This window comes from Sphingobacterium lactis, assembly GCF_051951495.1.
GTDB lineage: Bacteria > Bacteroidota > Bacteroidia > Sphingobacteriales > Sphingobacteriaceae > Sphingobacterium > Sphingobacterium lactis_A.
The window spans coordinates 1-57,671 of the sequence record NZ_JBNHAS010000002.1 but is presented as its reverse complement, the minus strand read 5'-3'; the positions used below and the strand labels follow the sequence as shown (position 1 = coordinate 57,671).

The window sequence follows — 57,671 nt, the reverse complement described above, 5'->3', positions numbered from 1 at the left end:
CTCAAGACCTTTATAGGACATGGTACTAGCAAATGATCCAGTTCCTAAAGGCTGACGAGATCCCATGTATTCCACTAAGCTTCGATCGCGTTCTGAGGATGTAATACCATCCACTAACTCATCACCTTTGTAGAAATAGGGTTGTCCATTATTCCCTAAACCAGCATAACGGAATGCGAACAAGCCTTCTAAAGGATAGCCTTCAAGGGCATAACCTGTTGATCTGGTAATTTGGGTTAATAAAGAAGATTGGAGTTCACCATTTTTCAATGAATTCTTGACATACCCATAGATCAGGTTGGCATCCCAAATGAAATTCTCTTTGTTGAGGATGTTTTTAAAGCCTAAGGTTACATCTACCCCTTCATTTACCATGGATCCGAAATTGATACGTTTAGTGGTAAAACCTTCCTCTTGGGCAATATTCGGTGAAGTAACTAAGTCTTTGTTCTCACGGTAGTAATACTCCGCAGTTAAAGACAGCTTATTGAATAAACCTAGGTCAAAACCAATGTTTGACGTATAATCCTTCTCCCAATTTAAATTGAATAACTCAGGACTTAATACCGATATACCTTTTGCGTTATTCGCTGCATCCAATCTAGTTAAGTTGACGTAGTTGGCATTTAACATAGGTGATGTTTCGAATTGATTTCCGCGTAATGCGTAACTAGCTCTAATTTTCAAGAAATCAATTTTATCTTTTAAACTGGAATTTTGCATAAAATTCTCACGCTCAATATTCCAAGCCACCCCGACAGAATAGTTTGGTAAAAATTTGGAACGAGTCATTCTACCGAAGATATTACTACCATCCACACGACCACTTAATCCAAGGTTGTAGCGATCCTTATAGGTATATTGGGCAAAAGAATAATATCCAATTTTACGTAGGCGTTCAAAGGAAGATATATAGGTCCTATCGTCTAAGTTTACTGCTCTAATCATTGCTAGACGACTCGGAGAAATAATACCACCAGCATAATACAGGTATCCAGTACCTTTTGAATAATCACGGTCAATATAAATGTCCTCCATATCAGCACCTACAGATAGGTCTAGACGGTGATCATTGAACTTATCCGAGAAATTCAATTGGTTTCTCATGTTCCAGTTGTTTAACCAGTTTTCTCTTTTGAAGATAAAACCACCTTCTGGAAGAAAAGTCTCTCTATAACCAAATGCATCATTTGGATCCTGATATAGCAAGCTATTTTGTTGTCTTAGTACATCATTATAATCCACCCGATGTGCATTAGCCACATTGGATCTTTCAGTTACTGTGTGGTTATAGGAGTTATTGGCTTTACGGATAGCAAAAGTACCTTCGTAGGTTAAATTTCTGAACAACTTAATAGTCGGTCTAAGCATACCGCGAATCTCTTGCGCACGGATATCATTGAAATTTTCATTCAACTCTTCAAGGATGTTGAACGGTGCTAAGTTTTCGGTATAATATTTATATGAACCATCCGGATTATAAGGGTACATGGCACGTGAAGTGTTCATGGCATATAAAAATGGATTGATTTCAAATTGTCTATTAATATCCGAATAGGATGTACCAGCATTATAAGTTCCTGGAGTACGTTGATTTCTATGGCTCCAGTTGACATTGACATCCAAATCTATTTTGGAAGTTATTTTTAAGGTAGTTCTTAAATCTGCAGTAAATCGATCTAAACCGAAGCCTATCGCCTGTCCATCATCTTTGGAATAGCTACCTGAAGCATAATAGGTGTTTGTTTCACCACCACCAGAGAAAGAGATACCATGCTCTTGGATTAAGTTATTTCGGAAAAGTACATCAAACCAATCGGTATTGGCTTTTGCAGATTTGTTTAATTCAGCATAAGCCTCATCTAAATTATAGTTACGCAAAGCCAGTTGCTTGTATGTTTCTGTAAAAGCACCGGTTGAAGATGGCCAATTGGCGTTGGACAAATAACCACGGTCATACATTTCCTTATACAACTTCATCTCCTGATTGGAATTCATCAAGTTGAACTGATTTACATTGGGTTTTACACCGATGGAATAAGCAGTTGAGAGGTTAATATTTCTGGAATTATAAGATCCTTTCTTGGTTTTGATAAGGATTACTCCATTAGCTGCTCTGGTACCATAAAGGGCAGTAGCAGAACCATCTTTTAAAATTTGGATATCCTCAATATCTTGGGCATTAAGTCCAGCTATTGCCGAGCTTAAAACAGAAGCAGGGTCACCACTGTAAAGTTGGGAAACAGACACATTGGATGGTGAAGTAATCGGCACACCGTTGATCACATAAAGAGGCTCCTGGTTGGCACTGATAGAGGAGTTACCACGGATACGAATCTTTGGTGTTGAACCAAATGTTCCGGAAGTACTTTGCACACTCACCCCTGCAGCAGCTCCTTGCAACATTCTGGAAACATCAATAGCTCCGGAGCGGTCAATAACTTTTTTATCCACCTGGCTTACTGAACCTACGAATTTACTTTTATCGACGGTTTGGAAACCTGTTACAACCACCTCATCAATTTCCTTGTCTTCTGCAACTAAGGTAACTTTCATGTTTTGAGAGGCTGCCTTAGTTTGGGTTGTATAACCTAAAAAGGAAAATTTTAAGTTTGAATCGCTGGATTTGACATCTAAGGTAAAACTTCCGTCAACATTCGTCTGCGTTGTTCTACCGGATGAAACTTCCGTCACAGACACCCCAGCAATACCCGAACCATCTGCACGATGTACAGATCCACTTATCTTAATTTGCGGAACTTCATCAATGGAATTAGGATTGACCGTTATGACATTGTTAGAGATTACATAACCAAATGGTTGGGAATTAAAAATCTCATCCAAAGTTGCTTTAATGGATTTATTTTGAATATTAATGCTTACTGCATTCGCCTTTTTCAAATAGGCTGAATTGATCAGAAAGCTATGTCCAGTTTGTTTCTGGATTTCTTTTAACACAACATCCAACCGTTGGTTTTTCATATTCAAGGAGACACTCTGTCCGAAAATATCAGCAGATGCTTGAAACATAAAAAACAAAATCAGAAATACGGTTAACTTCATAATTAATATCGTACGATATAATGGTGTTAATGTGCGGCCTTGCGGAAATTCGTTCCAATGCAACGCCATCAGGACTTTTTGCCTAATCATAATTGTTCATAAAGCACAAGTATAAGAACCTGAAAATATGGTTGATATCCTTATATTTGTACTGGTTAATAAAATTTAGTAATTAGTTATGCAGATTTTAAAAACCTGTCGCTGGGGATGTTGCAGCATCTCCAGCTTTTTTTATTTTGCAGTATTCTTCTTTACAAACACCCTCCTTTCTTGGATTTCGAATTTATATTTACTGTTCATTTCGAGAATATTCAATAACTCTCTCAATTTAATCTTACGGGATACCTCACCTACCATTTGCACATTCAGATCAAGCTGCTCTTCCATCACAAACTCCACATCATACCAATTTTCTATTTCTTTAAGGATTTCGATGAAGGAACTGTTATGAAATACAAATCTCTTTTCTGACCAAGCGGTCTTTTCGGTGGTATTTACATTTTTAATATTTACCTTATCGGAAACAATGGACTCATCTCCAGGCTTAAGTAAATATTCTTTCTCTGCCACAGTGATCTTGACGCTTCCTTCAATTAAAGTTGTTTTGTCAATTCCATCACGTGTTTGAAGATTGAAGGTTGTACCTAATACTTCCAATTGTTGTTTATTAGATTTCACCTTAAATGGCCAGGATTTATTTGAAGCCACCTTAAATAAGAGTTCGCCCTCCACTGTTACTTCTCGAGCATCTTCAGCAAATTCAATTGGATACTTGATATAGCTATCTGCATTTAATTCGACCACTGTCCCATCAGCTAATTTCACGGTTGTAACACCTGCCTTTGGTGTTTGAACAGTTATATATTGCGGTGTACTTTGCATTTCTTTAGTTGCCCTATAAGATATTTCACCAGATTCAGATTTATACACCTCAATTTGGTCATCCTTATACAGCACCCCTACTTTGGAGGAATCCACTTCAATGGATTTCCCGTTATTCAAATTTATTTGCGCAATATTTTTTGCCGGTAATATGTCTGTTACAGCTATATTTTCCTGTGGCAATTCGGTCTTTTGGTTGAAATAAATAGCAAAACCAATTATCAAAGCGCAGGCAGCTACCAAATATTTAATTATAGGTTTCCACCGATATTTCTGCTCATTTATATTCAAGACAGGCTTTTCTATGAAAGCTTCTTTTTGAATCGTCTGATATATTTCTTGAAGACGGTTATCAATCTCTTCCTCAGACTTGCCTATATCGAAACTTTGTGGAACATCAATTTCATGGAGCATTTTGACCCAAGTATCTTTCGGCTGTGTCAAAAAGAATTGTTCCAATTCTTGGAGTTCAGCCAGAGAAATGTTTCCTTCAAAGTGCTTACGGAGTAAGTCTTTAATATGATTTTGATTCATTAAAATTGGTTATTTCGCCTTTGCGTTTAAAAGTATTACGATTAGAAATGGGAAAGTCACTAATCGGATATTAAATATTTTTTAAAGAGATCATAATAAACAACAAAGTTTTGATTTCATCCTGATGTTTGGACGTAAAATCCTTGATGGATTTCATCGCTAGAGTTAAGTGGTTACTGACGGTTGCGGTGGAAATATTGAGCATTTCACTGACTTCTTGATAACTATAGCCTTCGATTTTACACAGGGTAAATACGCGTTGTCTTTGCGCTGGAAGTTGATTTATGGCTGCTTCAAGAAGAATTCTTCTTTCTTTCTTTAAATAAGAATCTTCGACAGATTCAGTAGAAGGGATAGATTCCGCTTGTTCAATTTCTTCGAGTAGCCTGTTCTTAATATTTCTTCTAATAAAATCAATGGCCGTATTTTGGGTCATCTGCATAACATAGCCAGCAAAATTACGGTCTAAGGAAAACTCATCCCTTTTCATCCATAATTTCACAAAAATCAATTGCAATGCTTCATCAACCTGATCAGCATCCTTCAACATATAAAATAAACGGCGATATAAGGTTTTCCCATATGTCCGATAAATTAATTCGAAAGATTTATGATCACCGGCGATAAATTGCTCAAGACACTTCCTATCAATCTCCTGTAATTCCACTGGTATTGGATTAACTTATTGTTAACTTCGATACGATTTTACAAAAAAAAATGTGAATATCTACAATTAGTTATACATAGTCTGATTTTCTTATTAAAATAATTAAAGCTCCCAGTTAAATCGAACTCACAAGGCATACCGTTTAGAACAAAAGTTTACAAAAGATTTGTAACAACAATCTCGGTTTATTCTTATAGGAATCCTTATTTTTGTAGCATAATTCAAGATTAGAATGACTGTCTCTCTTCCCAAAATATCCATCATCACTATTGTGTACAATAATGTACGCGATATTCGATATACCTTGGAATCTGTTGCCGGTCAGACTTATAAAGACATTGAGTACATCGTTATTGATGGTGCATCTACTGATGGTACTTTAAACGTTCTTCAGGAATACCAATCTAGCATAGATAAATTGGTTTCTGAACCCGATAAAGGAATCTATGATGCCATGAATAAGGGATTGAAACAAGCAACGGGAGATTATGTGCTTTTCCTAAATTCCGGTGATGAATTATACGATTGCACGACCTTAGAACAGATTTTTCAATATGGTGCTGACGCCGATATCTACTATGGTGAGACGAAGTTGGTGAATGAAGAAAGGGAGATCCTTGGTGACCGAAGGCATAAAACCCCAGAGGAATTCACCTGGAAATCTTTCAAATACGGCATGAATGTTTGTCATCAAGCGATCTATGTGAAGCGTTCTATTGCTGAGCCTTATGACCTTCAATATAAACTGAGTTCAGATATAGACTGGGTAATTCGAGCAGCGAAAAAAGCAGAGAAGATAGTCAATGTCAATTGCTATGTAGCGAAATACCTTGTTGGTGGCATGTCCCAACAGCGACATAAACAGAGTTTAAAGGAGCGCTTTGAGATATTCAGAAAATACTATGGTCATCTTCCCAATTTAATTAACCATGGTATAATTGCCCTTCGATTACTAAAACATCGACTATTAAAGGGGAAAACGAGAGATTAATATGATGGATCCAAATATTCTAGTGGAGTTGGCAAATAGTAAAATGCCCTTTGGGAAATACCAAGGATATCTGCTTTGTAGGTTGCCTGAGCCTTATTTAGTATGGTTCAAGAAAAACGGTTTTCCTGCAGGTAGACTCGGTATGCTATTGGAGACACTCTATGAAATCAAACTCAATGGATTGGAGTATTTATTGACTCCATTAATCAAAAAGTGATCCCTATCAATTTTTATTTTTCTGATTTGTTTATCTTTGCATAAAATTAAGAAACATTAAACGCCGTTTGCAGCGGTATCAATGAATATATGGCACAATATCAAACATTGCTGTACTATTGTTACAGCCCTATCGAAAATGCGGAACAATTCGCAGATCAACACTTAGCATTTTGTAAATCATTAGGTCTAGTAGGTCGTATTATCGTAGCTGATGAAGGCTTGAACGGCACTGTATCGGGCACTCCTGATGCTTGTAAAGCCTATATGGAAGCTGTACATGCTGACCCTCGTTTTGCGAAGACAGAATTTAAAATTGATGATGTGGAAGAACCTTCCTTCATCAAAATGCACTGTCGTTACAAAGCGGAGATTGTACATTCAGGACTTCGTGATCCTAAGATTATTAATCCAAATATTGAAACCGGTAAGCATCTAGAACCTCAAGAGTTCATGGAAATGAAAGATCAAGAGGATGTGGTGATTTTAGATGTTCGTTCGAACTATGAGCACAATGTAGGCAAATTCAAAAATGCCATTACATTTGACATTGATAATTTCCGCGAATTTCCAGAGAAAGTAAAAGAGTTGGAACACCTTAAGGGTAAGAAAATCTTGACTTATTGTACTGGAGGTATCAAATGTGAGAAAGCTTCTGCCTTATTATTAAAAGAAGGTTTTGAAGATGTTTATCAGTTACATGGTGGTATTATCAAATACGGGAAAGAAGCTGGTGGTAAGGATTTTGAAGGGGAATGTTATGTATTTGACAACCGAGTTACAGTACCAGTAAACTCTGTCAATCCATCGGTTATCTCTACCTGTAAGAACTGTGGTAAAATCACTTCTAAGATGATTAACTGTGCTAATCCTATCTGTAATGAGCATTTCACGCAATGTGATGAATGTGGCTGGGAAATGGATGGATGTTGTTCAGATGCGTGTAAAACACATCCGAATAAACGCGAATATGACGGTACTGGTTATTATGTAAAAGTACCTCAACCAGTAAACATTGATAAGATATCTAAGCGCAAGCATAAGAAATTAATAAAAAACTAAGTTTTTTAAGAAAAAATTGAAAAAATCCGATTATCTTCATTGAATAATCGGATTTTTTTATTCAATAATAAACCACTAGCAAAATGGAAAGCCAAAAAGTTGACATGTTTTTAATGTCTAATAACAAGTTTTTTGAATCGTATCATTTGATGGAAATCAAAGATTTATTAACGAAAGCTGACGACAGCAAGTTAACGAATGTACAGATACAACAATATAAGGATCCGACCACGGTATTAATCATTTCATTGTTAGCAGGAAGTTTCGGTATTGACCGTTTTATGATAGGTGATACAGGATTGGGTATTGCCAAATTGCTTACCTGTGGTGGATTGGGTATCTGGACCATTATTGATTGGTTTTTAATAATGGGAGCAACAAAAAATAAGAACTTTGAAAAGTTAGTAGTGGCATTAAATTACTAATCATGATAGACAAGAAAAACAAACTATATCGAATAACAGGTATAGTTTGTTTTTTGGGTTTGCTCTGGTTAGGATTGATACACTATTCGGAAGCAGATGCTACGGTCTGTCCGATTAAATTAGCCACTGGTTATCCTTGTCCCTCTTGCGGTTCATCTAGGTCTATCCTAGCCTTTCTAAAGGGGGATTTCAGAGATGCCATCATGATCAATCCTTTAGGAATCGTATCACTCATCATCATAATTTGTATTATCCTATTACTGTTGATTGATATCGTTTTCAAAAAGGATCTTTATTACCGTACTTATAGCTATGTCGAACAGTTTCTCAAGACAAATAAGTTAATTAGTATCCTACTCATTCTTTTAATATTAGCCAATTGGATATGGAACATCAAGAAGGGACTTTAAGCTTTGACCCTGTTAGCATAACAGAAGATGAAAGAGAGTACGCATCAAATAGTTATTTGATGTCACTATTTGCTTTTCTTGCAGGCTTGCCTTTACCTATTTTTAATCTCATTGCGACCATTATATTTTATTTTGGAATGAGAAAATCGACCAAGTTTGTCAAATGGCATTGTACACAAGCCTTAGTATCACAACTATTTATTTTCTTTTTCAATACGGTAGGCTTTTGGTGGACAATTTCTATCATCTTTCAGGCTCGAGAGTTAAATAACTATTATTTTGGGTATATCACGTTGATCTTGATTATCAATATTATTGAAATCATTTCCACGATTTATACCGCTGTAAAAACTAGGGAGGGAAAACATGTGCGCTGGTATTTATTTGGGGATCTAACAGACGAAATTGTAAAGTAATGAGGGTACTAGGCAAATTTATATTGTTATTGGCCGTTTTAGCAGGTCTATACATGGGGTTATCCCAAATTAATTGGATGAAACACTTCCAAGTAGAAAAGAATGAGAATAAACTGGAAAAGAAATTAGGTGATTTGATCATCAACAACATTGAACAGCTTTATGAAGAAGTGGATGAGGACAGCGTCCGATCGATAATTGATTCTTTGGCTCTTCCGATCTTAAAAGATAATTCTATTTCCTCCTCGAATTATAAATTTCACGTCATCAGAGATACGGAAGTGAATGCTTTTGCTTTACCTGATGACCATATCCTCATCACTACGGGTCTAATTCAATTTTTAGATAGTGCTGACTACCTTTCGGCTATTATTGCACATGAGGTAGCTCACTGCGAAAAGAACCATGTCATGAAATCCGTAGTTACTAAATTTGGTTTGGACATATTGTTGTCGGGATCTGGTACTGGTGAAGTAACCAACTTTTTGACTGGACAAGCCTTTTCCAGAAAATTAGAGAAAGAGGCTGATGAGACTGCCGTAAAGTACTTAATGGAAGCTAATATTAACCCTAAAAGCTTAGCCAACGTGATGGAGCTATTTGATATTCATTTCAGTACAGATGCTGATTTGAGTTGGATATCATCGCATCCTGCATCCTTGGAACGTAAGGAATACATCAATAAAAGCATTCAAAGGCTTCATGACGGAACCTCTAAGTATAAGCCTAGTCTTCGTCAAGAAACCTGGACCAAACTCCAGGAACTGGTATCAGCTAATGAAGACTAAACAAGTTTATACAAGGTTGAGGAATTGAGTGTAACTCAATTCCCCCAACGCCATTCACCTGATATCTGTAGTGGCGTTTTTAGGTCTGCTTTTTCCAGGAAATCACGGATTTCCAGATCTGTCAATTTCTTTGCAACAATCTCCGGAGCATTCGCTAGAAAATAGGTATAGGCAGTTCCAACACGAACAGTCTGTACAAGTCCAGCTTTATCCACTAAGCTAAATACATCATTATCGGAGTGGTAATACATCCCTGCATTATTAGGCAATCTGCCTCCCCTAGCAGACCCTGTAGGGATACCTTGCAACATAAAAGGCTGGTGATCACTGTGCAATCCTGCACCCGAGGCATTACTATTTTTAAAGGTCGTGTCAACTAAAGCATAAGATTTACCCCATTCGTTAAGATTATGCATCATGTCATATCGAATGGTCGAAAATCCTGTTGGTGCATTGACCATATCAAAATTGAGCATGTATTTTATCTGATCAATTGTACCATCTTTTTGAGCATTTTCCACATAGGCCTTTGATCCTAATAGACCTTGCTCCTCTCCCATAAACAATACAAAATCAATACTGCGCTTGGTTTTCAGTTTCAACTTCTTAAAAGTTCTTGCCATATCGATTATAGCAAAAGAGCCAATGCCGTTATCAATAGCACCAGTCGCTAAATCCCAACTATCCAAATGTCCTCCAACAACGATCTTCTCATTGGGCAATTCCTTACCCTTTATATGTACGACGATGTTTCTTGAAGTGGTTAATCCAGCCTTATTGCGCATCTGAATCTTTGCATTCGTTGTATTGGTTTTTAAATATTCTTTCCAAGCCATACCATCTTCTAAACCAATACAGATAGCAGGTATATTGATCAATTTCCCAGTAATAGAGGCTGTTCCAGTCAACAGGACATTGTTCTTAACGGTATTGATGAATATAATGCCTTTAGCACCATATTTCTCAGCCAATGCTGTTTTCTCTGAACGGTGAAGATTACGAAGTCCATCCCCTGAATTAGGAAGAATACCTAAATACACCAAGGCAATCTTACCTTTTATTTGATTTCCTGCTTTTTGGTAATCGGTTTCTAGGCCATTTCCCATATCTAGTAAATCAGCAGATAGATCCACCAGAACCGGTGAATGCGCTAATGCGACCGATTTTACTGCTTTATTTTGAATGCTTAAATCAAGAGATTCCCTTGACCAACTGTCCGAAGTAAAAGGTTGATAGGACATATCAAGACCATATGACTTTAATAAATCATAAGCATACTCTTCGGCTTTACGTCCATTTTCAGAGCCTGTCAAGCGATGTCCTAAATTCTCTGTGCTAAATTGAAGTCTATCATAAGCCTGAGAATGGCTATTAACTTCTTTGACGATCTTCTTCAGATCCTTTAATTGGTTTTTCTGTGCTAGTGCTGTTTGGCAGCAAAGCACAAGGCAGATTAGGTAAATTCTTTTCATAATAATTGAAGTTACGAAATCTGCCTAGTATTAAAGCTAAGCTTTGGATATTTTCCACTGCACATAATTGATGTTCTTATCATGTGCAAGGTATTTTTTCTCGTAATACGTTTTTATGGATAAAACTTCATCCACTAAATTAGAGCGATAAAGATCAGTTGTCTCATTAAGTTTTGGAAGATCTTGTAATTCAATTTGCTCAAGGGTATAAGCATAGAAACCATCATTATCGGTTTTCAAATGCATAATACCATCTGGTGCCAGAATATTTCTATAACGCTCTAGGAATACAGGATTTGTTAGGCGTTTCTTCTCCCGACTATCTTGTGGTTGCGGATCAGGAAAGGTAATCCATATTTCACTTACTTCGTTTGCATCAAAATGTTCCAATATGGTTTCAATCTGAATACGCAAGAAGCCTACATTATCAATTCCTTCTTCTAAAGCAGTCTTTGCACCCCTCCAAATACGATTTCCTTTGTAATCAATCCCTATAAAGTTCTTCTCTGGAAACAGCTTGGCTAAATTGACAGTATACTCGCCTTTACCACATGCCAACTCTAAAATTAGTGGTTTATCGTTCTTAAAGAACTCCTTACTCCATTTACCTTTATATTCTTTACCTGCATCCAATTGCACTACATTTCGAAATGTAGCTACTTCTGCAAATTTTCTAAGTTTATCCTTACCCATACCTGAATATTAAGTCGCAAAATTAACCTTATATTTGCAGTAAACAAGACATTTAAGTGGAAAAACAAGCTAAAATTTACGTTGCTGGGCACCGCGGTATGGTTGGTTCAGCCATTCTACGCAAATTGCAGGAATTAGGTTATACGAATTTGATTACCCGTACTTCCAAAGAATTGGACTTGCGTGATCAACAAGCTGTTAAAGCTTTCTTTGAACAGGAAAAACCTGATTATGTCTTTTTAGCAGCTGCTAAGGTTGGTGGAATCATGGCTAACAATACTTATAGGGCAGATTTCATTTATGAAAACTTAGCTATTCAGAACAATGTCATTCACTATGCGCATGAAAGCGATGTCAAAAAACTGATGTTTTTAGGTTCAAGTTGTATTTATCCCAAGATGGCTCCTCAGCCATTAAATGAAGATTCGCTGTTGACAGGACCATTGGAATATACCAATGAGCCTTATGCCATTGCAAAGATTGCGGGTATTAAAATGATCGAATCATATCGTCTTCAATATGGTGATAATTATATATCCGTAATGCCGACAAATCTTTATGGCATTAACGATAATTACCATCCGGAAAATTCACATGTTCTTCCTGCTTTAATTCGTCGATTCCATGAGGCTAAAGTCAATGGGACACCTTCAGTAAGTATTTGGGGTTCAGGGACACCATTGCGTGAGTTTATGTATGCAGATGACTTAGCAGATGCTTGTGTGTTTCTAATGAACAATTATAATGAGGAACAATTCGTAAATATTGGTGTTGGTGAGGATATCTCGATTAAGGATCTGGCTCTGATGATTAAAGAGGTCGTAGGCTATGAAGGTCAGCTGGAATTTGATAGCAGCAAACCAGATGGTACACCTAGAAAACTGATGGATGTAAGTAAATTGAAAAGCTTGGGATGGGAAGCAAAAACCAATTTAAAAGAGGGTATTGCTTTAGCTTATGAAGATTTCAAACAAAAAAACCAAGGAGTTTAAATCCTTGGTTTAGTAGGCTTCGCTATCTTTAGGAATGCCGTATATATTGTCTTGCACCGACTCTTCAGCGGTTATCATTGGCGGATGATGAGGTGGTGCAGGATTAATTACTTCACCAATTACTGGTTCCTGTAATTTTTCCTTCTTCTTTTTCTTCTTTGGTTTGATGATATCGGTTAATTTGCCGATCCATGAGGACACATTATCCTGATTTACATTGCTTGCTGCGGATTCAGATGCCAAAAGCACCAATCCTTTTTTCAGCCAACCAGCATTTTTTAATAGTGTTTTATTGAGCACTAATGGCAGTCCTACTTGTAAAGTTTTAGTTAACCAATCTCCTTTAGTGTTCTTGGATGTTGCTTTACCTATTCCTTGTACTAGACCTTTCAGCATTCCTACACCGGGAACTCGATCTAATAATAAGTTTGCTATACGAGCAGGGGCTTCAACTTTATGTTTAAGCAAGACATACTGATGTTTCAGAAAGCGCTCTTGATCTTTCTTAAGACTTTTCAACCGAGCAATCTCTAGATTTAACTCTGTCATATTCGTCACCTTATTACGTTTATTTTTGCTATCCACAATCATGCTTACAATCCCTCCTGTTTTGATTGGTTCTCTTGCTCTTCTTTAACCGCTTCTCTTATATTTTCTTTTAACTCCTCTTCATCGTTGTCTTCCTCATCCCATTTAGTTAAAATACGTTTGATGGTAAGATCCATAAATTTGGCTTCCAACTTTGGTTCTATAGCACGAATGATAAGCAAGATCACCAAGAATATACCTCCAGTACTAAGGAAACCTAATGAATAACTTCCTAAGAGTTCACCTAAATAAAATCCAAGCGCTAAGGACACAAAGAATACGATCAATAAAGTCAACAAGACCTTACTGGCATCAACGATCAAGGATCCTAGGATCCTGGACATTCTTGATATTCCTTTTAATTTAAGTAATTCAAATTGAGTTTCTAAGTATTCTTTAGACTTCTCAAATGAATCTGAAATTGAAAATTTTTGTTCTTTTTCTTCCATGCATATCCCCTAAAAGGAAATTGCCAAGCCAAAGAAAGTAGCTTGGCAATTTCTAATGTATAAATCTATTCTACTTTGACTTATGCGTGCTCTTCGATTTCCTCATCGATAAAGCCTTCTGCTTTTCCAAGCTTAGATTTCAAAGTAGCAACGATCTTTTCTTTAAAGTCATTCAATTGATCGAACTGCTCTTCTGCGCGCTCTTTGATAGCATCTCCCAAATCAGCTAGTGACTCATTGATTTTCTCTCTAGTCTCGCTTCCTTTTTCTGGTGCGAACAAAATTCCCAATACTGCACCTGCTGCTAAACCAGCTAAAAGGGCTGTTACAATTTTACCGTTATCGTTCATTTTATTTTGCAATTTAATGGTTAAACCAATTCTTTATTTTAGCTATATATTTATAACAAAAAATAGACCGAATCGTTTTAAATAACAAAACTTTATTGTATTTCAATCTGACATTTCTTGTCTATCTCGTTTTTGTTATTGCATAAGTTACTAAAAAAACGCCGCTTAATCAACTTTAAGGCTGTTTAGATCCAGATATGTAGTCTAATAACCATAAATAAATTTTCCCAGTCTGACCTTAAAAACACAGTCTACTGTGGATGCCAATCTTCAAAATCCTTGTTTTTATTTGAGTAGAACCCACATTTTAATCGTATCCCCACCGTGTTAACTTTATGTTATTCTTGATATAGATAATTTTATTTCACAATAAATAAAATTATTTTCGTACATGTTGACAAAAACCTATTGTAGTGCCGTATTTGGCATTGAAGCAAGCAATATCACTGTAGAAGCTAATGTGACAAACGGATTAAAATATTTTATTGTTGGGCTCCCTGACAATGCTGTCAAAGAAAGCTTACAACGAATCGAAAGTGCCATTTTGTCTATCGGTTATCGGATGCCACGACAAAAGATCGTTATTAACCTTGCACCAGCTGATATTCGTAAAGAAGGGTCTTCCTATGACTTAAGTATAGCCATCGGTATATTAGCCTCTTCAGATCAAATTAGAACAAGCAAACTAGCCTCCTACTTAATTCTTGGCGAATTATCACTTGATGGTAAGATATTACCCGTAAAAGGTGTCCTTCCTATTGTTCTCCAAGCAAAAAAAGATGGTTTCAAAGGCATTATATTACCAAAGTTAAATGCGGAAGAAGCGGCTATTGTAGAGGGAATTGATGTCATTGCTGTAAACGACCTTAAACAAACCTGTGAATTTCTTAATGATTTCATCCAAATTAGTCCCAGTTTGGTTGATATCCATGAAATATTCGAACAGCAAGTTAATTCCTATGATCTAGATTTCTCGGACGTGAAGGGGCAGGAAAATATCAAACGTGCATTGGAAATAGCAGCTGCTGGAGGACATAATGTAATTCTCATCGGTCCACCAGGATCAGGAAAAACCATGTTAGCAAAGAGAATCCCGACCATATTGCCCCCATTGACTATAGATGAATCTTTAGAAACAACAAAGATCCATTCTGTATCTGGCCTATTACCAAATTCCAGCTCCTTATTAACCGTAAGGCCTTTCCGGGCACCACATCATACCATTTCGGATGTAGCCTTAGTAGGTGGCGGAGCAAGCCCCCAGCCTGGTGAAATATCATTAGCTCATAATGGTGTCTTGTTTCTTGATGAACTACCTGAATTTAAACGAACTGTTTTGGAAGTAATGCGACAACCTTTAGAGGCTCGCTCCATTACAATCTCCCGAGCTCGCTTCACAGTAGACTACCCAGCCAGTTTTATGCTCATAGCAGCCATGAATCCATGCCCTTGCGGATATTATAACCATCCCAATAGAAACTGCAGCTGCGGCTTTGCAACTGTTCAGAAATACATCAGCAAGATCTCAGGTCCTTTACTTGATCGAATCGATATACACATTGAGGTTACTCCAGTTGAATTCAATGAGCTCAGCACCGTTCGTACTTCAGAAAAGAGTATAGACATAAGGGCGAGGGTAATTCAAGCTAGGCAAATACAGGAAGAGCGCTTTAAGAATCAACCTCTAATACACAGTAATGCACAAATGAAAGTAAAAAATATACGGGATTATTGTGTAATCGATGAAACCGGAAAAGGCTTACTACAACGTGCTATGGAAAAATTGAATTTGTCTGCTAGAGCTTATGACCGCATACTTAAAGTAGCAAGAACCATTGCTGACCTTGATAATTCCATAGAAATTAAAAATGCACATTTAGCCGAAGCTATTCAGTTCCGAAGTTTGGATAGGGAAAGTTGGAGATAAGATAGTAGTTAGTAAATTAAGTAGTTTGAAGATCTACTCTGAAAACTCACTAAAACTGTCCAATAAAGTGGTTTATGATCCCTGGAAACATTAAGATGGTCAAGATTAAACCTGTTAATGCACCGAATAAGTGGGCATCATGGTTGATACCATCATTCGCCCTTTTAGAAGCATAAATACAATAAACCAAATAAAGACCAGCAAATAAATAGGCCGGCATTGGAATAGCGAAGAAAATATAAAGCTTGGTTGTTGGATAGAAAAGAATAAAGCTAAACAATACCGCTGAAATAGCACCTGAAGCCCCTAAGCTATGATAACCATAATCATTCTTGTGTCTAATGATAGTTGGTATATCACTTAGTATTAAACCCACGATGTACAACAAGGCAAACATAAGATGTCCAATCGAACCCATTTCTTGTACAAAGATTCCCTCCAAGGCAAAACCAAAATAATAGAAGGTGATCATATTGAAAAGAAGGTGCATCCAATCCTTATGAATCAAACCGCTCGTAAAGACTAAATAGAATTTACTCTTATCTCTGCTAATGCTATAAGGATGTAACATCAATTTTCCAAACCATTGTGGATTAGAAAAAACGTATATGCTTAATCCTATCGTCAAAGCGAAAATAACACTAGCAACAGGAAAGTTAAATAGATAATGTTGCAACATCTAAAAACGGTCTTCGAGTAAAAATAAATAAAGCTCTTTTGGGCCATGCGCCCCTAACACCAATCTCTTTTCAATATCAGCTGTACGGCTAGGGCCAGTAACAGTCGTGATCATCGACGGAAGATCTTGTTTGTACTTTTCACGGATAATTGCCATTCCATGTTTGATGTCCATAACCAACTGTGAAGCTCTTGCTATCACGATATGTATAGGCGGGTAAACACTCAAACGGCGTCCAGATTCATTCGCATTGCTTAGCATAATGCTACCATTACGGGCAATGAGTGCCTCACAACCGGTAATGCCAGCTTCAGCCTCATCAAAATGTACCTGTGTACTACGATATGGAAATCCGTATTGATCCAATAACTGCTGAACCTCCTTTTCCCAAACATACATTTTGGAAAGGTTCAACTTCTCTACCAGGATAATGAGATTCTCAATGAGGTTGATCTCACCATCACAGTATATAAATTTTCCGGAGACTTGAGTAAACTCCCTAGCAAAGGTCACATCCAATGGCTCCTCTTCATCTTTATATAGCGGAGTTTCCTCAAACATAGGATGAGGGTTCTCACGCTTTTGAAGAAGCGCTTGACGGATTTTCTTTAACATCTTTTCCTTGGCAGTAGTATTCCGGATATTCATGGTTATATATAAACGCAGACAAGGCATGAGCTGCCTTGTCTGCTAATTTATTATTTTTCTTCTGTATTCGTATTGTTATTAACTGTTTGCTCTGTATCGTCCAAATCACCTGTAGGAATAGGCAAATCAGTTTGTGGAACACCACCACCATCTGCACCACCATTTACAAACTCATCGTAAGTAGTTTTGTTGGAGAACGGACGTTTACCAAGAATTTCCTCTAGATCAGCTTGGAATAAGATTTCTTTCTCCAATAACTTCTCAGCAATTTTGATTAATCCGTCTTGCTTTTCTAGCAACAATAATCTCGTACGCTCGTAAACCTCCGAAATCAATGTTCTTACTTCATCATCGATTAATTCAGCCGTCGTATCAGAATATGGTTTCTGGAATTGACTATCTCCAGCACTATCGCGGAAAGATACATTACCAACTTTATGGTTCATACCGTATACCGCAGTCATCGCATAAGCAAGTTTAGTAATTCGCTCCAAGTCATTCTGTGCACCGGTACTGATTCTTCCAAAAGTAATATCTTCAGCTACACGTCCTCCCATCGTCATACACATACTGTCAATCAGTTGTTCGGTCGTATATAGGAACTGCTCTTTTGGCAGGTATTGTGCATATCCTAAAGCGGCAACACCACGAGGAACAATAGATACTTTCACCAATGGATCTGCATGTTCTAGGAACCAACCAGCAATAGCATGTCCTGCTTCGTGATAGGCAACGATTTTCTTTTCCTCAGGAGAGATGATCTTGTTCTTTTTCTCCAAACCACCAATCACACGGTCAATCGCATCTTGGAAGTCTTGCATATCAATTGCACGTTTGTTCTTACGCGCAGCAATCAAAGCCGCCTCATTACATACGTTAGCAATTTCAGCACCAGCAAAACCTGGAGTCTGTGCTGATAATTTCTTAGCGTCTACACCCTCAGCCAATTTCAATGGTTTCAAGTGAACATTGAAAATATGCTCACGACCAATTAAATCTGGCTTATCGATGGAGATTTGTCTATCGAAACGACCTGGTCTCAATAATGCCGAATCCAATACATCCAAACGGTTAGTAGCAGCCAGGATAATAACCCCTAAGTTTGTACCAAAACCGTCCATCTCAACCAATAATTGGTTCAATGTATTCTCACGTTCATCATTTCCTCCCATAATGGAGTTCTTTCCACGAGCTCGACCGATAGCATCAATCTCATCAATAAAGATGATACAAGGTGCTTTCTCTTTTGCTTGTTTAAACAAATCTCTTACACGTGAAGCACCAACCCCAACGAACATCTCCACGAAATCAGAACCTGACAGGGAGAAGAATGGTACTTGAGCTTCACCAGCAACAGCTTTCGCTAATAAGGTCTTACCAGTTCCCGGAGGACCTACTAAAAGGGCTCCTTTCGGTATTTTACCTCCTAAATCAGTATATTTCTTAGGGTTTTTCAAGAAGTCAACAATTTCCATGACCTCTGTCTTCGCCTCTTCCAATCCAGCAACATCGTTGAAGGTGATGTTAATCTGCGATTCTTTATCAAATAATTGTGCTTTAGATTTACCAATGTTAAAGATAGCACCACCGCCACCTCCAGCACCGCCATTCATTCTACGCATCAAGAAAATCCAGATGGCTACAATGATTAACAATGGAAGCATGAACGATAAAAACCAACCGGCATAAGGATTTGAACGGTCTTCGTAAGACACGCCAATCTTAGGCTGGTTAGCCGCTAAACTATCTTGAGATGCTTTCAACTTCTGCTCCAATACTTCTGATGAAGCTTCAGAGAAAACATATTGTGGACCTTGGTTAGAAGATAAATTTAAAGAATTATTGCTTTTTGCAATATCCTTATACTTTTCTTCACCTAGACGATCTTTTTTAATAAATACTTCTACATCCCATAAATCGTTGCTCTTATAGGCAACAAGTTTTTCCACATCTCCAGTAATTAAGGATTTGCTTTCAAACTCTTTATAGGTGATTCTTTTAGGCCCATCAGAACTAAACAAGTACTGAAGACCAAAAAATCCTATAAAAATGGCGATCCAAAGCCATATCATATTGAATTTTGGTGGCATTGGCGTAATTTTCTTACTCGGAACTTTCTTCATTTATTCTCTATACTACGTAATTTTTAAACTAATTATTGGCCCATTAAGCACTCTGATAAGTACTTACGTGCGCATCACCCCAAAGGTCTTCGATTCTATAGTGGGATCTTTTTTCAGATTGGAAAATATGAACGACTACATCTACAAAGTCTAATAAAATCCATTCGCCATTTCCCTGACCTTCTTTATGCCAAGGGTCTTGACCAAATGCTTTGTAAACTTCATCTTCTACACTTTTAGCGATTGCATTGACCTGCACAGCGGAATCAGCATGACAAATTACGAAGTAATCTGACAATGTCGCATTGACCTCTCTCATATCCAACCGCACTATTTCGTTTCCTTTTTTCTCTTGCATCCCTAATATCACAACATCTGCAAGCTTTTCGGATAAGGAACCTTTTTTGTTTCTACTCATTAAGAAATATTATACTTTTGATAAAAATATTTTAAAACCATTATCTTTTGCAAAATAACACATTTTCGGGAGAATCCCCCTCTCAAAACATAATTGTTTTGGATGAAATTGGCTCTACCAATGATTATTTAAAATCTGAACTGTCAAATTTCAAGCCATTTGCAGAATGGACTGCCATAATGGCAAGACACCAAACCGCCGGAAAAGGGCAAAGAGGCAATACTTGGCTTGTTCCCCCTAATAAAAACCTAACGTTTAGCACCTTCGTACTCCCAAAAGAATTACTATTATCGCAGCATTTCTTTTTAAATATTCTAGTGAGTTTAAGTATCTGTGATTGGCTTGAAACCCAAGGACTTCAAGCAGAAATAAAATGGCCAAATGATATATACCTCAACGGAAAAAAGATTTGCGGAATCCTTATCGAAAACACCGCACAAGGAAATAATATTCGTCAATCTATTATAGGAATTGGAATCAATGTAAACCAAGAAGAATTTCCTAAAGAAATCCAACAACGGGCTAGCTCTATTCTTTTAGAAACAGGCAAAACTATCCCAAGTTTAGAAGTAGCATGCGCCCAAATATTAGTACATCTTCAAAAAAGATTCTTCAATTTCTCGGGACAAAAGGATGATCTCGAACGTTTATTAGAGGAATACAATAAGCAATTATATCTGAAGGGGATTCCATCATTTTATTCGTCTGAAAATAAAATTTTTCAGGGAACCATTCAAAAGGTTGATAATGAAGGACAATTATATCTAACAATAAATGAAAAAGAAAAGGTCTTTCAATTTAAAGAGCTGAAATTTCTTTTGCAATAAAATGATTACACGGATAAATTATCGAACATATAATCCTAACTTTGAATTAAACTTTATGAAAACTTTATAGTCAATTAACAAAACGGTTTTTTATGAAAAAAATAAATCTATTAATCGCCTTAGTATTATTCACTGTCACAGGTGCATTTGCTCAGGTATTCAAACCCGTACAGTGGTCAGTAGCTACTAAGAAGGTGAACGCGAAAGAGGCGGTAGTTTTAATCAAAGCTAACGTTGAACAGGGATGGCACATTTACGGTTTAAATGTTCCTTCGGGAGGTCCTATTGCGACTTCATTTACCTTTACGCCAGATAATGGTGCTAAAGTAAGTGGAAAAGTTGCAGCAAAAGAACCTAAATCTAAATACGAGGATGTATTCAAAATGAATGTTCCTTATTACAATGGTGAAGTAATCTTCCAACAAAAGGTAGCATTAGCAAATGGCAAACCTACCAAAGTTAAAGGAGTTGCAACATTTATGGCTTGTGATAAAGAGCGTTGTTTACCACCAGATGAATACGAATTTACTGTAACTATTAAGTAAGATTTTCGTTATATCGCATAGAAAAAGGCAGGGATTCCCTGCCTTTTTCTTAGCTTTGCGCCCATAAACTAACAATTATGTTAAATTTGAAGCATTTTTTTATAGCCACATGTTGGCTTTTTCTTTCATTAACAGCACCTCTAGTAGGTTTTTCACAAGATTCTTTAATTAATGTCGAGGATGTAGAATTTTCTTCTGGTCAGGAAGAATCTGCTGATACTGGCTCTGCACTTATCACAAACTTTGAAGATGTTGAATTCTCTGATGGTCAAGATACTAGTGCTCAAGATACCAGCGCTGCAGTTGCAGCAACTCCAGATGCAAACAAAGATGATAGCAGTGTCTCATTATGGGGAATATTCTTGAAAGGTATTGCAGGTGGATTTATTGCATTCTTAATGCCATGTATCTTCCCGATGGTTCCTCTTACCGTAAGTTTCTTCACGAAAAAATCTGGAAGTACAGCGAAAGCCGTTCAACAAGCATTCTTATACGGCTTGTTTATCATTGTGATCTATGTAGCCTTAGGTATGTTAATCACAATTACGTTTGGAGCAGATGCATTGAATGCCCTCTCAACAAACGGTATATTTAACTTCCTATTTTTCCTACTCCTTGTGGTCTTTGCAGCATCCTTCTTTGGTGCATTCGAAATCACATTACCTAGTTCTTTTGTCAATAAGATTGACGCTAAATCAGACAAAGGTGGATTGATTGGATTATTCTTCATGTCTGCGAGTTTAGCGGTAGTATCTTTCTCTTGTACTGGACCAATCATTGGTACTTTATTAGTAGACGCCGCTACAAAAGGTGACCGCTTAGGCCCTGCTATTGGTATGCTAGGTTTCTCTATGGCACTTGCCATTCCTTTTGTCCTGTTTGCCATGTTCCCTTCTATGTTGAAATCATTACCTAAATCAGGTGGTTGGTTAAACAGTGTGAAAGTGGTATTAGGTTTCTTGGAATTAGCATTAGCTTTAAAATTCCTTTCCAACGTAGATTTAGCTTACAACTGGCAATTCTTAGACCGTGAGGTTTTCTTAGCCCTATGGATCGTTATTTTTGGCTTAATGGGATTATACCTAATTGGCAAGATCAAGTTCTCTCATGACTCCGACTTGAAATTCATGTCTGTGCCGAGAACAATCATCGCCATTATTGTATTCTCATTTGTTGTTTACATGATCCCAGGTATGTGGGGAGCACCGTTGAAATCCATTTCAGCATTCCTTCCTCCTATCGGAACACAAGATTTTGACATCTCATCAGGAACAGGAGCAGTAGCTCATGCTGGTTCAGCAGATGCTGCAAGCAGAAAATACTACCAACACTTCCATGCTCGTGCTACATTGAAAGGTATGGATCCATACTACGATTACGATGAGGCATTAGCAGCATCCAAAGCACAGAACAAACCTTTATTGGTTGACTTTACAGGATGGAACTGTGTAAACTGTCGTAAGATGGAAGCAACCGTATGGTCTGATCCTAGCATCAAAAGCATGATCAATGAGAAATTCATTCTTGTTGAATTATATGTTGATGACAGTGTATTGGAATTACCAGAAGCGGAGCAATATGTTTCTGAAGTAAGTGGCAAGAAAATCACAAAAGTAAGTAAGAAAAACTCGGAATTCCAGATCACGAGATTCAACTCTAACTCACAGCCGTTATATGCTTTATTAGATAATGAAGGCGAGTTGTTGATTCCTACAAGTGGGGCGAATTACGAAATCGAAAGTTACAAAGCATACTTGCAATCAGCTTTAGATGCTTACCATAAGAAGTAGGCTAATCTAAATTTAATATTCGTAAATGCTAGTAAATCGTATATTTGAGCTATGAGTCACATTAAGAATATTGCTGTTTTAACTTCTGGAGGAGATTCTCCAGGTATGAATGCAGGCATTCGTGCCGTAATCAGATCAGGTATTTATCACGGAATGAACATGTTTGGTATCCGCAGAGGATATGATGGCATGGTACAAGGAGATATAATGGCGATGGATGCTAAATCCGTAGCAAACATTATACAACGTGGTGGTACCATCCTTAAAACAGCGAGAAGCGAAGAATTCAAGACGCTCGAAGGTAGAAAACAAGCATACGAAAACTTAAAAAAGCATAATATTGATGCCCTAGTGGTAATCGGTGGTGATGGTACTTTTACAGGTGCATCCAAATTCATTGAAGAGTTTGATATTCCAATTATCGGAATGCCTGGTACCATTGATAATGATTTGAACGGTACTGATTTTACTATCGGATATGATACAGCTATCAATACGGTAGTGGATGCAGTCGATAAGATCAGAGATACGGCAGAATCGCACGATCGTTTATTTGTAGTAGAAGTAATGGGTCGTGACTCCGGATTAATAGCATTGCGTTCAGGTATCAGTACTGGTGCTGAAGCTGTATTAATCCCTGAATTGGAGGTAGATTACGATGCGATTATGAAACGTCTGGATAAAACCAGAAAAAACAAAGCATCCCGTATCATTATCGTAGCTGAAGGAGATAAGGAAGGTGGACTAGTAGTAGCAGAGAAAATCAAAGCGAATTTCCCTGCATATGATGTTCGAGTTTCCATCTTAGGCCATATACAACGTGGTGGAAAACCTACCTGTATGGATCGTGTGTTAGCTAGCCGATTAGGTGTAGCAGCAATCGAAGGATTACTAGAAGGTAGAAAAGGTGAAATGGCCGGCCTAATCTGTGGAAATGTGCAATTCACCCCATTCAGCAAAGCCATCAAACACATCGATAAAATCAATACCAACTTAACAAGGATTGTAGAGATACTTTCATTGTAAGGCAAAACATATAAAAAAACAGGCAGCGGAATATCCGCTGCCTGTTTTTTTATAGTATTTAGTAGTAAGTATTTAGTAGATAGACCTATTGGCGGGATAGATTTATTGAGCGTATTAACGGTCGAAGCATGCTTCGACCCTACGGTTATGGTCCTTAGGAACAATAAAATCACGATTGTTTGTAGGGTCGATGCATGCATCGACCGCCTACGCCCCACTACAAACCCCTTTCTAGTATAGTTTGGAGTTTGTTCGGCAAGCCTCACAATGACCTGGCCTATGGTGGGGGAAATGGAGACTCCTCACTTCGTTCTGAGTTGTAAGGAACATAACCCCTATCTCTATCTCAAATCTCATATCTCTCATCTAATAGCGCAGCGGTCTCAAATCTATTCCCTACATTTGTTTAAAATTACACAGGATGCAAGTTGCAGAATTATACCAGCTATATTTAACCTATCCTAAGGTTTGTACAGATACACGTCAGATTAGTCCAGATTGTCTTTTCTTCGCTTTAAAAGGTGATTCTTTTAACGGCAATAGCTTCGCTGAGCAGGCATTGGCTGCAGGCGCTAAGTATGTGGTAATTGATGACAAAAATTATTACCAGGACAACCCGGCCTATATCTTGGTGGATGATGTATTAACAAGCCTTCAGGCATTGGCAAAATACCATCGCTTGCAACTGAATATTCCATTTATTGGTATCACCGGTACTAACGGCAAAACCACCAGTAAGGAATTGGTGCATGCTGTATTATCACAGCGCTATAAAACATTTGCTACAAAAGGCAATTTAAATAACCATATCGGAGTTCCTTTAACGATTCTTTCCTTGCCTAAGGATTTGGAAATCGCGATTATTGAAATGGGTGCAAACCATTTAGGGGAGATTGCTTTCTTGTGCGATATCGCGCGTCCTACGCATGGTTTTATCACCAACGTAGGCAAGGCCCACTTAGAAGGTTTTGGTTCCTTTGAGGGCGTTATGAAGACCAAAGGAGAGCTATATGATTTCCTGAAGGCAAACCATGGACAGCTATTTATTCAGGGGGATAACGAATACCTAACTTCAATGGCTGCAGATCGAGGAATTGACAATGCCATAACTTATGGTTTCTCAGGGATTAATTCCATTCAAGGCGGTTTGGTTATTGCCGATCCATTATTGACCATCTTCTGGAAATTGGCAGAAGAGAAAGGACAACAAGAGGTAGCTACGCATCTGACAGGGGCCTACAACATTGAAAACATGTTGGCAGCAGTGGCAATCGGACATCATTTCGAATTATCTGCTTTGGAGATCAATGCAGGGCTGAATGGCTATGTCCCTCAGAATAACCGCTCGCAGATAAATAAAACCGAAAAAAACACAGTGATAGCCGATTATTACAACGCTAATGCCAGCAGTATGGCGGCCGCTATTGCGAATCTGCAAGTTATTCAAGCAGAAAAGAAAGTAGCTATACTAGGTGATATGTTCGAGATGGGTGATCAGAGTGAGGAAGAACATAAAAAGGTTATTGAACAAGCTAAGAAATTGAATTTGAACGGCTTGATTTTCGTTGGCAAAGCCTTCTATGCCTTACGTGATGAAGAAGCACAATATTTCGAAAGCACCGAAGATCTAAAAACCGCATTAAAAGAAAAGCCTTTAGAGGGAAATCTAATTTTACTTAAAGCTTCTCGCGGAATGGCATTTGAAAGACTAATGGAGCTATTGTAATGGCCTTAAACCTGCAGAAAATACAACATATAGCCATTATTTGTTCTGACTATGCGTTATCCAAGCAGTTTTATACAGAAATACTCGGGCTAGAAATAATCCGTGAAGTGTATCGATCTGAACGGAATTCCTATAAATTAGATTTAGCTTTAAACGGCAATTATATAATTGAATTGTTTTCCTTTCCTGAACCTGCTGAACGCCCCTCCTATCCCGAAGCCACCGGTCTACGGCATTTGGCTTTTCAAGTAGAAGATTTAGAAGAGGAAATTGAAAAATTGCTTTCCTATAAAATATCTGTTGAAGAAATCCGTTTAGACCCTCATACAGGAAAAAGATTTACATTCTTTCAAGATCCAGATGGTCTACCTCTAGAGCTTTATGAAAGCTAATCAACGGTCAACAAATTAAGTAAACAGTATCATTTTCTAGACTTCCAATCCATATTGGCTATAAACCACTATGTATTCACTATACATTCCCTCGTAATAGCTTAGGGTTTGCTTAGGGTTTGCTTTGATACACTTAGGGAATTTCTATGGATATTACTCGGATTTCTTTCGGATCTCGTTCGGTCGGAACCGAACGAGATCCGAAGGAGATCCGAACAAGTTCCGAAGGAGATCCGAAGGAGTCTCGAAGCAAACCCCTGTGAGAGACGTTGAGACTACAGACAAAAGACGACAGAAATCAGTCTAATATCCCAACAGAAAATAGTCGAAAAGGGAGTTCATTTTTTTGTTGGTTTTCAATATTTTGCAAAAAATAAGGACAAGCATAATCACTTGTCCTTATTTTCATTTGTATGGATTTAATAGTCATTTAAGAGCAGAGAACCCTTTTATTTTGACTATTAATTACCTGTTTCCAGGTTTAACTCCTTTTCTTTATTAATCAGATTAGAGATACTGGTGTCATTCAGTATCTGAAGCATGGCATTACGAACCTCCACAAAGGTATCTCGAATACCACAAGCATGTTCTTCCACACATTCTTCACAAGAACGATAGAAGTTCAAACTAACACAAGGCAACAAAGCGATAGGTCCATCGATCAAGCGCATAACCTGAGAAAGATAAATATCTTCTGGTGCTTTGTTCAAACTATATCCACCACCGGCACCTTTTTTAGAGTAAAGGATTCCGGCATTACGCATTTCCAAGAGGATTTGTTCCAAGAATTTCTTGGGAATTCGCTCTTCCTCTGCAATCTTACCGATTTGCATGGGGTCTTTTCCGTAATTCCGGCCCAATACCATCAGGGCCTTAATAGCATATTTCGTTTTCTTTGATAGCATAGAATAAGCTTGTTTTGCTAATCTTCAAAAATACTAAAAATAACAGACTATTTCTGTAACACCTCTACAATCGGTTTCCCGATAGAACCATTCGGTTCCATCACATGCAATAGTGACGAAATAGTAGGTGCAATATCCGTTATATGGGTCACCTTATTGGTTTTTCCCTTATTCACACCCCAACCCATAAACACCAATGGGATATGAGAATCGTAAGGTGTCCAGGTACCATGTGTCGTACCTGTAGAACGTGGTGTTCCATCATACCATTGAGGCTCTGTAATAATCTGGATTGCTCCTGAACGCTTGCGATTATAGCCATTGATAATCTTTTCACGAAGTACAGATGGAATCATCATATTTTCTCCACCTTCCATATCTACGACAAAAGCAACACCGTCCTCATGGCGTAATGTTTTGATAATCGACTTCTTCACTTTCTCTTCATCCAATTTCTTGCTTTCCATAACAGCGTAATTCAAATGAACCTGGTAATTCATCAAACTGATTACCAAATTTTCCACTCCAAATTCTTCTTTTAAAGATTCATTTAAGCTTCTAATCAACTGTCTAGAGAAGAAATAACCACCATTTCCACGCATATCCATAAAATAGCGAGAGTTATAAGATGCGGCATGGTCAGCTGTTAAGAAGAAGGTATAATTACCTTTTCCAACGGTACTGTCTAAGTATTTTAAGAAAGCTGCAATATCCTGATCTAAGCGAAGGTAGATATCTTCAATTTCCACGGATGAAAGTGAATATCGGTGACCAACATAATCGGTTGCTGATAAACTCACTGCCAAGAAATCAGTAGCTTTGGTTGGGTTATTACCTAACTTTTCTTGCTTAATTGCTTCTTTAGCAAAGTCTAAAGTAAAGGTATTTCCGAAAGGTGTTGTTTTGATCAATTCATATCCTGCATCCTTCATCAGTTCCGATGTCTTACGAGGAAAAGTTGGCGACTTCTCGCCTGCCCACTTGCCTTCATACACATTATCATCATCAATACTGTTGTTTTTGTAGGTATCAATTGGGTATAGTGTATTCCAATCTTGCTTCAAATATTTATCTGCAAGCTGTTGTTTATTGAATCCTTGCACCCAATTTGGCAGGTTTTCCATATAATAGGTACTGCTAATCCAATCGCCGGATTTAGCTTCAAACCAATAAGCCGCATTGGCAAAGTGACCTGCTGGCAAAATACCACCACGATCTTTAATGGCAATACCAATTACTTTAGATTGGAAATTAGTCGCTAATTTTAACTGATCGGTAACTGTAGAAGCCAGTAGGTTTCTAGGAGATTGTTTCCCTTCTTTTTCTGTAGTACCTACTCCCTGTACCGCATCATCTTGTGTACAATACATGGAAGTACCAGTTTGTTGTTCGATCCAGTCATTTCCGGCGATGCCGTGAATGGCAGGAACGGAACCCGTGTAAACGGAGCTGTGCCCGATTGCGGTAAATGTTGGGACATAGTCGATAATAGTATTCTCACAAGTAAAACCTTCACGAAGGAGACGCTTGAAGCCATCATTACCGTAGCGATCAGCAAAGCGATAGAGGTAATCCCAACGCATTTGATCGACCATTAAACCAACAACCAATTTAGGCCTTTCTACTTGTGCTGCCACAAGATTGCTGATTAGGGTCAGCAACAACAGAAAACTAAATTTTTTACGCATAATATTTGAGTTTAAGTATTTGAATTTAGGTGACGTTTAAGGTAGTCACCTGTATAGGATTGATTACAAGTTATTAAATCTTCCGGTGTTCCTGCAAAGACAAGGTTACCTCCTTTATCACCACCTTCAGGGCCTATATCAATGACCCAATCTGCCGACTTGATCATATCCAGGTTATGCTCAATGACTAAAACGGTATTCCCTAAGGCTATTAATGCCTGGAATGCTTTTAGCAATTTACCAATATCATGAAAATGAAGTCCGGTTGTAGGTTCATCGAAGATAAATAAAGTTTTCTTCTGATTATTCCCTTTGATCAAGAAAGATGCTAATTTAATCCTTTGCGCCTCACCACCAGATAAGGTACTCGAAGACTGACCTAGTTTCACATAGCCTAAGCCCACTTCTTGAAGTGGCATTAATTTATTTAATATTTTAGGTTGATCTGCAAAGAAACTGATAGCCTCATCCACGCTTAAGTCCAGAACATCCGATACGGATTTCCCTTGGAATTGAACATCCAGAACATGTTGTTTAAATCGTTTTCCCTCACAGGCCTCACATGGCAATACAATATCTGCCATAAATTGCATCTCGATCTTCACAACACCCTCACCTTGGCATACCTCACATCGTCCACCCTCCACATTAAAAGAAAATGCGGATGGCTTCAGGCCATTTGCCTTAGCGGCAGGTAAACTAGCGTATAAAGATCGGATTTCATCCCATGCCTTCACATAAGTTACCGGATTGGAACGTGTGGAACGTCCAATAGGATTCTGATCAACCATCTCAATTTGTTCGATCTGATCAATCGCTCCTTCTAAGCTATCAAAAGCACCAGTCTGATCACCGGAATAATTCCCAACAGCCTTTTGCAAAGCGGGATATAATATGCGTTTTACCAATGAAGTCTTACCCGATCCAGATACTCCGGATACCACCGTAAAGACATTTAATGGAAAATCGACTGTTATGCCTTTTAAATTATTTTCTCGAGCAGCATTTACACGAATAGCCTCGTTCCATTTCCTTCTTTTTGCTGGAACCGGAATGGACAATTCACCATTTAAATACTTCCCTGTCAGGCTCTCCTTATCTTTTAAGATCTCTTGATAAGTCCCTGCAAAGACCAATTCGCCACCATTAATACCCGCCTCAGGGCCGATATCAATCAGGTAATCTGCCGCCTCCATCATTTCTTGCTCATGCTCCACCACAATAACCGTGTTGCCAGCATCACGAAGTGATTTCAATACAGAAATTAAGCGTTGTGTATCTCTTGGATGTAGACCAATGCTCGGCTCATCTAATACATAGATTGAACCCACCAAAGAACTACCTAAAGAGGTGGCAAGATTAATACGCTGAGACTCTCCACCAGAAAGACTATTGCTAAGGCGATTTAAAGTCAAATAGCTTAACCCAACATCACTTAAGAATTGTAGACGATTGACAATCTCGGCTAACAGACGTTTTGCAATTATAGCATCATGATCGGAAAGTTTAAGCGATTGAAATAAAGACAATGCTTCATCTAAAGGCATTAAAACAATATCAGTAATGGAATGTCCATTAATCTTCACAAAGGAAGCGTCTTTCCTTAAGCGAGTCCCCTTACATTCCGGACAATCGGTCTTTCCGCGGTAGCGGGATAACATGACACGATACTGTATTTTATACGTTTGCTCTTCTAATTCGGAGAAGAAGTCATTCAATCCACGGAAATAATTGTTTCCTGTCCAAAGGACTTCTTGTTGAGCCTTAGTCAAATCACTATAAGCACGATGAATAGGGAAGTCGAATTTAATGGCTGTGCGAACCAGTTTATCCAACCAGGCTCCCATTTTTTCTCCACGCCAAGGGGCGATAGCCCCATCAAATACCGAACGACTCTTATCAGGAATTACCAGGTCTGGGTCAATCCCTATTACTTTACCGTATCCCTCACAACGCTTGCAGGCACCATAGGGATTGTTGAAACTAAAGAAATTCGGAGTTGGTTCCTCGAAAACAATTCCATCAAGTTCAAACTTATCGGAAAACTCAAACCTATCTTCATTCACCTCAACGACACATTCTCCCTTACCTTCAAAATAGGCAGTCTGAACAGAATCTGCTAAACGATTAATCGTATCGTCCTCATGATCCAATACCACACGATCAATAACAATAAAGATTTCACCCTCTTTAAAGGCTTTATTAGCAATGGTATTGTCTTCTAGAACAGACTCTATCTTAAGGATCTTATCTCCATGTTTAATACGCACAAACCCTTTTTGTAGTAAAAGAGAAAGTTCTTCTTTCAATTTACGCTTGTTCGTAGGGATTAAGGAACTGTAGATCGTGACGGTTGAACCATCCTCATAGGCAGTTAGGCGGTCAACAATAGAAGATATGGTATCTTTACTTACCTCTTGACCAGAAACAGGAGAAATAGTCTTTCCGATTCGGGCAAACAGTAATTTTAGGTAATCATATATTTCGGTTGAAGTTCCTACAGTAGAGCGGGGGTTGCTGGAAATCACCTTCTGTTCGATGGCAATTGCCGGAGCAATCCCTTTGATATAGTCCACATCGGGTTTATTCATCCTTCCCATAAATTGACGGGCATAGGACGACAGGGACTCCACATAACGGCGTTGTCCCTCTGCATAGAGGGTATCAAAAGCTAAAGAAGACTTTCCGGATCCTGACATCCCAGTTATAACCACCAACTGGTTTTTGGGGATGTCCGTATCGATGTTCTTTAGGTTGTTTACACGGGCTCCTTTTATTTGGATGTGTGACTTAGGGGTATGATTTGCATTTTTTTGCATAACTTTCAAAGGTATGCAAATCTACTGATATGCATCGTGCAGTCAGCAGATTAAATTACCAATCTTGCAATATAGTTACAAAGATTAGCGTGGCAGTTTCTCTGGTCGGTTCATGCGATATTTGGTCGCAGTAATGGCATGTAAGAAGGCTTCAATCTGCTTAATCTCTTCTTTAGTTAAGTCCAATTTCTTCATTAACGGGTCAATCCTAGGGTGCATAGGATCGGCCTCTTGTTCTGCTGTTTTGGGATTATTCATGCCCATACCGCTATTGTACATGTTCAACAAGCCTGTCATGTTCTCAAATAAGCCATTATGCATCCAAGGATCTGTATTCATGACATCGCGAAGAGATGGCGTACGGAATTTTCCAACATCCTTAGGGTCTTTAGTGACCTCATATCGTCCAAGATCTTGGTATTTACGCTTGTAATAGGTCAATCCGATATTGTGAAAATCCTCATCGGTCATAAATTGACCATTGTGGCAATTCATACAGCGCGCTTTTGTGCGGAATAAGTGCAATCCGGCAATCTCATCATCGGTTAAAGCATTATGTTTTCCATCTAAAAACTCATCAAACCTGCTTCGTCTACTGGTTAAAGTACGTTGAAAACTTCCCAGTGCCTTCATAATCTCTGGCATGGAGAAGTCATCATCACCGAAGGCAGCTTTAAACAATTCTCGATAAGCTGGAATGGCTTTTAACTTAGGAACCAATTTGGTGAGGTCCATTGCCATTTCATTATGTGCCTCTATTGGACTTAAGGCTTGCTCTTCTAATGAACGTGCTCGCCCATCCCAAAACATGGTCTTACGGGCATAAACGTTCAATAAAGAAGGAGTATTACGGGTGCCGACTAAATGGTCATGCCCTACAGGAACAGTAGAATGGTCTGCCCATGAAGTCTGTGGATTATGACAGGAACTACAAGAAATCTGATTAGAACCTGAAAGAATGGGATCGAAGAACAAGAATTTACCCAATTTAACGTCTGGGCGTTCCATTAATGAGAAATAACTGGTATCAATCTTCGGAAGGGATTTAAACTCTTGCCAGTTTACACCGCTATCAATTGTTGGTTTTGGCCACTCTTTAACGGGTTTGCTGTACAATGCACGAAGATCATTCAATCCTTTATCAGAAAGAAAAGCTGTACTCAAAACTGTAACTCCAACGATTGCCGCTATGACAAAAATCCGCTTCATGTTCAATATCCTTTATAATTCCAATTGCAATTGAACAAAGCCAATGGTGAATTCACACGCAGGGTATTAGGATTTGTTCAGATTGAATTGATGCAAATTTAAACTAATTCTAAATAATAAGGGAATTATTTAGAATTTATGCTTTAAAATCGCTTAAAAGGACTTTATATTTACAGATAATTGAAGAAAATAAAGGTCTTACTCTGATTCTTGATTTTTAGAATCCTCTTTTTCGAGCTTTTTCAACAGTTTTTCGACTTCTTCTTCCGAAGCAGTCAATTTTGCTTTGCAAATCCCTAATAACAAGGTTGCTCGATTAATTTTCTCTGTTAGCTCATCAACTGCAACATCACCAGATTCAATATCCGAGACAATTTCCTGCAATTCATCAAAAGCGTCTTTATAGGTGTAATTATTTTCCATGATTTTCTATCTTTTGGGTTACGGTTGATTCAATTTGTCCATCCTCCACTTGGATGGATAAGGTACTTCCTACCTCTACCTGATCCAACTGATGGACCGCTTTTCCATCTAAGCGAACGATGCTGTAACCTCTTTTAAGGACATGAATAGGATTCAACATTCCTATCAATCGTTCAATCTGTAACAAGCTGGTATTTTCATTTTTCAACAACACTTTACTCATCCTTTGCATATCTTGACTCATTTGTTGTAGCTGAGACAACTCTTGTTTGAGTAAGAGCTTAGACCCTCTTAATAGTTGTTGTGCACTTTGTTCTAACTGTGTTTTATTCTTTAACAATTGGGTTTTAGAATTCCAATTGATCGCATTTACCAATTCGTTTAAATGCAGATGTTCTTGTTCAAATAATTTACGAGCTGCACGAACAATACGTTCTGTTGCTTCGTCTACAGGTAATGCGAAATTATGAAACTTCTGGATTAGGAAGTCGGCTAATTCACTTGGTGTAATAGCATTTTTATAAGCCACCATTTCACTGACGGTCTCATTTGTGGAATGCCCAATTCCAGTTAATACAGGTAATGGAAATATCGCAATTGCCTTTGCCAAAAAGTAATTGTTATAGGAGGTTAAACCAACATCTCCACCCCCACCACGAATAATAGCTACCGCATCATAATTCTCCATGCGTTCAGCAATTACTTCTAATTGACGGATTATACTGGGGATTGATTTGTCGCCTTGTAATAAGGCGGGAAATAAGGTTGTAGAAAAACGATATCCCCAAGGATTACCATTGATAATCTTATAAAAATCGGATAAGCCTTTGCTTGTTTCTACGGAAATAATGGCCAAACGCTTAGGAACCATGGGAAATGGCACTAAACGATTCGCATCAAATAGACCTTCTTGCTTTAATTTTAGGATACTGGCTCTTTTTTCTTTCTCCAGCTCCCCTAACACAAAGGTTGGATCGATATCCACGATCTTCAAACTGAAGCCATACAAAGGATCATAAGAAATACCGGCCTGAAAAAGCATCGTTATACCTTCTCTAAGTGGCTCTCCAAGAATTTCTATGAATTGCCTATTGATCCGTTGGTAGTCCATTTTCCAAAGGATAGAGCGCATCTCTGCGATAATCTTTCCATCCTTTTTCTCTAACAACTCGGGATAACAGTGACCTGAGTGACTGTAATGGTTTAGCTTATTCATCTCAGCCTTAATCCAATACAAACTTTTGTACCGCTCAGCTATCGTTTTTTGAATACTTCGCGACACTTCTGAAAGTGTAAATATGGTCTTGTCCTCCAGAATCTCAGGCATATCCCAAATATAGGCAATAAATAATCCTTGAACAATGCGTGTTTGTGCGTTTTATTAGTACATTTACATGATAAATCCTAAAACAAATGATCCGAAGAATAAACTTGGCAGTCCTAGGGCTAATCTTTATTTTCCAAACCGCCCAAGCTCAATACAAACAGGTATTAAACAACAAAACGCAACTGATTTATAACAAGGAGTCCATCCTACCTTTCAAAAAACTGGATAAACTTCGTATTGCTGTTGTGACTACTGACAATCAAAAATACGCTCCTTTTATCGCGCAGCTTCAACGATATGCAGAGGTCACCCCTGTAGATTTTCAGCAATTTGACGAGAAGACCAAATATTTCAATACCATCATCGTAGCGGGTACAGCTGCAGAATTCAGTTCCAACTATGCGGCTATGGTTTTGCAATCCGCCGTAAATAATAAGCATATTGTGTTGTGTCGCTTTGGTGCTAATGACAACTATACCCATGTAGGCTTAAATGACAACAATTTAAGTCATTTTGCTAGTATTCTTTGGAGTCCTGAAACAGATGCTTCTGGTCAAGAAAATGCTGCTATGTCTATTTTCGGTGGATTAGGAATTACTCAAGGGAAGTTATTAACCAATCAGAGCCGTTTACAATATACGCAAGGCAAGCAATCCGGATTGGATATTGCCAATATGAGTCGACAGATCGACGCTATCGCTAATGATGCCATTACACAACATGCAGCACCAGGTATGATGGTGATGGCAATAAAAGATGGTCAAGTGATCTTTGAAAAAGCATATGGATACCATACTTATGAAAAGAAACAAGCCAATAGCATTCACGATATCTATGACTTGGCTTCTATTTCTAAAATCGTAGGAACTACGCCTGTTGTGATGCATCTTCAAGAAACCAAGGTGATTAATCTGGATAGCACCATGGGGCATTACTTATGGCAAGCGAAAGAAACCAATAAGGCCAATATCCCACTTCGGACTGTGCTATTGCATGAAGCAGGGTTTACTCCATTTATACCTTTCTACCGCAGCTTAAAACCAGGAGACCTACAGCACACAGCTGATGCACAACATCAGGTACAGGTGGCTGATAATGCTTATTTACGAAATAATTATTACCAGGATGAGATGTGGCCTCAGATGTTGAACTCAGCGGTTAAGCCATCTGGAAATTATGTTTATTCCGACATCAGCATGTATGTAATGAAGGAAGTAGCAGAGCATGAGACCTCTACCCCGATGCAAGAATATGTTCAGCAAATTCTATACAGGCCAATAGGCATGAAAACCGCAGGTTATAACCCTAGAAGTCGATTTGCCAAGAACAGAATGGTTCCAACACAGAACGACACGGTATTCCGCAAGACCTTGTTAGAAGGTTTTGTTCATGATGAAGGAGCTGCTATGGCAGGGGGAGTTGCAGGCCATGCCGGTCTATTTGCTACGGCGAATGACTTAGCTATTTACGGGCAATTATTGCTGAATCGTGGCGAATATGGTGGTGCACAATATTTCAAACCAGAAACAGTCGATCTATTCACTTCCAAACAATCGGCTACTAGCAGACGTGGTCTAGGATTTGACCGCTATGATCCGAAACCAAAAGCAGAATATCCATCCAAGCTGGCTAACAGCTCTGTTTTTGGACATACCGGCTATACCGGTACTTGTATTTGGGTGGATCCGAAAAATCAATTCATCTATATTTTCTTGTCTAATCGCGTTCACCCACAAGTCAGCACCAAGATTTATGACTTGAATGTGCGTAGTAGAATTCAAGATGTGATTTATGAAACCATCAATAAAGGCAAATAATGAATAAGTCAATTTTATCCACTATCCTAATAGCTATGTTGAGTTTATCCAGTCAGGCTCAGGATTACCAAAAAATCCATCGGGATCTTATCGTAGTCGATGGGCATAACGATGTTATCATTGAAAGCATACTTCCTGGAGAAGATATTGGCAAGCAATTAAAAACTGGACATACGGATATCCCTCGTCTACTAGAAGGCGGTGTGGATGTACAAGTATTTGCGGTTTGGTCGGATGATAAGAAGTGGAAGACTGGGGCATTCAAACATGCTAATGATCAAATTGATGCTCTAGAAAAGGTGGTTAAGAACAATCCTGACAAAATAGAAATCGCAAAGAATTCTGCGGATATCGAACGCATACGAAAATCAGGAAAGATCGTTGCCTTAATCGGTATTGAAGGAGGAAATATGATCGAGGGCAGTCTAACGAATTTAGAAAAGCTCTATAACCGAGGTGCTCGTTACTTGACCTTAACCTGGAATTATAATTTGCCTTGGGTAACTGCGGCTGCTATGGAGGTTAAAACAAAAGGGGATGAAGGAAAGGGATTAACGGATCATGGACGTGCTATTATCAAGCGGATGAATGAATTAGGGATGATGGTGGATCTTTCTCATGCTGGTGAAAAGACTTTTTATGATGTCTTGGAAGTCAGTACCAAGCCTGTATTGGTTTCTCATAGCAACGCTGCAGCACTGACTCCCCATTACCGCAACTTGAAAGACAAACAATTGGAGGCTTTGAAGAAAAATGGTGGTGTTATTGGTGTTAATTTCTTCTCCGAATTCTTAGATTCAGGTTATCCTAAGCGGGTTAAAAAACTCTATGAAAAACACCATAAAGTAGATCCAGACAAAAAGCCTTCTACGGATAAAATGTATGCTACATTAACCAAAAAACAAAAGGATGAAGTTAATGCACCTATGGAAATGGTCCTCAAACATATTGATTACTTAGTGAAAAAAGTTGGGATAGACCATGTAGCCATTGGGTCTGATTTTGATGGAATAAATTCTACCCCACAAGGACTGGAGGATGTGTCTAAATTTCCACTATTGACGAAAGCTTTATTGGATAGAGGATATAAACAAGAAGATATTGCCAAGATTATGGGATTGAATTTCTTGAGAATCCTAAAAGAGAATGAGAACTAAAAATGGGGCATAAGCCCCATTTTTTATTAATATTGTTTATTTGGATGGAAGAGTATCATCCTCATTTTCCATGATAATTAATTCATCGTAATTCTTTTCAAGTTTTTTCACCAATCGAACATATAGTAAGCGGAAATACAGTTTCAATAAAGAGATGAATAACCATCCCATCAACCCGCCGACTATGACCATTAGCATCAGATATAATATAATTTCACCAGTTCCCTTTTCAAAAACATGGTTTTCGAGAATAAAAGATAAAAATCCTAGGCCAATGGAAAAGATGATGAGATAAATGTTAAAGCTGATATATTGACTGACACGTTTTCTGGCTGTCAGCACATCATTTAACAGGTCTTTGGTGTTCTTTGTATTACGGATCTTCATGTAGGCTTTAAAGAAAGCATAAATGAAGTAGAAGGTAATGAAATACCCAATCACTGTGGCCGTATTATCGAGGTAATCCAACCATAGCGACTCTTCTGAATACTCCACTTTTATACCACTGAAGAAATACCATACATTGAAAATTATACCAAGCGACAACTCGATTAAGGAAATGATAAATATCCATTTCACTAAGGAGGAGGAGCTTTTATATAGCATTCCGCGAATAGCCTCCTTGTCGACTTTCGGAAAGTCATTGTTCTTTTGCCAATGCTGTTTAAGTAAATCTAACCCATCCATTATACCACTCCTTTTTTAGCCAATATTTCTTTTAATTTACTTTTAATGCGATTCATTTTTACACGTGCATTTACTTCGGTAATACCTAAGGTTTCTGCAATCTCCGCATAGTCCTTATCTTCTAAATACATATACACCAATGCCTTATCAATATCATTGAGCTGCCTTACAGCATCATATAAAAAACGAAGTTGTTCTTCTTCTTCGGAATTATATTCCTCATAGCGGATATTCCCTAGGGCATGATCCCAATCTACTGTTGTAATTTTATTGCGTTTGGAACGATAAAGTGAGATAGCGGTGTTAAGGGATACCCTATAGGCCCAAGTCGAGAACTTCGAATCACCTTTAAACTTTGGGTATGATCGCCATAACTGGATTACCATTTCCTGAAATAGATCCTGGTGCGACGCTAAATCGGTCGTATAGAGTTTGCAAATCTTATGCAGGATATTTTGATTATCCTCCAAAAGAACCACGAATTCTTGTTCCAGGTTAGTATTCATTTTAGGTATTTGTCGACAATACTAAGGTATTGTTACAACATCTAGGTACATTTTTTTAAATTCGCTACATGGCAAAGACAAAATCAGCATATTTCTGTCAGTCCTGCGGTTATGAATCGTCAAAGTGGCTAGGGCAATGTCCTTCATGTAAGGAATGGAATACTTTTGTAGAAGAGGTTGTAGATAAAGGCTCTTCACGTGTTCCGGAATGGAGAAGTAGCACCATTGCGCCCTCCACGAATAAACGGAGTAATAAAGCCGCAATCATACATGAAATTGTTTATTCGGAGGAACAACGTATTCTGAGTCCCGATAAAGAATTCAATCGTGTACTAGGTGGTGGTATTGTTCCTGGATCCCTTGTACTGATTGGTGGTGAGCCGGGTATCGGTAAATCTACTTTGATGTTACAGCTTGCTCTTTCCATACCTAAGGTGAAAACTCTTTATATTTCTGGAGAGGAGAGTGAACAACAGATTAAGATGCGTGCTGAACGATTGTCACAGAGCTCCAATGCCAACTGTTATATCTTGACAGAGACCTCCATGCAGAATATCTTCAAACAGATTGATCAGGTTGAACCGAATGTGGTGGTCATTGACTCCATTCAAACCTTACATTCTGCTCAGATAGAATCTGCTCCTGGCTCTGTATCGCAAGTTCGGGAATGTACTGCTGAATTACTTCGCTTTGCCAAAGAAACCAATACACCGGTATTTATTGTTGGCCATATCACCAAGGATGGTAGTATTGCTGGTCCAAAAGTATTGGAGCACATGGTGGATACGGTACTTCAATTTGAGGGCGATAGACACCATGTCTATCGAATCCTACGTGCTGTAAAGAATCGCTTTGGTTCTTCATCAGAATTAGGGATCTATGAAATGCAAGGAACAGGATTGCGGGAAGTTTCCAATCCTTCAGAAATCATGTTATCACAGCGGGAGGAACCGGTAAGTGGAATTGCAGTAGCAGCCATGTTAGAGGGCATCAGGCCATTAATGATCGAGGTGCAAGCATTGGTATCCAATTCCGCATTTGGAACTCCTCAGCGAAGCTCTACAGGTTTTGACACAAAAAGACTCAATATGTTATTAGCAGTTCTAGAGAAACGATTTGGTTTCCGCCTAAGTGCTCAGGATGTGTTTCTAAATATTGCTGGTGGCCTTCGTGTAGAAGATCCCGCTATTGATTTAGCTGTTGTGGCAGCATTGATCTCCTCACAACAGGATATTCCATTATCGGCAAACATAACTTTTGCAGGTGAGGTTGGACTGTCCGGAGAAATAAGAGCTGTCAACCGTATCGAACAACGAATCCAAGAAGCAGAAAAACTTGGTTTTGAACAGATCTTCATCTCCAAATACAACGCCAAGGGATTAGATGTCAAAAAATACGATATCCTTGTCAGACCTGTAGCCACACTAGAAGATATCTTTAGGAATTTATTCGGATAAGAATGCTGGATTTGATTTTAAGAAATAACTTCTTTGTTCTTTCCGGTGGTCCTGCAGCTGGAAAGACAAGCTTGCTTCTTGAACTTCAAAAAAGAGGATATGCAATAGTCCCTGAAATTGCTCGTGAGTTGATTAAAGAGCAGCAGCTTACAAAGGGTAATGCCCTACCCTGGAAAGATAAAATCTTGTACAAAAAAATCATGTTTGATCGTTCCATTCAAAGTTTTGAGGAAATAGATCAGATGGAAGGTCAAACCACACCTGTCTTTTTTGACCGTAGTTTTATAGATTCTATTTGTTATGCAAGACTTATTGAATCAGAAGTCACCGAACAGATGAATGCCTATGCAGAGAATTGGAGATACAATACACAAGTTTTTATGCTGCCCCCTTGGAAAGAGATCTATGAAACTGATACGGAAAGAAAACAACAATGGGAGGAAGCCGTATTGACCTATGAAATGATGGTAGATACCTATAAAAGCTATGGATATCAGATTGTAGAATTACCTAAAACTACTGTTAGTGAAAGAGCAGATTTTGTAATAAAGGCAGTTCAAAAGTAATACGTTAGTTTTATTGCGAAGCAGACCATTTCAATAAATCATCATAAAGCTCACTAATCTTAGCATTAGGATTTAGCTTATACAAGCGAACTAATTCCGTATTGAACTCCTTAGATTTAGGGAATCCCTTTTGTTTCATCTTACTATCAATATGTGCTATAACTTCTTTAAGAAGGGCCTCATTATTGTTTTCAGTATCCATATTAAACAAAATAAAAAGTCCCCAAGTAAGGTATTCATCAAAAACCTTAATAGGGTTCGGATAATGATTGGTAGATTTATTTGTTGAGTCAACCCAGACATCTCTTCTATGAAAGATTGCATCAATTTTGTCCTTATACTGAGCACTTAGTGGCCCCACATAGTTATGGTCAATTTCTGTAAAAATTACTCGACTGTTCATTGCCCTATTAAGTTCATCGCTCCATACTGGCCTTTGTTTAATTCTTGGTAAATAGAGTAACATTTCCTTAAACCCATTATCTTCAAAAGTTTTGGTTGCATTTATACCGCCAATTAATGGAGAGGTCAACACCCTATAGCTATTGATTTTGTAATCGAATTTAGCTTCCAACCATTCTTTTTGTTCGAAAATTGCAGCATATTTTACATAATCCGATTTCAATTTTTCATAATAGGGCATATTGTTATTATAGAATCCTCTAAATCCTGATGTTTTAGCAAAATCTTCAATTTGATCCTTAAACTGCCATATTGGATCCTCCTGAATTTCGATTGTTCCAACACCCTGTGCTGGGAATGTATATACATTTGTTCTTGCTAATGAATCTCCAGTAAATTCAAACCCATAAGCATTTGAAGAGATAAGAATATAATAGATTAAGCTTTTTTCTAAAAGGGAATTAAATGTTTTTATGGCTTCATGATCCTTATAAGGAGAAAATTTTTCTATTACTGAGTGGTAATAATCCGTATTAAAATCCACCATATTTGAATCTTTCCTTCCATAATCTGTAATGGCCATCATGATATAAGTGAGCTCCTGAACCTCATTCACTTCAATGTTAACCTTGTTATTATTGCTATTTACATATTGCTGATTAAAATTAACAACACGGTCTTGTGCGGATACCTGTAGGATTTGGAAAATGAAAAACAGTAAAAATAAATTTCGGATCTTCATCATAATTAGAGGTTTGAATTAATCAAATTGCTTAAAAAGCTCGCTACTTGCTGAGACATATTATCAATACCATTAAAAATAAATAAAAGGCCGGATAAAACAGCATTTTATCCGGCCTTATAAATTAAAAAAACTCTCAATTTTCTTACTTCAACACCTCAGCTAATTTAGCTTCTAATGCTTCACCGCGAAGATTTGATGCAATGATCTTTCCTTGAGGATCCAATAAGAAGTTCTGTGGAATACCTTCGATAGCGTATAATTTCACTACCTCAGACTGCCAGAATTTCAAATCAGATACATGAGGCCATTGCTCTAATTTATCTTCTTTGATCGCTTGCATCCAAGCTGCTTTACCATTCGGTTGGTCTAATGATACGCCATAAACAGTAAAGTTTTTGTCTTTATATTTGTTGAATGCTGCCACTACATTTGGGTTCTCGTGACGACAAGGACCACACCAGCTAGCCCAGAAATCGATTAATACGTATTTACCACGCAATGAAGATAATTTCACCACATTACCTGCAGTATCAGGCAATGAAATCTCAGGAGCCATTGCTCCTACTGCAACAGTTTTAATTCTGTCGATCTTCTCTTGTAAAGCCTTTCCTTTGCTGGATGCTTTTAATGGAGCTGACAATTTATCAAATGCAGGAATAATCAAGGTATTTAAGTTATCAGCAGAAACCATATTTGCTAAAAGACCTAAAGCAACATAGCTGTTCGGGTTATTTTTAACATAAGCTTCATTGATCTCTTCTTGCTTATCATATAATTTTCCAGCTTTCGCTTGTAAACCAGCCATGAATTCATCACTCTGTTGTATCTCTGGAGTCGCTGCTGTATATTCTGCATTAATAGCTGCAAAACCTGCTGTAACTTCACTTAACGACTTTTTATAAGCGGAATAATCTTTATTGATTTCATTACCACTTAAAGTCGCTGTGCGTAAAGCATCTCCAGTGATGTTGATGACACCTTTAGACAAATAAACAGAACTTACTTCTGGACTTTTCAATTGACGTAGACCCTTTCCTTCAGGAGACAAAATTAACTGTGCCTCTGTAGGCTCAGCAACAATCCCACTATATGTGAAAGCACCTTTTACTACATTCACTGAATCCACATGACGTTGTCCGGCATCACTATACATGATAAAAATCTTTGCTGGCGCATCGACATTCTTAATATTTCCCTTAAGCGTAAAATCCTCTTGAGCAAATAGCAATGCAGGCACTGCCAACATTGCACTTAAAATCACCTTTTTCATTGTTCTTATTTTAAATTTATATTGTTATTGCATGTATCATTCCAAATATTACCATCTTCCGCTGGCACCACCGCCACCGAAGCCACCACCACCAAATCCACCGAAGCCACCACCGCCGCCGCCGCCAAAGCCGCCACCGAAGCCACCACCATCATTGTCATCACCGCCACGTCCAAGTGAATTCAGCAAAGTCCACCAGAATAAATCAGATGAACCTCTACCTCCCATTACACGACCACCACCATTATTTCCGCCACCACGTTTAGATATAAGCGCAATTACCACAAAAACAACGATGACGATAAAGATGATCGGAATTCCCCCTCCACCTTCAGTAGAGTAAGATTCTTTTGGATCTGCCTTATATTCCCCTTTGGAATAGGAAATCAAGGCATTCACTCCATTCTCTAATCCACTATAATAATCGCCTTGTCTAAAGGCAGGTTTTATTTCATTTTCTATAATCCTATAGGCAATAATGTCAGGAATTGCTCCTTCCATACCATAACCTGTACGAATTGTTACTGCACGATCATTGATCGCCACTAATAAGAGTACACCATTGTTGTATTTCTTATTACCCACACCCCATTTCTGAGCTAGACGATCGCCATAATCGGCAATATCGTAATCCCCTGTACTGCTCATCACCACTACCGCTATCTGATTGGAGGTAGAGTCCTCAAAAGCTAATAACTTTTGCTCTAGGGCTTGTTTTTGACTGGCACTTAAGGTATTGGTAAAGTCACTTACCAAGGCATTGGGTGCCGGTGGAAAATCCTGTGCAAAAGCTTGGATACTAAAAACCAGACCGACAAGGAAAGTAAAAAATAATTTTATAGACGTACTCACTAAACGAGTTTTCTTATACATAAGGTATCGCATTAACCAAAATAAATATCATTCGGCAGTTCATTGACATCATCTTCTCTTCTCGGGAAGTAGGTTGCCAACTGTAAACCTGCCTGATCTATGCCTTCAATAAGGCCACTCACATAATCTCCACTCCTAAAATGTACCAACATCGCATCCTTGGTTGACTCCCAAAAATCCGTTGGCACTTTCTGATCTATACCTATATCCCCAATGATTGCAAATTGATGATCATCAGTTGCTAAGTAGATCAATACCCCATTGCGCTGTGCTGTATGGTGCATCTTTAATTTCTCAAAAAAAGATTTAGCCTGTTCATAGGCTTCTTTACCATTCAAATGGCGCTCTACGACCAAGCGGATCTCCCCCGAAGTACGGTTCTCCGCCAAGCTAATCGCCTGAACGACCTTCTCTTGTTCCTCTTGATTGAATATCTCCATAAGGTTGAAAACAGAAAAGATGAATGCCGATAAGCAAATCAACGACATTCATCTTTTTAAATCTTTCTAAAAATATAAATTCATTAAAACTGTACCGTAGGTGCTTTGTCCGAACCTTCTGTAGCTTTAAATGTACCTTTAGACTTAAAGCCGAAGATACCTGCCATAATGTTGTTCGGGAATGAACGCACCGTTGTATTATAATCTTGTACAGCCTCATTATAAGCTCTACGTTCTACAGAGATACGATTCTCTGTACCTTCCAATTGCGCTTGCAACTCTTGAAAGTTAGAGTTTGCTTTCAAATCAGGATAAGCTTCTACACTCACTAAAAGACGACCGATAGATTGCGATAAGGCATCTTGAGTCTGCTGATAATTCGCAATTGCTTCTTCCGACAAGTTAGATGGATCTACTGTTACAGATGTTGCTTTCGCACGTGCTTCTGTTACAGCGGTCAATGTTCCCTCCTCGTGTTGCGCGGCACCTTTAACCGTATTTACTAAATTCGGGATAAGGTCTGCTCTACGCTGGTAGGCGTTTTCCACCTGTGCCCATTTCCCCTTTACATTCTCGTCTTTGGTAACCATGGTGTTGTAACCACAAGAACTGAATGATAGTGCTGTGAATAAACCTACTAAGGCAATTAATAATCTTTTCATGTGTAATGTTTTACTTGTATTCTTTAAAATTAAGAAATTGTTTTTATAAAATTATCATATCAAAGCATATACCAAATGCAAAAAAACGTGAAATAATGGCAGGATTTGCTACTTTTGCTTTGTTTTTGGGATAAAACCCCAACATTTCATATGCAAAAAGAAATTGAAATTGCCCTAATTCCTGAGGCTATTCAGGACGATAATCGTATTCTTCAGGAAGGCGCAAAGAAACTCCGTATCCCCCTTAACCGTATTTCAGGATTTCATATCCGTAAAAGATCTATCGATGCCAGAGGCCAGCAGGTCTTGTTTCGAATGCGAGTGGTCTATTTTATCGATGAACCTGTCGTTTTACCAGAGTTCCATATTCCATTACAACATGTTCAAGATGCCGAGCCTGTCATTATTATTGGTGCTGGACCTGCAGGACTGTTTGCTGCCTATAAATGTCTACAACGTGGTCTAAAGCCCATCGTTATTGAACGTGGCAAAAAGGTACAGGATCGTCGTAGGGATTTAGCCAAGATCAATCGGGAGGGTTTTGTTAACCCTGAATCCAATTATTGTTATGGTGAAGGAGGTGCAGGAACCTATTCAGATGGAAAACTATATACCCGATCCAATAAACGTGGTGATGTTCATGAAGTTCTAAGCATATTTGTTGAACATGGCGCACCAGATGATATCCTGGTCGATGCTCGTCCGCATATTGGCACAAATAAGTTACCTCATATCATTGAAAGTATCCGCGAACGAATCATTGAATACGGTGGTGAGGTACAATTTGATTGTAAGGTAGTCGATATTATTGCCAACTTCGGCAAAGTAGAAGGCGTATTAACAGAGGCCGGTGAAACCCTAAAAGCCAAACATGTCGTAGTGGCCACTGGTCACTCCGCAAGAGATATATTTGAACTTTTCCGTCAAAAGGGATGGTTACTAGAAGCTAAACCTTTCGCATTAGGCGTACGAATAGAGCATCCACAGGAACTTATTGACCAAGCGCAATACCATTGTAGCATAAGACCTGAAAACCTTCCTCCTGCATACTACAGCTTGGTGGAACAGGTCGATGGTCGTGGCGTATTCTCCTTTTGTATGTGTCCAGGGGGAATTATTGCCCCTTGTGCTACAGAGCAGAATGAAATTGTCGTGAATGGATGGTCTCCATCCAAACGAAATAACCCTCATGCCAACTCCGGAACTGTCATACAAATCAATTTGGATGATATCCCGAATGCTGCAGAAGATCCTTTTGCCTTACTGGAATTCCAAAGGCAGGTAGAACAGCAAGCTTTTATTTATGGAGGTGGAAATTTAGTTGCACCTGCACAGCGTATGGTCGATTTTGTACAAAACAAGGTCTCCAATGATCTCCCTATCAATTCATATAAACCTGGAACTAGATCAGTTGCGCTTCAGGAAGTATTACCTGATTTTGTACATCGGGCATTACAAGGAGCCTTGCCTATTTTTGGCCGTAAGATGAAAGGTTATTATACCAATGAGGCTATCTTGGTTGGTGTAGAATCACGTACATCTTCACCTATACGAATTCCAAGAGATAAAGATACATTGCAACATCCGCAGATAGAAGGCCTCTACCCTTGTGCTGAAGGTGCAGGTTATGCTGGAGGAATTGTCTCCGCGGCTATTGATGGCATGAACTGTATCGATGCTATAAAGCGCTAGAAACCAATTCTCAGCTCAAATAAGGAGAATTATTTAGAGAAATAATTGACAAGAATACTCTTTTGTTGTATTTTTGTAGCACTTCAAGCGAAAGTAGCTCAGTTGGTAGAGCACAACCTTGCCAAGGTTGGGGTCGCGAGTTCGAATCTCGTCTTTCGCTCAAAAAAAAGCTTTCTGAAATCAGAAAGCTTTTCTTATTTTAGAGTATGCGCCAATTCAACCAAAAAAGGGATTTCCTATTATTTAAACAGGATCTTTTATTTATCATCCTTCTTATCATTCTCTTTATTATTCAAGGCAATTCTTTGGGAGAAATATTATTTATTAGTATTGTACTTGTCTCAATAGCATATGGCAGAACCTTACTCATGTTTCACAAATCCAGATTTATAATTGAAGGCAACCTATTAAAATGGAAAATTCTTACCTTTTCTGATGTGATCAATATTACAAATATTAAAAAGTTAGAAGTAGGTAAAACCAAATATTTCGGAAGATTTATAGCAACAGGAGAAAATGGGATAACCATCCATAGTCGTTTCGAAAAAAGCTACATTACTCCAGAAAACAACGAAGAGATGGTTCAAGCATTACTTGAAATTAATCCGGATATCCAAGTCATAGATTATACAAAAAAGCAAGCTGTATAGATATCTGTTAAATCAAACCGAAGTGAATTCCAATAAATAATAAACGGGCGGATGTTCCGTTCGTTCTCGTAAAGGAATAAAAAGGTATTTAGTGCCCAATATTTATTAGATAGACCCATTGGCGGGATAATAATCCTGCCACTTTCAACTCAGAACGAAGTGAAGAGTCTCATCTATACACCCCCACGACCGCGTCATCTTGAGGCTTGCCGAAAGAACCTCAAACCATGCTAATCAGAAACAGTTAATATATTAGATATTGAATTTTGGAAACGGACGATGCCTGCATCGCCCCTACAAACAATCGTGATTTTAAAATTCCTAACCACCATAACCGTAGGGTCGAAGCATGCTTCGACCGAATAAATAAAAATAAAAATCCCCTAAAAACCTATATAGTTTAAAGTTCCCACATCAACGATGTGGGATGACGTGATCTTAGGGGCTGTACAGAGACTCTTCGCTTCGCTCTGAGTTGGGAATTGAAAAACAGCCATCCTTTAATGTCTTATATCTGTTGTCTGAAATCTATTCTCATATCTCCCCCCTACTCCCCATCTTCTGTCCGAATCCCTAATGCCATCAAAGAAGGAGTAAAGAAGGACGCCAGACCAATAGCAATCACAATAAAGCCAGAAATCACAAAGGCATTTGCTACACCGATATAATCGGCAATATTCCCTGCGAATAGCAATCCGATCAAACTAGGGATAATGGCAAAACTAAAGTAAAGGGAAAACACCCTTCCAAGCATCTCTGGTGCGACTTCTTCTTGAATAGTCGTCATAAATGCTGCTGAGAAGATGGACATGGCCATTCCGCCAAAACCCGTCAGGCCAACAAACACCCAAAATAAGCTAGGACTCAATATACCGGAGAACACAAAGCTTAAACCCAACAAAATATGCATGGAATTAATAAGCAATACTTTCCTCAAGGAGATTTTAAAAACCGATAGTATCGATCCTCCGACTAACATTCCTACACCCCAGATCACTTCAATAACACTCATCTCAAATTCTTTTCCTCCAAAATGATCGATGGTCAACAAGGGGAACATAATGGCTACCGGCATAATACCAACCGTTGCAATTACAGAATATAGGAACATCCACGCTAAGCCCTTGTTCTTGTAAATAGCAGCCATTCCCAACTTCAAGTCCACCCATACCTGATGTATAGAACCGGAGACTTGCGTCTTCACATGTGGTATACTAATAAATAACAAGGAAGTAATGGCAAACACAGCACCGATAACATCCAAATAAAGCACTTGGTTGATTGGAAAGTTAGCTATTGCCAAAGTCCCTAAAGCTGGACCTGCTATGCTGCTCACCGATTGTAACATCTGATTGATACCAGAAACCCGCAAAAGCTTGTCTTCTGGAACAATTAAAGGTGCTATCGCTTGCATAGCCGGACTATGGAATGCCGAACCAACAGATCGACAAGCCATCAATAGGTATACCAAGCTGAGCTGAACATGTCCATCTCGAAGTGCAATCGTCATTAAGATGGTACAGATCGCAATAAATCCATCGGCGAAGATCATAATCTTCTTCCGATCCCAGCGATCAATATAAACGCCGGCAAATGGGCCAATAATGGCCTGAGGCAATAAACCGGCAATTGCAGAGTAAGCTAATATCTCTGCTGACTTAAATTCTAAGCTCAACCAAATGATCAATGCAAAGTTAACCGCCGAGCTACTCAATAAGGACACAAACTGCCCAAACCATATAAATAAATAGGTCCTAAACCAATTCTTCTTTTCCATGAAATATAAGGGTATAATTATACAACTCCACCGAGGAGTAACATTCAATAAATAACTTCTGACAACCTAAAAAGGCTTTACCAAACCCAAGGTCTGAAGTTGTACGTTGTATAATTAAAAAGGCTCATGTCTCAAAAATAAGAGTTTATCTCAGAACTGCAAATTTTTATATACAGTTAAATGCAGAACGCTAGAAACAAAAAAAGCGTCTTAGCCAAAATTGCCAAGACGCCTTATTACTAAAACTACACTACTAATTTCGATCTAAACCCTTTGCAACACGGTCTTCCACAAAAGTCCTAACGGCCTCATTGGAGAAACGGGATGTCACATCAAATGCAAAGGCATGCACCAACAGGATTCTTGCACTTTCTTCGCCAATACCTCTTGCGCGAAGGTAGAACAATGCCTCATCGTCAAATTGACCCATGGTACATCCATGCGAACATTTAACGTCATCAGCAAAGATCTCTAACTGTGGTTTTGTAAAAACAGTAGCCTTATCACCGATCAACATGTTGTTGTTCTGTTGGAAGGCATTGGTCTTCTGTGCATCTTCACGCACAAAGATCTTTCCGTTAAATACCGCAGTAGACTCGTCCTGTGGGATGTTTTTATACCATTCGTAAGATTCACAATGTGGTTTCATGTGATCTACGACAGTATGGTTATCTACAAACTGCTTTCCTGCCAATAAGTTGATACCGTATAAATGCGATTCAACCTCTTGATCATCTAAGCGTACATTAATGTCGTTGCGGACAAAAGATACACCCGGGAAATTACAGTTATAGTTATTGTATAAACTATGTTTTGTTTGGTAAACCTCAATATGGTTAATGTAGTGACTGTTTTCAGTAGCCAACTGCAAGTAATAATGCTGCAATTTGGCATTCTCTTCTGTCACAATTTCCGTCACCTTATTGTTCAAGTTTTTGGCTGTACCATCCAAAGCGATAAAGCTTTCAATAATCTCAGCCTCCGCATTTGGTTCTAAAACAAATAGATTTCTAGTTTGCGCAAAGAAATCTTGACCTCCAGTTGCTACATGAACAATATGGATGGGTTTAGAAACCACTTTATTCTTTGCTACCGATAAATAGATACCTGAAGTATGTAATGCGGTATTCAAGGCAACAGTTGAGGACCCCGTTTTATCGGCATGTTTTGCAAAATGCTTGATAAAGTTAGGCTCTTCCTGTGCCTCTTCGATAGATTTCACGGTCAAACCGATTTCATCTTCCAAAGATGCGAAAGCCAAAACATACTGACCATTGATCAAAACGATCTGATGGGCATCTAAGTTCGGGATATCAGCCTGACTAAGGTCGATATCAGCAACATCCACATCTTCGTTCAACAAGTAAGTCTTGTTAACCAAAGGTTGGATATTGGTATATTTCCAATCCTCATTCTTCACAGTCGGGAATCCCAATTCTTGAAAACGGGCAAACGCTTCCTGTCTCAAGGCTGTCACCTCGGCAGTATCGTTACTCGTCTCCAACTCTTGAAAAGTACCTGTCAATTGTTGGAATAAGGAGTTTGCTACTAATGTACTCATGTTATTTGTTGTCAATCCGCTCATTACCTCTTTCTATTAACGATTAGGCATCCTGCGCATCTAATTCTTTTAACCAATCGTAACCTTTTTCTTCTAATTCTAATGCTAATTCTTTCGGTCCTGATTTCACGATACGACCGTTATGCAGTACATGCACGAAATCTGGAACGATGTAATCCAACAAACGTTGGTAGTGTGTAATCACGATAAATGCATTGTCTTTCGAACGCAATTGGTTAACACCATTTGCCACGATACGTAATGCATCAATATCCAAACCTGAATCTGTCTCATCCAAAATCGATAATTTCGGATTTAACATCGCCAATTGGAAAATCTCGTTACGTTTTTTCTCACCACCTGAGAAACCTTCATTCAATGAACGGTTCGCTAGGTTTGCAGAGAATTCCACTAATTTTTGTTTTTCTTTTACCGTTTGTAAAAACTCTTTTGCTTCCATTGGAGGAAGACCTTTATATTCACGGATATCGTTTACCGCGGTTCTCAAGAAGTTGATATTAGAAACTCCAGGAATTTCTACCGGATATTGGAAGGCTAAAAACAAACCTTCGCGAGCACGATCTTCTGGAGCCATGTCCAATAAATCCACTCCATCCAAAGTAGCTGTTCCTTCAGTCACTTCATAGCTGTCACGTCCCGCCAAGACATTTCCTAAAGTACTTTTTCCAGCACCGTTAGGACCCATGATGGCATGAACCTCTCCTGCTTTAACTTCTAAGTTTAATCCTTTTAAAATTTGTTTGTCCTCGATGGACGCATGCAAATTCTTTATGCTTAACATATCTTTATTTTGGGTATTAATTGGGGCCATTCGCATGGGCCAATATCATTGCATTTACTTTAATTATCCTACTGACCCTTCTAATGAAATCGCCAATAATTTCTGTGCCTCTACAGCAAACTCCATAGGAAGCTGATTCAACACTTCTTTCGCGTAACCATTCACGATCAAGCCTACTGCTTTCTCGGAGTCGATACCACGTTGGTTCAAATAAAACACTTGGTCCTCGCCAATCTTCGACGTTGTAGCCTCATGCTCCAGTTTTGCCGTTTTGTTTTTGCTCTCAATGTATGGGAAAGTGTGTGCTCCACAACGATCGCCAATCAACAAGCTATCACATTGTGTAAAGTTTCTCGAATTATCTGCATTCGGACCAATCTTAACCAAACCACGGTAAGAGTTATGACTTAATCCAGCAGAGATACCCTTAGAAATAATTTTTGAACGGGTGTTCTTTCCTAAGTGAATCATTTTTGTACCAGTATCAGCAACCTGTCTGTTACGAGTCATCGCTACGGAGTAGAACTCCCCTACCGAATGGTCACCTTTTAGGATTACGCCCGGATACTTCCAAGTAATGGCTGAACCAGTCTCTACTTGTGTCCAAGAAATCTTGGAGTGATCACCTTTACAGATTCCACGTTTAGTTACAAAGTTGTAGATACCACCTTTACCGTCTTTATCTCCCGGATACCAGTTCTGCACGGTAGAATATTTAATCTCTGCATTACGCATGGCGATCAATTCTACCACTGCTGCGTGCAATTGATTCTCATCACGCATTGGTGCTGTACAGCCCTCTAGGTAAGAAACATAAGCGTCTTCATCAGCGATGATCAAGGTACGCTCAAATTGCCCGGTGTTTTCGGCATTGATACGGAAATAAGTGGAAAGCTCCATCGGACAGTGCACCCCTTTAGGGATATACACGAATGAACCATCGGAAAATACCGCTGAATTCAATGCCGCATAAATGTTGTCCGTTTGAGGAACCACTGTTCCTAAGTATTCTTTAACCAATTCAGGGTGTTCCTGAACGGCCTCCCCGAAAGAACAGAAAATAACACCTTGTTCTTTCAGTTTCTCACGGAAAGTAGTCTTTACCGACACGGAATCAAATACCGCATCGACCGCTACTACCCCTGCTAAAATCTTTTGTTCATCCAAAGGAATACCCAACTTCTCAAATGTGGATATTAACTCCGGATCCACCTCGTCCATACTTGCTAATTGCTTCTTTGGTTTCGGTGCTGCATAGTAAGAGATATCCTGAAAATCTACATCAGGGTTCTCGAAGTTCTGCCATGTAGGCATGGTCATCGTTTGGAAATGACGAAACGCCTTTAATCGCCACTCCAGTAACCATTCCGGTTCGTTCTTCTTCTGTGAAATCATACGAACGGTATCTTCACTGAGCCCTTTAGGCGCAATGTCCATCTCGATATCCGTCGTAAAACCGTACTTATATTCTTCGAGCTCTAACTCTTTTAATAAATCGTCGTCTTTGCTGCTCATTTCGCTTTCACTTTAATTTAGACTTTTTTACTTAGTCATTTGAATTGCAAAGTTACGTTTTATAATGCAATAAAAGACCATGTTTGTGTTATCTTGACACAGTTTTTGAGAAAAAAAATGACAAAAGTCATTTCCATGCGCATTAAGCCTATTTAGAACGATTATATTATGACAATCACATGATTGTCATAGATATTAATTATATCGATAGATATTATTTATAACCCAAAGCTATCTAAAACCCGCTTATTCTCAGCTGTAATTGATTTCAGCAGCTACAAAATATGATTTGAAGCATAGAGAGACGATAGAGAAGACAACAGATGTGAGACAACAGATGTGAGACAACAGATTAAAGACTTTGATATACTTGATGGCGGGCGATGCATGCATCGCCACTACAAACAATCGTGATTTTATTACTTCTAGCCGTAATAACTGTAGGGTCGAAGCACCCTTTGTCTGCTATCTGTTGTCTAATATCTAATAGCGTAGCGGTCTCATAACTATTTTTAAATCGGGCAGACATTCCGCGGCGCTCAGTGCTGCCCCTACGCTGGGCGGCTATTAAAGTGTTAGTAACAAGCTTTCTAGATAGCGCACTAGGTAGGGGCGGTACTGAGTGAGTTTGAGGAAAGGGTTTATCCTTGACGATAACGAACGGAATGTCCGCCCGTTTAATTTAATTTTAGACAACAGATGTGAGACAACAGACAATAGACGATAGATATAAGACACAAGGTCTATTGTCTTTTGTCTATCATCTACTAGCGTAGCGGTCTCCTTTTCCCTTTCTACTAATTTTCCCTTCCATTTTCTGTTGTCTTTTGTCTGATATCTAATCGTCTTTCCTAGGGGTTTGGCAGGGGTTTGCTAGGGGTTGGATTCGAGACTCTAACGGATCTCCTTCGGAACTTGTTCGGATCTCCTTCGGAACTCGTTCGGTTCCGACCGAACGAGTTCCGAAGGAGATCCCTATCAGATCCTAAGAAATCCCCTTAGAGTCTCGAACTCAATACAAGTCAAATACCTTCCAATATGTAGGGATATATGGAATTAACAGGACACATCAAAAGCAGTTTCAGCAGATTAATTTTTACAAATTATGCACATTCAAAACATGCTAACTTGAAAATAGCATCGAAGAAATATGTCACAAGTTTTGCTTCAATAAATTTCCTTTCAAGGAATCCAATCCTAGACCCAACGAAAGTAACCGCCACAAATCATCAATCAACACCAACACAAGGTTAGAAACATTTATTTTTCTATTAGGAAAACAGGTTGTTAAAATAGTTGGAGGCAACCTAAAATCTGCTAAATATCAGACTAAAAGGCCTAATTGTTTCGACAATACCAAATTAAATTTTGTATATTTATATTTCTTTATTTTTATTGGAAACCCTATGATGTACCAACCAGATAAAACGGATTTAAAGATTTTAAAATTGCTTCAGGAGAATGGTCGTATAACGAACTTGCAGCTTGCTACCAATATTGGTCTTTCTCCCGCTCCGACATTGGAACGCGTTCGCAAACTGGAGAACTCCGGTTTCATCAAAAGCTATCATGCCTTTGTTGACGAGGAAAAATTAGGTTTGGGCATCAAATCGTTCATACAGATTTCCTTGGACTTCCATACGCACAATGCTATTCCTGAATTTGTTGAGGCTGTTCGAGCGATACCTGAAGTTACCGAATGTCACCACGTAACTGGAAACTGCGATTTCATGTTGAAAGTATACGTGAAGGATATCAAAGCATATGAGGCGGTTATCATGGAGAAGATTTCCAAAATTCCTTTTGTGAAGACTTTCCAAACCATGATGATTATGTCTACGAGCAAGAAAGAACCAATTGTTCCATTGGAATACTAATTAAAAATGGCCTTCGAGGATTTAGCGATCATATTAACATGGCCTGATGCCACTATACGTGGAGATGAAAAATGGATGATGTTTTTCAAACAGATCGGTATTGTCAAAAATTTGAACTTCAAAGTTGGCCATACTGGTGTTGTTTTGGTAAAACGGGCAACCGGTGAGATGTACTTCTATGATTTCGGTCGCTACATCACCCCAAGAGGCTACGGTCGCGCACGTTCCAAAGATTCTGACCCTCGATTGAGCATTGGGGTTAAAGCTATTTTCCAAGACAACAAAATCAGCAATCTACCGGAGATTTTGGATCACTTCGAAGCGATGAAACCCGCTATGTACGGTGAAGGGAGGTTGTTTTTCAATATTGCTGAAGATATAAATTTTGAATCTGCCAAGGCATATGGGGACGCCTGCGTTTTACAAGGTACTTACCCCTATGGTGCTGTTGCACGAAACAACAACAATTGCTCTCGCTTTATTACCCGAATGCTGATGAAATCTTCCTCAAGATACCATTACTGGCATAGCATTAATATACCAGAGACAATTAAGGCTAGCCCGATTAGTAATATCGTTAATGTTAACAAATTACGAGAGGTAAACTCATTTAGTCCAGAAGAAGGCATTAAGACATTCAAGATGAACCGTATTCAATCGTTCTTCTTTTTGGTAAAACAACTGGGGGACAATGTGTTTCGCAGGAAAGCCTCCCTATTGCCAAACGACATTATCATAGGTGCAGTCAAGTTTGCATCCAAGCCGATATCCGTACCGAAGATGGCAAAATATCTTGGTGGTGTAGGAGATGGCGCTTGGTACTTTTTGCATGAACGTACAGATAGCCAAATTGAAATTAGCCGCTACACCAGCAATGGACACTTGGAATATGTTGTTCTAGGAGAAGCTAGCGAAGCTATCGATTTCTCTTCCGACTGGGATATTACCTATGATAGCCACTTACTATTCACGCATATCCTACAAGCTGGTAAGAAAATAAAAATTAAGCATGTGGAGATCCTTCCTTTAGAGGATTACAAATACAAAAACCTACAAGAGCGTTACGCTTAAACTTGCCAATCAATCGGCGTCTTTCCAGAAGCCTGGAGATATTCATTTGTTTTCGAGAAATGTTTAGAACCAAAGAATCCACGATAGACGGATAATGGAGATGGATGTACGGAAGTTAGGACGAGATGTTTGCTTTGGTCGATTAATGCTGCTTTTTTAATGGCATAGCCTCCCCATAGTATAAATACCACATGTTCTTGCTGTTCAGAGATGGCACGTATAATCGAGTCGGTAAATTTCTCCCAGCCTTTCTTCCGATGAGATCCGGCTTCATGAGCCCGAACGGTTAGAATGGCATTGAGTAATAGCACGCCTTGTTTAGCCCATTTCGTCAAATCACCATGGTTCGGGATTTGAAAATCGGGAATATCATTTTGGAGTTCCTTATAAATGTTTTGTAGGGATGGTGGGATGGCAATACCTGCTGGAACAGAAAAAGATAGACCATGTGCTTGCCCATCGTTGTGGTAAGGATCCTGACCTAAGATAACCACCTTTACTTGTGACAATGGCGTCAAATGGAAAGCATTGAAGACGAAATCATTGGGTGGAAATACCAGTCCGGCTTCACGTTCCTGCTGCACGAAAGCCGACAACTTTTTCATTTCATCCGACTGAAACATGGGTTTTAGGATGTTATCCCAACTGGAATCAAAACGATCAGACATACTGCTCAACAAATTTTACATTATTTCACCCCAAACAAGTTGTATAACACGCTAAATTAACGGATATTTGCAAACTTACAGTATTAAGAATAATTATGTCAAATTTAGTTCGAATTATCATATGTAGTTTGTTGATCGTGGGAACGGTAGCTTTGTTCTGGTTTGGTCACTGGGGATGGGGAATCTTAGCTATCCTGATTACCTTATTAGCATGGGTAACTGTTTTCTTTAATGAGAAGATGTTGCTTGCGCAATGGTTCTTACGTAAAGAACGCATGGATAAAGCGGAAATCTGGTTAAAGAAAATCAACAACTACGAGACCGAATTGATTCCGGCACAGCATGGCTATTACCACATGTTATTGGGATTAATCGAATCGCAGCGTGCACCTCTTCAATCGGAGAAATTCTTTAAGAAAGCATTGACCTTAGGTCTACACATGGACCACAGCGTTGCCCTAGCAAAATTAAGCCTTGCAGGTATCGCCATGGCAAAACGCAATAAACGCGAAGCAGAAAAACTTCTTTCCGAAGCTAAGAAAGCAGATAAAAACAAATTGCTGGAAGAACAAATCAAACTCATGAAATCGCAAATGGGAATGATGGATAAACAGCAGTTTCGTTATTCACGATAAATTAAAAAAGCCGCAGATTGCGGCTTTTTTAGTATTTAGTAGTTAGACCGCTTCGCTGTTAGATGTGAGACCGCTGCGCTGTTAGATATTAAATTCGAAAAAGAATGGGTAGGCGTTTTTATCGCGGGCGATGCATGCATCGCCCCTACAAACAATCGTGATTTTATTGTTCCAAACCACCATAACTGTAGGGTCGAAGCATGCTTCGACCGATTATATAATTCTTTAAATCCTATACCGCCAATAGTGTCCGTCCCTGAAATAGGTTGACCACAAATTGAAATGAACTATGAGAGTAAATTTGAGGCTAATTAGAAAAACTCGTAAGTATTCTGAGGAATTCAAGCGGGAAATAGTTTCTCTATTTGAGA

Annotated in this window: 54 protein-coding genes and 1 tRNA gene (1 of these 55 running past the window's edge); 25 read left to right on the top strand and 30 right to left on the bottom strand. The window is 38.6% G+C overall.

Annotated features, from left to right (window positions below):
* The 3 genes from ACP6L2_RS07985 to ACP6L2_RS07975 form a co-directional block, all read right to left on the bottom strand.
* On the bottom strand, positions 1–3,153 hold the 5' portion of the coding sequence (locus tag ACP6L2_RS07985; protein ID WP_440508729.1) for a SusC/RagA family TonB-linked outer membrane protein. 468 nt of this gene lie to the left of the window's left edge; only the first 3,153 of its 3,621 coding nucleotides appear in the window; it begins with the start codon at positions 3,151–3,153; its stop codon lies beyond the left edge, outside the window.
* A 141-nt stretch (positions 3,154–3,294) separates the two neighbouring features.
* Positions 3,295–4,479, bottom strand: a complete 1,185-nt coding sequence (locus ACP6L2_RS07980) for a FecR family protein (RefSeq protein ID WP_440508728.1) — start codon at positions 4,477–4,479, stop codon at positions 3,295–3,297.
* Positions 4,480–4,549: 70 nt separating this feature from the next.
* Positions 4,550–5,146, bottom strand: coding sequence for an RNA polymerase sigma factor (locus tag ACP6L2_RS07975; protein ID WP_440508727.1), 597 nt, complete (start codon positions 5,144–5,146; stop codon positions 4,550–4,552).
* A gap of 232 nt (positions 5,147–5,378) precedes the next feature.
* Here ACP6L2_RS07975 and ACP6L2_RS07970 point away from each other — a divergent pair, with 232 nt between their 5' ends.
* The 7 genes from ACP6L2_RS07970 (at position 5,379) to ACP6L2_RS07940 (ending at position 9,454) form a co-directional block, all read left to right on the top strand.
* Positions 5,379–6,137: a glycosyltransferase family 2 protein gene (locus ACP6L2_RS07970; protein WP_440508726.1), complete on the top strand. Its 759-nt coding sequence runs from the start codon at positions 5,379–5,381 to the stop codon at positions 6,135–6,137.
* Position 6,138: 1 nt separating this feature from the next.
* Positions 6,139–6,354, top strand: a complete 216-nt coding sequence (locus ACP6L2_RS07965) for a DUF3820 family protein (protein WP_344673367.1) — start codon at positions 6,139–6,141, stop codon at positions 6,352–6,354.
* An 89-nt stretch (positions 6,355–6,443) separates the two neighbouring features.
* Entirely contained in the window at positions 6,444–7,415 is a 972-nt protein-coding gene (gene trhO, locus ACP6L2_RS07960; protein WP_440508725.1) for an oxygen-dependent tRNA uridine(34) hydroxylase TrhO, read from the top strand.
* A gap of 83 nt (positions 7,416–7,498) precedes the next feature.
* Positions 7,499–7,840, top strand: a complete 342-nt coding sequence (locus ACP6L2_RS07955) for a TM2 domain-containing protein (protein WP_440508724.1) — start codon at positions 7,499–7,501, stop codon at positions 7,838–7,840.
* 2 nt (positions 7,841–7,842) lie between these two features.
* Positions 7,843–8,250, top strand: a complete 408-nt coding sequence (locus ACP6L2_RS07950) for a DUF2752 domain-containing protein (RefSeq protein ID WP_440508723.1) — start codon at positions 7,843–7,845, stop codon at positions 8,248–8,250.
* A complete protein-coding gene (locus ACP6L2_RS07945) occupies positions 8,226–8,666 on the top strand; it encodes a DUF4870 domain-containing protein (RefSeq protein ID WP_440508722.1) in 441 nt (146 codons plus the stop codon). Before ACP6L2_RS07950 ends, ACP6L2_RS07945 begins: the two co-directional genes overlap by 25 nt.
* Positions 8,667–8,719: 53 nt before the next feature.
* Entirely contained in the window at positions 8,720–9,454 is a 735-nt protein-coding gene (locus tag ACP6L2_RS07940) for a M48 family metallopeptidase (protein ID WP_440508721.1), read from the top strand.
* A 35-nt stretch (positions 9,455–9,489) separates the two neighbouring features.
* Here ACP6L2_RS07940 and ACP6L2_RS07935 read toward each other — a convergent pair whose 3' ends face one another.
* Both ACP6L2_RS07935 and trmB read right to left on the bottom strand, forming a co-directional pair.
* A complete protein-coding gene (locus ACP6L2_RS07935) occupies positions 9,490–10,926 on the bottom strand; it encodes a M28 family peptidase (protein WP_440508720.1) in 1,437 nt (478 codons plus the stop codon).
* Between the two features lie 36 nt (positions 10,927–10,962).
* Positions 10,963–11,619: a tRNA (guanosine(46)-N7)-methyltransferase TrmB gene (gene trmB / locus ACP6L2_RS07930; RefSeq protein ID WP_440508719.1), complete on the bottom strand. Its 657-nt coding sequence runs from the start codon at positions 11,617–11,619 to the stop codon at positions 10,963–10,965.
* A 56-nt stretch (positions 11,620–11,675) separates the two neighbouring features.
* Between trmB and fcl the strand changes: the two genes are divergently transcribed.
* On the top strand, positions 11,676–12,611 hold the full coding sequence (gene fcl / locus ACP6L2_RS07925) for a GDP-L-fucose synthase (RefSeq protein ID WP_440508718.1): 936 nt from the start codon (positions 11,676–11,678) through the stop codon (positions 12,609–12,611).
* 9 nt (positions 12,612–12,620) lie between these two features.
* Here the strand turns inward: fcl and ACP6L2_RS07920 are convergent, their stop codons facing one another.
* From ACP6L2_RS07920 to ACP6L2_RS07910, 3 genes are all read right to left on the bottom strand, one after another.
* Positions 12,621–13,202 carry a hypothetical protein gene (locus ACP6L2_RS07920; protein WP_440508717.1) on the bottom strand — a complete coding sequence of 194 codons (582 nt, stop codon included), beginning with the start codon at positions 13,200–13,202 and terminating at the stop codon, positions 12,621–12,623.
* A gap of 2 nt (positions 13,203–13,204) precedes the next feature.
* Complete coding sequence (locus ACP6L2_RS07915) at positions 13,205–13,648, bottom strand: hypothetical protein (protein ID WP_440508716.1); 444 nt, start codon at positions 13,646–13,648, stop codon at positions 13,205–13,207.
* Between the two features lie 80 nt (positions 13,649–13,728).
* Positions 13,729–13,998, bottom strand: a complete 270-nt coding sequence (locus ACP6L2_RS07910; RefSeq protein WP_344673378.1) for a YtxH domain-containing protein — start codon at positions 13,996–13,998, stop codon at positions 13,729–13,731.
* A gap of 391 nt (positions 13,999–14,389) precedes the next feature.
* On the opposite strand from ACP6L2_RS07910, the gene ACP6L2_RS07905 reads away from it, so the two are divergent.
* Positions 14,390–15,925 (top strand): YifB family Mg chelatase-like AAA ATPase, encoded by a 1,536-nt coding sequence (locus ACP6L2_RS07905; protein ID WP_440508715.1) that lies wholly within the window; start codon positions 14,390–14,392, stop codon positions 15,923–15,925.
* A gap of 49 nt (positions 15,926–15,974) precedes the next feature.
* On the opposite strand, the gene ACP6L2_RS07900 is transcribed toward ACP6L2_RS07905, so the two are convergent.
* From ACP6L2_RS07900 to rsfS, 4 genes are read right to left on the bottom strand one after another with little or no spacing between them, the layout of a single operon-like run.
* Positions 15,975–16,604, bottom strand: coding sequence for a rhomboid family intramembrane serine protease (locus tag ACP6L2_RS07900; protein ID WP_344673380.1), 630 nt, complete (start codon positions 16,602–16,604; stop codon positions 15,975–15,977).
* Positions 16,605–17,252 carry a LutC/YkgG family protein gene (locus ACP6L2_RS07895; protein WP_440508714.1) on the bottom strand — a complete coding sequence of 216 codons (648 nt, stop codon included), beginning with the start codon at positions 17,250–17,252 and terminating at the stop codon, positions 16,605–16,607.
* A 50-nt stretch (positions 17,253–17,302) separates the two neighbouring features.
* Positions 17,303–19,375 (bottom strand): ATP-dependent zinc metalloprotease FtsH, encoded by a 2,073-nt coding sequence (gene ftsH, locus ACP6L2_RS07890; protein ID WP_440508713.1) that lies wholly within the window; start codon positions 19,373–19,375, stop codon positions 17,303–17,305.
* Between the two features lie 43 nt (positions 19,376–19,418).
* Positions 19,419–19,793, bottom strand: a complete 375-nt coding sequence (gene rsfS / locus ACP6L2_RS07885; protein ID WP_344673383.1) for a ribosome silencing factor — start codon at positions 19,791–19,793, stop codon at positions 19,419–19,421.
* Positions 19,794–19,840: 47 nt separating this feature from the next.
* On the opposite strand from rsfS, the gene ACP6L2_RS07880 reads away from it, so the two are divergent.
* From ACP6L2_RS07880 to gloA2, 6 genes are all read left to right on the top strand, one after another.
* On the top strand, positions 19,841–20,620 hold the full coding sequence (locus ACP6L2_RS07880) for a biotin--[acetyl-CoA-carboxylase] ligase (RefSeq protein WP_440508712.1): 780 nt from the start codon (positions 19,841–19,843) through the stop codon (positions 20,618–20,620).
* A gap of 92 nt (positions 20,621–20,712) precedes the next feature.
* Positions 20,713–21,165 carry a protein-disulfide reductase DsbD domain-containing protein gene (locus tag ACP6L2_RS07875; protein ID WP_344673385.1) on the top strand — a complete coding sequence of 151 codons (453 nt, stop codon included), beginning with the start codon at positions 20,713–20,715 and terminating at the stop codon, positions 21,163–21,165.
* A gap of 77 nt (positions 21,166–21,242) precedes the next feature.
* Complete coding sequence (locus ACP6L2_RS07870) at positions 21,243–22,955, top strand: protein-disulfide reductase DsbD family protein (protein ID WP_344673386.1); 1,713 nt, start codon at positions 21,243–21,245, stop codon at positions 22,953–22,955.
* 51 nt (positions 22,956–23,006) lie between these two features.
* Positions 23,007–23,981, top strand: a complete 975-nt coding sequence (gene pfkA / locus ACP6L2_RS07865) for a 6-phosphofructokinase (protein WP_344673387.1) — start codon at positions 23,007–23,009, stop codon at positions 23,979–23,981.
* Positions 23,982–24,402: 421 nt separating this feature from the next.
* Entirely contained in the window at positions 24,403–25,707 is a 1,305-nt protein-coding gene (locus tag ACP6L2_RS07860) for a UDP-N-acetylmuramoyl-tripeptide--D-alanyl-D-alanine ligase (RefSeq protein WP_440508711.1), read from the top strand.
* Positions 25,707–26,099, top strand: a complete 393-nt coding sequence (gloA2, locus tag ACP6L2_RS07855; protein WP_440508710.1) for an SMU1112c/YaeR family gloxylase I-like metalloprotein — start codon at positions 25,707–25,709, stop codon at positions 26,097–26,099. The genes ACP6L2_RS07860 and gloA2 overlap by 1 nt, the downstream gene beginning before the upstream one ends.
* 461 nt (positions 26,100–26,560) lie before the next feature.
* On the opposite strand, the gene ACP6L2_RS07850 is transcribed toward gloA2, so the two are convergent.
* The 6 genes from ACP6L2_RS07850 to xseA form a co-directional block, all read right to left on the bottom strand.
* Positions 26,561–27,004: an RrF2 family transcriptional regulator gene (locus tag ACP6L2_RS07850; protein ID WP_344673390.1), complete on the bottom strand. Its 444-nt coding sequence runs from the start codon at positions 27,002–27,004 to the stop codon at positions 26,561–26,563.
* A 47-nt stretch (positions 27,005–27,051) separates the two neighbouring features.
* Positions 27,052–28,692, bottom strand: coding sequence for an alkaline phosphatase PafA (pafA, locus tag ACP6L2_RS07845; RefSeq protein ID WP_440508709.1), 1,641 nt, complete (start codon positions 28,690–28,692; stop codon positions 27,052–27,054).
* Between the two features lie 11 nt (positions 28,693–28,703).
* Positions 28,704–31,511 (bottom strand): excinuclease ABC subunit UvrA, encoded by a 2,808-nt coding sequence (uvrA, locus tag ACP6L2_RS07840; protein WP_440508708.1) that lies wholly within the window; start codon positions 31,509–31,511, stop codon positions 28,704–28,706.
* 84 nt (positions 31,512–31,595) lie between these two features.
* Positions 31,596–32,720 (bottom strand): cytochrome-c peroxidase, encoded by a 1,125-nt coding sequence (locus tag ACP6L2_RS07835; protein ID WP_440508707.1) that lies wholly within the window; start codon positions 32,718–32,720, stop codon positions 31,596–31,598.
* Between the two features lie 198 nt (positions 32,721–32,918).
* The gene (gene xseB / locus ACP6L2_RS07830) at positions 32,919–33,143 is read right to left on the bottom strand and encodes an exodeoxyribonuclease VII small subunit (RefSeq protein ID WP_440508706.1); all 225 of its coding nucleotides are present in this window, start codon (positions 33,141–33,143) and stop codon (positions 32,919–32,921) included.
* Positions 33,133–34,470 (bottom strand): exodeoxyribonuclease VII large subunit, encoded by a 1,338-nt coding sequence (gene xseA, locus ACP6L2_RS07825; protein ID WP_440508705.1) that lies wholly within the window; start codon positions 34,468–34,470, stop codon positions 33,133–33,135. Before xseA ends, xseB begins: the two co-directional genes overlap by 11 nt.
* Positions 34,471–34,556: 86 nt before the next feature.
* On the opposite strand from xseA, the gene ACP6L2_RS07820 reads away from it, so the two are divergent.
* Both ACP6L2_RS07820 and ACP6L2_RS07815 read left to right on the top strand, forming a co-directional pair.
* Positions 34,557–36,287 carry a serine hydrolase domain-containing protein gene (locus ACP6L2_RS07820; protein WP_440508704.1) on the top strand — a complete coding sequence of 577 codons (1,731 nt, stop codon included), beginning with the start codon at positions 34,557–34,559 and terminating at the stop codon, positions 36,285–36,287.
* Positions 36,287–37,444: a dipeptidase gene (locus ACP6L2_RS07815; protein ID WP_440508703.1), complete on the top strand. Its 1,158-nt coding sequence runs from the start codon at positions 36,287–36,289 to the stop codon at positions 37,442–37,444. The genes ACP6L2_RS07820 and ACP6L2_RS07815 overlap by 1 nt, the downstream gene beginning before the upstream one ends.
* 36 nt (positions 37,445–37,480) lie before the next feature.
* Here ACP6L2_RS07815 and ACP6L2_RS07810 read toward each other — a convergent pair whose 3' ends face one another.
* Positions 37,481–38,131, bottom strand: a complete 651-nt coding sequence (locus ACP6L2_RS07810; protein WP_440508702.1) for a hypothetical protein — start codon at positions 38,129–38,131, stop codon at positions 37,481–37,483.
* Entirely contained in the window at positions 38,131–38,637 is a 507-nt protein-coding gene (locus tag ACP6L2_RS07805; RefSeq protein ID WP_440508701.1) for an RNA polymerase sigma factor, read from the bottom strand. The genes ACP6L2_RS07810 and ACP6L2_RS07805 overlap by 1 nt, the downstream gene beginning before the upstream one ends.
* 68 nt (positions 38,638–38,705) lie before the next feature.
* Here ACP6L2_RS07805 and radA point away from each other — a divergent pair, with 68 nt between their 5' ends.
* Positions 38,706–40,094 (top strand): DNA repair protein RadA, encoded by a 1,389-nt coding sequence (gene radA, locus ACP6L2_RS07800; RefSeq protein WP_440508700.1) that lies wholly within the window; start codon positions 38,706–38,708, stop codon positions 40,092–40,094.
* A 2-nt stretch (positions 40,095–40,096) separates the two neighbouring features.
* Positions 40,097–40,660 carry an AAA family ATPase gene (locus ACP6L2_RS07795; RefSeq protein WP_440508699.1) on the top strand — a complete coding sequence of 188 codons (564 nt, stop codon included), beginning with the start codon at positions 40,097–40,099 and terminating at the stop codon, positions 40,658–40,660.
* A gap of 10 nt (positions 40,661–40,670) precedes the next feature.
* Here ACP6L2_RS07795 and ACP6L2_RS07790 read toward each other — a convergent pair whose 3' ends face one another.
* From ACP6L2_RS07790 to ACP6L2_RS07770, 5 genes are all read right to left on the bottom strand, one after another.
* On the bottom strand, positions 40,671–41,807 hold the full coding sequence (locus ACP6L2_RS07790; protein WP_440508698.1) for a DUF4932 domain-containing protein: 1,137 nt from the start codon (positions 41,805–41,807) through the stop codon (positions 40,671–40,673).
* A 142-nt stretch (positions 41,808–41,949) separates the two neighbouring features.
* Positions 41,950–43,077, bottom strand: a complete 1,128-nt coding sequence (locus tag ACP6L2_RS07785) for a redoxin domain-containing protein (RefSeq protein ID WP_440508697.1) — start codon at positions 43,075–43,077, stop codon at positions 41,950–41,952.
* A 48-nt stretch (positions 43,078–43,125) separates the two neighbouring features.
* Complete coding sequence (locus tag ACP6L2_RS07780) at positions 43,126–43,950, bottom strand: TPM domain-containing protein (protein ID WP_440508696.1); 825 nt, start codon at positions 43,948–43,950, stop codon at positions 43,126–43,128.
* Between the two features lie 11 nt (positions 43,951–43,961).
* Positions 43,962–44,390 (bottom strand): TPM domain-containing protein, encoded by a 429-nt coding sequence (locus ACP6L2_RS07775; protein ID WP_440508695.1) that lies wholly within the window; start codon positions 44,388–44,390, stop codon positions 43,962–43,964.
* A gap of 83 nt (positions 44,391–44,473) precedes the next feature.
* Positions 44,474–45,052: a LemA family protein gene (locus ACP6L2_RS07770; protein WP_440508694.1), complete on the bottom strand. Its 579-nt coding sequence runs from the start codon at positions 45,050–45,052 to the stop codon at positions 44,474–44,476.
* Between the two features lie 150 nt (positions 45,053–45,202).
* On the opposite strand from ACP6L2_RS07770, the gene ACP6L2_RS07765 reads away from it, so the two are divergent.
* The 3 genes from ACP6L2_RS07765 to ACP6L2_RS07755 all read left to right on the top strand — a co-directional run bounded on the left by ACP6L2_RS07765 (position 45,203) and on the right by ACP6L2_RS07755 (position 47,394).
* Positions 45,203–46,744: an NAD(P)/FAD-dependent oxidoreductase gene (locus ACP6L2_RS07765; RefSeq protein WP_440508693.1), complete on the top strand. Its 1,542-nt coding sequence runs from the start codon at positions 45,203–45,205 to the stop codon at positions 46,742–46,744.
* Positions 46,745–46,831: 87 nt separating this feature from the next.
* Positions 46,832–46,904, top strand: a tRNA-Gly gene (locus tag ACP6L2_RS07760).
* A 208-nt stretch (positions 46,905–47,112) separates the two neighbouring features.
* Positions 47,113–47,394, top strand: a complete 282-nt coding sequence (locus ACP6L2_RS07755; protein ID WP_440508692.1) for a PH domain-containing protein — start codon at positions 47,113–47,115, stop codon at positions 47,392–47,394.
* A 547-nt stretch (positions 47,395–47,941) separates the two neighbouring features.
* On the opposite strand, the gene ACP6L2_RS07750 is transcribed toward ACP6L2_RS07755, so the two are convergent.
* From ACP6L2_RS07750 to sufB, 4 genes are all read right to left on the bottom strand, one after another.
* The gene (locus ACP6L2_RS07750; protein ID WP_440508691.1) at positions 47,942–49,171 is read right to left on the bottom strand and encodes an MFS transporter; all 1,230 of its coding nucleotides are present in this window, start codon (positions 49,169–49,171) and stop codon (positions 47,942–47,944) included.
* Positions 49,172–49,424: 253 nt separating this feature from the next.
* Positions 49,425–50,732: a Fe-S cluster assembly protein SufD gene (sufD, locus tag ACP6L2_RS07745; protein WP_440508690.1), complete on the bottom strand. Its 1,308-nt coding sequence runs from the start codon at positions 50,730–50,732 to the stop codon at positions 49,425–49,427.
* 43 nt (positions 50,733–50,775) lie between these two features.
* Entirely contained in the window at positions 50,776–51,534 is a 759-nt protein-coding gene (sufC, locus tag ACP6L2_RS07740) for a Fe-S cluster assembly ATPase SufC (RefSeq protein ID WP_344673411.1), read from the bottom strand.
* 63 nt (positions 51,535–51,597) lie between these two features.
* Positions 51,598–53,049: a Fe-S cluster assembly protein SufB gene (gene sufB / locus ACP6L2_RS07735; RefSeq protein WP_344673412.1), complete on the bottom strand. Its 1,452-nt coding sequence runs from the start codon at positions 53,047–53,049 to the stop codon at positions 51,598–51,600.
* Positions 53,050–54,455: 1,406 nt separating this feature from the next.
* On the opposite strand from sufB, the gene ACP6L2_RS07730 reads away from it, so the two are divergent.
* Together ACP6L2_RS07730 and ACP6L2_RS07725 are read left to right on the top strand one after the other, a co-directional pair.
* On the top strand, positions 54,456–54,926 hold the full coding sequence (locus ACP6L2_RS07730) for an Lrp/AsnC family transcriptional regulator (protein ID WP_344673413.1): 471 nt from the start codon (positions 54,456–54,458) through the stop codon (positions 54,924–54,926).
* Between the two features lie 6 nt (positions 54,927–54,932).
* Positions 54,933–55,997 carry a DUF6695 family protein gene (locus ACP6L2_RS07725; RefSeq protein WP_440508689.1) on the top strand — a complete coding sequence of 355 codons (1,065 nt, stop codon included), beginning with the start codon at positions 54,933–54,935 and terminating at the stop codon, positions 55,995–55,997.
* Here ACP6L2_RS07725 and ung read toward each other — a convergent pair.
* Complete coding sequence (gene ung / locus ACP6L2_RS07720; protein WP_440508688.1) at positions 55,994–56,665, bottom strand: uracil-DNA glycosylase; 672 nt, start codon at positions 56,663–56,665, stop codon at positions 55,994–55,996. The two genes, ACP6L2_RS07725 and ung, sit on opposite strands and share 4 nt — an antisense overlap.
* A 95-nt stretch (positions 56,666–56,760) precedes the next feature.
* On the opposite strand from ung, the gene ACP6L2_RS07715 reads away from it, so the two are divergent.
* Positions 56,761–57,300 carry a DUF2892 domain-containing protein gene (locus ACP6L2_RS07715; protein WP_440508687.1) on the top strand — a complete coding sequence of 180 codons (540 nt, stop codon included), beginning with the start codon at positions 56,761–56,763 and terminating at the stop codon, positions 57,298–57,300.
* Positions 57,301–57,671 lie beyond the last annotated feature (371 nt).

Excerpts from the sequence above, each read along its gene's own strand:
- ACP6L2_RS07980 (WP_440508728.1), bottom strand. The coding sequence starts at position 4,479 with ATGAATCAAAATCATATTAAAGACTTACTCCGTAAGCACTTTGAAGGA.
- ACP6L2_RS07970 (WP_440508726.1), top strand. The coding sequence starts at position 5,379 with ATGACTGTCTCTCTTCCCAAAATATCCATCATCACTATTGTGTACAAT.
- ACP6L2_RS07965 (WP_344673367.1), top strand. The coding sequence starts at position 6,139 with ATGATGGATCCAAATATTCTAGTGGAGTTGGCAAATAGTAAAATGCCC.
- trhO (WP_440508725.1), top strand. The coding sequence starts at position 6,444 with ATGGCACAATATCAAACATTGCTGTACTATTGTTACAGCCCTATCGAA.
- ACP6L2_RS07955 (WP_440508724.1), top strand. The coding sequence starts at position 7,499 with ATGGAAAGCCAAAAAGTTGACATGTTTTTAATGTCTAATAACAAGTTT.
- ACP6L2_RS07950 (WP_440508723.1), top strand. The coding sequence starts at position 7,843 with ATGATAGACAAGAAAAACAAACTATATCGAATAACAGGTATAGTTTGT.
- ACP6L2_RS07945 (WP_440508722.1), top strand. The coding sequence starts at position 8,226 with ATGGAACATCAAGAAGGGACTTTAAGCTTTGACCCTGTTAGCATAACA.
- ACP6L2_RS07940 (WP_440508721.1), top strand. The coding sequence starts at position 8,720 with ATGGGGTTATCCCAAATTAATTGGATGAAACACTTCCAAGTAGAAAAG.
- ACP6L2_RS07935 (WP_440508720.1), bottom strand. The coding sequence starts at position 10,926 with ATGAAAAGAATTTACCTAATCTGCCTTGTGCTTTGCTGCCAAACAGCA.
- trmB (WP_440508719.1), bottom strand. The coding sequence starts at position 11,619 with ATGGGTAAGGATAAACTTAGAAAATTTGCAGAAGTAGCTACATTTCGA.
- ACP6L2_RS07920 (WP_440508717.1), bottom strand. The coding sequence starts at position 13,202 with ATGATTGTGGATAGCAAAAATAAACGTAATAAGGTGACGAATATGACA.
- ACP6L2_RS07915 (WP_440508716.1), bottom strand. The coding sequence starts at position 13,648 with ATGGAAGAAAAAGAACAAAAATTTTCAATTTCAGATTCATTTGAGAAG.
- ACP6L2_RS07910 (WP_344673378.1), bottom strand. The coding sequence starts at position 13,998 with ATGAACGATAACGGTAAAATTGTAACAGCCCTTTTAGCTGGTTTAGCA.
- ACP6L2_RS07905 (WP_440508715.1), top strand. The coding sequence starts at position 14,390 with ATGTTGACAAAAACCTATTGTAGTGCCGTATTTGGCATTGAAGCAAGC.
- ACP6L2_RS07900 (WP_344673380.1), bottom strand. The coding sequence starts at position 16,604 with ATGTTGCAACATTATCTATTTAACTTTCCTGTTGCTAGTGTTATTTTC.
- ACP6L2_RS07895 (WP_440508714.1), bottom strand. The coding sequence starts at position 17,252 with ATGAATATCCGGAATACTACTGCCAAGGAAAAGATGTTAAAGAAAATC.
- ftsH (WP_440508713.1), bottom strand. The coding sequence starts at position 19,375 with ATGAAGAAAGTTCCGAGTAAGAAAATTACGCCAATGCCACCAAAATTC.
- rsfS (WP_344673383.1), bottom strand. The coding sequence starts at position 19,793 with ATGAGTAGAAACAAAAAAGGTTCCTTATCCGAAAAGCTTGCAGATGTT.
- ACP6L2_RS07875 (WP_344673385.1), top strand. The coding sequence starts at position 20,713 with ATGAAAAAAATAAATCTATTAATCGCCTTAGTATTATTCACTGTCACA.
- ACP6L2_RS07870 (WP_344673386.1), top strand. The coding sequence starts at position 21,243 with ATGTTAAATTTGAAGCATTTTTTTATAGCCACATGTTGGCTTTTTCTT.
- pfkA (WP_344673387.1), top strand. The coding sequence starts at position 23,007 with ATGAGTCACATTAAGAATATTGCTGTTTTAACTTCTGGAGGAGATTCT.
- ACP6L2_RS07860 (WP_440508711.1), top strand. The coding sequence starts at position 24,403 with ATGCAAGTTGCAGAATTATACCAGCTATATTTAACCTATCCTAAGGTT.
- gloA2 (WP_440508710.1), top strand. The coding sequence starts at position 25,707 with ATGGCCTTAAACCTGCAGAAAATACAACATATAGCCATTATTTGTTCT.
- ACP6L2_RS07850 (WP_344673390.1), bottom strand. The coding sequence starts at position 27,004 with ATGCTATCAAAGAAAACGAAATATGCTATTAAGGCCCTGATGGTATTG.
- pafA (WP_440508709.1), bottom strand. The coding sequence starts at position 28,692 with ATGCGTAAAAAATTTAGTTTTCTGTTGTTGCTGACCCTAATCAGCAAT.
- uvrA (WP_440508708.1), bottom strand. The coding sequence starts at position 31,511 with ATGCAAAAAAATGCAAATCATACCCCTAAGTCACACATCCAAATAAAA.
- ACP6L2_RS07835 (WP_440508707.1), bottom strand. The coding sequence starts at position 32,720 with ATGAAGCGGATTTTTGTCATAGCGGCAATCGTTGGAGTTACAGTTTTG.
- xseB (WP_440508706.1), bottom strand. The coding sequence starts at position 33,143 with ATGGAAAATAATTACACCTATAAAGACGCTTTTGATGAATTGCAGGAA.
- xseA (WP_440508705.1), bottom strand. The coding sequence starts at position 34,470 with ATGCCTGAGATTCTGGAGGACAAGACCATATTTACACTTTCAGAAGTG.
- ACP6L2_RS07820 (WP_440508704.1), top strand. The coding sequence starts at position 34,557 with ATGATCCGAAGAATAAACTTGGCAGTCCTAGGGCTAATCTTTATTTTC.
- ACP6L2_RS07815 (WP_440508703.1), top strand. The coding sequence starts at position 36,287 with ATGAATAAGTCAATTTTATCCACTATCCTAATAGCTATGTTGAGTTTA.
- ACP6L2_RS07810 (WP_440508702.1), bottom strand. The coding sequence starts at position 38,131 with ATGGATGGGTTAGATTTACTTAAACAGCATTGGCAAAAGAACAATGAC.
- ACP6L2_RS07805 (WP_440508701.1), bottom strand. The coding sequence starts at position 38,637 with ATGAATACTAACCTGGAACAAGAATTCGTGGTTCTTTTGGAGGATAAT.
- radA (WP_440508700.1), top strand. The coding sequence starts at position 38,706 with ATGGCAAAGACAAAATCAGCATATTTCTGTCAGTCCTGCGGTTATGAA.
- ACP6L2_RS07795 (WP_440508699.1), top strand. The coding sequence starts at position 40,097 with ATGCTGGATTTGATTTTAAGAAATAACTTCTTTGTTCTTTCCGGTGGT.
- ACP6L2_RS07790 (WP_440508698.1), bottom strand. The coding sequence starts at position 41,807 with ATGATGAAGATCCGAAATTTATTTTTACTGTTTTTCATTTTCCAAATC.
- ACP6L2_RS07785 (WP_440508697.1), bottom strand. The coding sequence starts at position 43,077 with ATGAAAAAGGTGATTTTAAGTGCAATGTTGGCAGTGCCTGCATTGCTA.
- ACP6L2_RS07780 (WP_440508696.1), bottom strand. The coding sequence starts at position 43,950 with ATGTATAAGAAAACTCGTTTAGTGAGTACGTCTATAAAATTATTTTTT.
- ACP6L2_RS07775 (WP_440508695.1), bottom strand. The coding sequence starts at position 44,390 with ATGGAGATATTCAATCAAGAGGAACAAGAGAAGGTCGTTCAGGCGATT.
- ACP6L2_RS07770 (WP_440508694.1), bottom strand. The coding sequence starts at position 45,052 with ATGAAAAGATTATTAATTGCCTTAGTAGGTTTATTCACAGCACTATCA.
- ACP6L2_RS07765 (WP_440508693.1), top strand. The coding sequence starts at position 45,203 with ATGCAAAAAGAAATTGAAATTGCCCTAATTCCTGAGGCTATTCAGGAC.
- ACP6L2_RS07755 (WP_440508692.1), top strand. The coding sequence starts at position 47,113 with ATGTTTCACAAATCCAGATTTATAATTGAAGGCAACCTATTAAAATGG.
- ACP6L2_RS07750 (WP_440508691.1), bottom strand. The coding sequence starts at position 49,171 with ATGGAAAAGAAGAATTGGTTTAGGACCTATTTATTTATATGGTTTGGG.
- sufD (WP_440508690.1), bottom strand. The coding sequence starts at position 50,732 with ATGAGTACATTAGTAGCAAACTCCTTATTCCAACAATTGACAGGTACT.
- sufC (WP_344673411.1), bottom strand. The coding sequence starts at position 51,534 with ATGTTAAGCATAAAGAATTTGCATGCGTCCATCGAGGACAAACAAATT.
- sufB (WP_344673412.1), bottom strand. The coding sequence starts at position 53,049 with ATGAGCAGCAAAGACGACGATTTATTAAAAGAGTTAGAGCTCGAAGAA.
- ACP6L2_RS07730 (WP_344673413.1), top strand. The coding sequence starts at position 54,456 with ATGATGTACCAACCAGATAAAACGGATTTAAAGATTTTAAAATTGCTT.
- ACP6L2_RS07725 (WP_440508689.1), top strand. The coding sequence starts at position 54,933 with ATGGCCTTCGAGGATTTAGCGATCATATTAACATGGCCTGATGCCACT.
- ung (WP_440508688.1), bottom strand. The coding sequence starts at position 56,665 with ATGTCTGATCGTTTTGATTCCAGTTGGGATAACATCCTAAAACCCATG.
- ACP6L2_RS07715 (WP_440508687.1), top strand. The coding sequence starts at position 56,761 with ATGTCAAATTTAGTTCGAATTATCATATGTAGTTTGTTGATCGTGGGA.